The 50,698-nt window shown below is 71.9% G+C and carries 53 protein-coding genes; 22 read left to right on the forward strand and 31 right to left on the reverse strand.

Annotation, left to right across the window (positions count from 1 at the left end):
* The first annotated feature begins 523 nt into the window (after positions 1–523).
* Complete coding sequence (gene serB / locus ACWGKQ_RS41280; RefSeq protein ID WP_453297180.1) at positions 524–1,732, forward strand: phosphoserine phosphatase SerB; 1,209 nt, start codon at positions 524–526, stop codon at positions 1,730–1,732.
* Between the two features lie 146 nt (positions 1,733–1,878).
* On the opposite strand, the gene ACWGKQ_RS41285 is transcribed toward serB, so the two are convergent.
* From ACWGKQ_RS41285 to ACWGKQ_RS41300, 4 genes are all read right to left on the reverse strand, one after another.
* Positions 1,879–2,397, reverse strand: coding sequence for a SixA phosphatase family protein (locus ACWGKQ_RS41285; RefSeq protein WP_453297181.1), 519 nt, complete (start codon positions 2,395–2,397; stop codon positions 1,879–1,881).
* Positions 2,398–2,476: 79 nt separating this feature from the next.
* On the reverse strand, positions 2,477–2,683 hold the full coding sequence (locus ACWGKQ_RS41290) for a hypothetical protein (RefSeq protein WP_453297182.1): 207 nt from the start codon (positions 2,681–2,683) through the stop codon (positions 2,477–2,479).
* Positions 2,684–2,850: 167 nt separating this feature from the next.
* Entirely contained in the window at positions 2,851–2,967 is a 117-nt protein-coding gene (locus ACWGKQ_RS41295; protein ID WP_089107830.1) for an SGM_5486 family transporter-associated protein, read from the reverse strand.
* A gap of 170 nt (positions 2,968–3,137) precedes the next feature.
* Positions 3,138–4,400, reverse strand: coding sequence for a CynX/NimT family MFS transporter (locus tag ACWGKQ_RS41300; protein WP_453297183.1), 1,263 nt, complete (start codon positions 4,398–4,400; stop codon positions 3,138–3,140).
* Positions 4,401–4,566: 166 nt separating this feature from the next.
* Here ACWGKQ_RS41300 and ACWGKQ_RS41305 point away from each other — a divergent pair, with 166 nt between their 5' ends.
* Entirely contained in the window at positions 4,567–5,259 is a 693-nt protein-coding gene (locus ACWGKQ_RS41305) for a FadR/GntR family transcriptional regulator (RefSeq protein ID WP_453297184.1), read from the forward strand.
* Here the strand turns inward: ACWGKQ_RS41305 and ACWGKQ_RS41310 are convergent.
* The 3 genes from ACWGKQ_RS41310 to fabG form a co-directional block, all read right to left on the reverse strand.
* A complete protein-coding gene (locus tag ACWGKQ_RS41310; RefSeq protein WP_453297185.1) occupies positions 5,237–5,587 on the reverse strand; it encodes a hypothetical protein in 351 nt (116 codons plus the stop codon). The two genes, ACWGKQ_RS41305 and ACWGKQ_RS41310, sit on opposite strands and share 23 nt — an antisense overlap.
* Positions 5,588–5,749: 162 nt before the next feature.
* Positions 5,750–6,517, reverse strand: coding sequence for an enoyl-ACP reductase FabI (gene fabI, locus ACWGKQ_RS41315; RefSeq protein WP_046727988.1), 768 nt, complete (start codon positions 6,515–6,517; stop codon positions 5,750–5,752).
* Between the two features lie 5 nt (positions 6,518–6,522).
* Complete coding sequence (fabG, locus tag ACWGKQ_RS41320; protein ID WP_453297186.1) at positions 6,523–7,242, reverse strand: 3-oxoacyl-[acyl-carrier-protein] reductase; 720 nt, start codon at positions 7,240–7,242, stop codon at positions 6,523–6,525.
* A 197-nt stretch (positions 7,243–7,439) separates the two neighbouring features.
* Here fabG and ACWGKQ_RS41325 point away from each other — a divergent pair, with 197 nt between their 5' ends.
* The 3 genes from ACWGKQ_RS41325 (at position 7,440) to tyrS (ending at position 11,827) form a co-directional block, all read left to right on the forward strand.
* Positions 7,440–9,002 carry a TldD/PmbA family protein gene (locus ACWGKQ_RS41325; protein WP_453297187.1) on the forward strand — a complete coding sequence of 521 codons (1,563 nt, stop codon included), beginning with the start codon at positions 7,440–7,442 and terminating at the stop codon, positions 9,000–9,002.
* Positions 9,003–9,084: 82 nt separating this feature from the next.
* Positions 9,085–10,479 (forward strand): metallopeptidase TldD-related protein, encoded by a 1,395-nt coding sequence (locus ACWGKQ_RS41330; RefSeq protein WP_453297188.1) that lies wholly within the window; start codon positions 9,085–9,087, stop codon positions 10,477–10,479.
* A 79-nt stretch (positions 10,480–10,558) separates the two neighbouring features.
* Positions 10,559–11,827: a tyrosine--tRNA ligase gene (gene tyrS, locus ACWGKQ_RS41335; protein ID WP_453297189.1), complete on the forward strand. Its 1,269-nt coding sequence runs from the start codon at positions 10,559–10,561 to the stop codon at positions 11,825–11,827.
* 84 nt (positions 11,828–11,911) lie between these two features.
* Here tyrS and ACWGKQ_RS41340 read toward each other — a convergent pair whose 3' ends face one another.
* Positions 11,912–12,190 carry a GlsB/YeaQ/YmgE family stress response membrane protein gene (locus tag ACWGKQ_RS41340; RefSeq protein WP_453297190.1) on the reverse strand — a complete coding sequence of 93 codons (279 nt, stop codon included), beginning with the start codon at positions 12,188–12,190 and terminating at the stop codon, positions 11,912–11,914.
* A 245-nt stretch (positions 12,191–12,435) separates the two neighbouring features.
* Between ACWGKQ_RS41340 and ACWGKQ_RS41345 the strand changes: the two genes are divergently transcribed.
* Together ACWGKQ_RS41345 and ACWGKQ_RS41350 are read left to right on the forward strand one after the other, a co-directional pair.
* On the forward strand, positions 12,436–12,837 hold the full coding sequence (locus ACWGKQ_RS41345) for a DUF3099 domain-containing protein (protein WP_453297191.1): 402 nt from the start codon (positions 12,436–12,438) through the stop codon (positions 12,835–12,837).
* Between the two features lie 224 nt (positions 12,838–13,061).
* A complete protein-coding gene (locus ACWGKQ_RS41350) occupies positions 13,062–13,271 on the forward strand; it encodes a hypothetical protein (protein ID WP_453297192.1) in 210 nt (69 codons plus the stop codon).
* 18 nt (positions 13,272–13,289) lie between these two features.
* Here the strand turns inward: ACWGKQ_RS41350 and moaA are convergent, their stop codons facing one another.
* The 3 genes from moaA to ACWGKQ_RS41365 form a co-directional block, all read right to left on the reverse strand.
* Complete coding sequence (gene moaA / locus ACWGKQ_RS41355; RefSeq protein ID WP_453297193.1) at positions 13,290–14,279, reverse strand: GTP 3',8-cyclase MoaA; 990 nt, start codon at positions 14,277–14,279, stop codon at positions 13,290–13,292.
* Positions 14,280–14,433: 154 nt separating this feature from the next.
* A complete protein-coding gene (locus ACWGKQ_RS41360; protein WP_453297194.1) occupies positions 14,434–16,053 on the reverse strand; it encodes a solute symporter family protein in 1,620 nt (539 codons plus the stop codon).
* Positions 16,050–16,406, reverse strand: a complete 357-nt coding sequence (locus ACWGKQ_RS41365) for a DUF485 domain-containing protein (RefSeq protein WP_453297195.1) — start codon at positions 16,404–16,406, stop codon at positions 16,050–16,052. The genes ACWGKQ_RS41360 and ACWGKQ_RS41365 overlap by 4 nt, the downstream gene beginning before the upstream one ends.
* A 335-nt stretch (positions 16,407–16,741) precedes the next feature.
* Between ACWGKQ_RS41365 and ACWGKQ_RS41370 the strand changes: the two genes are divergently transcribed.
* From ACWGKQ_RS41370 to ACWGKQ_RS41385, 4 genes are all read left to right on the forward strand, one after another.
* The gene (locus tag ACWGKQ_RS41370; protein ID WP_453297196.1) at positions 16,742–18,268 is read left to right on the forward strand and encodes a S8 family peptidase; all 1,527 of its coding nucleotides are present in this window, start codon (positions 16,742–16,744) and stop codon (positions 18,266–18,268) included.
* Between the two features lie 62 nt (positions 18,269–18,330).
* Positions 18,331–19,875, forward strand: coding sequence for a S8 family peptidase (locus ACWGKQ_RS41375; protein WP_453297197.1), 1,545 nt, complete (start codon positions 18,331–18,333; stop codon positions 19,873–19,875).
* Between the two features lie 39 nt (positions 19,876–19,914).
* Complete coding sequence (locus tag ACWGKQ_RS41380) at positions 19,915–21,291, forward strand: CoA transferase (RefSeq protein ID WP_453297198.1); 1,377 nt, start codon at positions 19,915–19,917, stop codon at positions 21,289–21,291.
* 159 nt (positions 21,292–21,450) lie between these two features.
* A complete protein-coding gene (locus ACWGKQ_RS41385; RefSeq protein WP_453297199.1) occupies positions 21,451–22,452 on the forward strand; it encodes a CopD family protein in 1,002 nt (333 codons plus the stop codon).
* Between the two features lie 80 nt (positions 22,453–22,532).
* On the opposite strand, the gene ACWGKQ_RS41390 is transcribed toward ACWGKQ_RS41385, so the two are convergent.
* The 8 genes from ACWGKQ_RS41390 to ACWGKQ_RS41425 all read right to left on the reverse strand — a co-directional run bounded on the left by ACWGKQ_RS41390 (position 22,533) and on the right by ACWGKQ_RS41425 (position 30,281).
* Positions 22,533–23,579, reverse strand: a complete 1,047-nt coding sequence (locus ACWGKQ_RS41390; protein WP_453297200.1) for a zinc-dependent alcohol dehydrogenase family protein — start codon at positions 23,577–23,579, stop codon at positions 22,533–22,535.
* Positions 23,580–23,615: 36 nt separating this feature from the next.
* Positions 23,616–24,338, reverse strand: coding sequence for a lysoplasmalogenase (locus tag ACWGKQ_RS41395; RefSeq protein WP_453297201.1), 723 nt, complete (start codon positions 24,336–24,338; stop codon positions 23,616–23,618).
* On the reverse strand, positions 24,287–25,153 hold the full coding sequence (locus ACWGKQ_RS41400; RefSeq protein ID WP_453297202.1) for a sterol desaturase family protein: 867 nt from the start codon (positions 25,151–25,153) through the stop codon (positions 24,287–24,289). The genes ACWGKQ_RS41395 and ACWGKQ_RS41400 overlap by 52 nt, the downstream gene beginning before the upstream one ends.
* 110 nt (positions 25,154–25,263) lie before the next feature.
* Positions 25,264–25,977: a VIT1/CCC1 transporter family protein gene (locus ACWGKQ_RS41405; protein WP_453297203.1), complete on the reverse strand. Its 714-nt coding sequence runs from the start codon at positions 25,975–25,977 to the stop codon at positions 25,264–25,266.
* A 66-nt stretch (positions 25,978–26,043) separates the two neighbouring features.
* The gene (locus ACWGKQ_RS41410; protein WP_453297204.1) at positions 26,044–27,276 is read right to left on the reverse strand and encodes an amidohydrolase family protein; all 1,233 of its coding nucleotides are present in this window, start codon (positions 27,274–27,276) and stop codon (positions 26,044–26,046) included.
* A complete protein-coding gene (locus ACWGKQ_RS41415; RefSeq protein WP_453297205.1) occupies positions 27,273–28,559 on the reverse strand; it encodes an amidohydrolase family protein in 1,287 nt (428 codons plus the stop codon). Before ACWGKQ_RS41415 ends, ACWGKQ_RS41410 begins: the two co-directional genes overlap by 4 nt.
* Before the next feature lie 31 nt (positions 28,560–28,590).
* On the reverse strand, positions 28,591–29,475 hold the full coding sequence (locus ACWGKQ_RS41420) for an SDR family NAD(P)-dependent oxidoreductase (protein ID WP_453297206.1): 885 nt from the start codon (positions 29,473–29,475) through the stop codon (positions 28,591–28,593).
* Positions 29,475–30,281 (reverse strand): acetoacetate decarboxylase family protein, encoded by an 807-nt coding sequence (locus ACWGKQ_RS41425; protein WP_453297207.1) that lies wholly within the window; start codon positions 30,279–30,281, stop codon positions 29,475–29,477. Before ACWGKQ_RS41425 ends, ACWGKQ_RS41420 begins: the two co-directional genes overlap by 1 nt.
* A 190-nt stretch (positions 30,282–30,471) precedes the next feature.
* Here ACWGKQ_RS41425 and ACWGKQ_RS41430 point away from each other — a divergent pair, with 190 nt between their 5' ends.
* The 5 genes from ACWGKQ_RS41430 to ACWGKQ_RS41450 all read left to right on the forward strand — a co-directional run bounded on the left by ACWGKQ_RS41430 (position 30,472) and on the right by ACWGKQ_RS41450 (position 35,249).
* The gene (locus tag ACWGKQ_RS41430) at positions 30,472–31,464 is read left to right on the forward strand and encodes a DEDDh family exonuclease (RefSeq protein ID WP_453297208.1); all 993 of its coding nucleotides are present in this window, start codon (positions 30,472–30,474) and stop codon (positions 31,462–31,464) included.
* An 88-nt stretch (positions 31,465–31,552) separates the two neighbouring features.
* Positions 31,553–31,786: a hypothetical protein gene (locus ACWGKQ_RS41435; protein ID WP_093508408.1), complete on the forward strand. Its 234-nt coding sequence runs from the start codon at positions 31,553–31,555 to the stop codon at positions 31,784–31,786.
* A 49-nt stretch (positions 31,787–31,835) separates the two neighbouring features.
* Entirely contained in the window at positions 31,836–32,633 is a 798-nt protein-coding gene (locus ACWGKQ_RS41440; protein WP_453297209.1) for an SURF1 family cytochrome oxidase biogenesis protein, read from the forward strand.
* Between the two features lie 70 nt (positions 32,634–32,703).
* Positions 32,704–34,488, forward strand: coding sequence for a glycoside hydrolase family 15 protein (locus ACWGKQ_RS41445; RefSeq protein WP_453297210.1), 1,785 nt, complete (start codon positions 32,704–32,706; stop codon positions 34,486–34,488).
* Positions 34,489–34,493: 5 nt separating this feature from the next.
* Entirely contained in the window at positions 34,494–35,249 is a 756-nt protein-coding gene (locus ACWGKQ_RS41450; protein WP_453297211.1) for an SDR family oxidoreductase, read from the forward strand.
* Between the two features lie 85 nt (positions 35,250–35,334).
* On the opposite strand, the gene amaP is transcribed toward ACWGKQ_RS41450, so the two are convergent.
* From amaP to ACWGKQ_RS41475, 5 genes are read right to left on the reverse strand one after another with little or no spacing between them, the layout of a single operon-like run.
* Positions 35,335–35,913 carry an alkaline shock response membrane anchor protein AmaP gene (gene amaP, locus ACWGKQ_RS41455; RefSeq protein ID WP_453297212.1) on the reverse strand — a complete coding sequence of 193 codons (579 nt, stop codon included), beginning with the start codon at positions 35,911–35,913 and terminating at the stop codon, positions 35,335–35,337.
* Between the two features lie 4 nt (positions 35,914–35,917).
* Entirely contained in the window at positions 35,918–36,526 is a 609-nt protein-coding gene (locus tag ACWGKQ_RS41460) for a DUF6286 domain-containing protein (RefSeq protein WP_453297213.1), read from the reverse strand.
* Positions 36,526–36,885, reverse strand: a complete 360-nt coding sequence (locus ACWGKQ_RS41465) for an Asp23/Gls24 family envelope stress response protein (RefSeq protein ID WP_453297214.1) — start codon at positions 36,883–36,885, stop codon at positions 36,526–36,528. Before ACWGKQ_RS41465 ends, ACWGKQ_RS41460 begins: the two co-directional genes overlap by 1 nt.
* Entirely contained in the window at positions 36,882–37,076 is a 195-nt protein-coding gene (locus ACWGKQ_RS41470) for a hypothetical protein (RefSeq protein ID WP_453297215.1), read from the reverse strand. Before ACWGKQ_RS41470 ends, ACWGKQ_RS41465 begins: the two co-directional genes overlap by 4 nt.
* A gap of 32 nt (positions 37,077–37,108) precedes the next feature.
* Positions 37,109–37,564 carry an Asp23/Gls24 family envelope stress response protein gene (locus tag ACWGKQ_RS41475; RefSeq protein ID WP_453297226.1) on the reverse strand — a complete coding sequence of 152 codons (456 nt, stop codon included), beginning with the start codon at positions 37,562–37,564 and terminating at the stop codon, positions 37,109–37,111.
* A gap of 92 nt (positions 37,565–37,656) precedes the next feature.
* Between ACWGKQ_RS41475 and ACWGKQ_RS41480 the strand changes: the two genes are divergently transcribed.
* Positions 37,657–38,352, forward strand: coding sequence for a nucleopolyhedrovirus P10 family protein (locus ACWGKQ_RS41480; RefSeq protein WP_453297216.1), 696 nt, complete (start codon positions 37,657–37,659; stop codon positions 38,350–38,352).
* Positions 38,353–38,441: 89 nt separating this feature from the next.
* Here the strand turns inward: ACWGKQ_RS41480 and ACWGKQ_RS41485 are convergent, their stop codons facing one another.
* The 4 genes from ACWGKQ_RS41485 to ACWGKQ_RS41500 all read right to left on the reverse strand — a co-directional run bounded on the left by ACWGKQ_RS41485 (position 38,442) and on the right by ACWGKQ_RS41500 (position 42,620).
* Entirely contained in the window at positions 38,442–39,245 is an 804-nt protein-coding gene (locus tag ACWGKQ_RS41485) for an enoyl-CoA hydratase/isomerase family protein (protein ID WP_453297217.1), read from the reverse strand.
* Between the two features lie 129 nt (positions 39,246–39,374).
* Entirely contained in the window at positions 39,375–39,593 is a 219-nt protein-coding gene (locus ACWGKQ_RS41490) for a helix-turn-helix domain-containing protein (RefSeq protein WP_046727957.1), read from the reverse strand.
* Between the two features lie 361 nt (positions 39,594–39,954).
* A complete protein-coding gene (locus ACWGKQ_RS41495; protein ID WP_089100810.1) occupies positions 39,955–41,553 on the reverse strand; it encodes an ABC-F family ATP-binding cassette domain-containing protein in 1,599 nt (532 codons plus the stop codon).
* A gap of 92 nt (positions 41,554–41,645) precedes the next feature.
* Positions 41,646–42,620: a hypothetical protein gene (locus ACWGKQ_RS41500; RefSeq protein ID WP_453297218.1), complete on the reverse strand. Its 975-nt coding sequence runs from the start codon at positions 42,618–42,620 to the stop codon at positions 41,646–41,648.
* Between the two features lie 211 nt (positions 42,621–42,831).
* Here ACWGKQ_RS41500 and ypfJ point away from each other — a divergent pair, with 211 nt between their 5' ends.
* Together ypfJ and ACWGKQ_RS41510 are read left to right on the forward strand one after the other, a co-directional pair.
* Positions 42,832–43,722 carry a KPN_02809 family neutral zinc metallopeptidase gene (gene ypfJ / locus ACWGKQ_RS41505; RefSeq protein WP_453297219.1) on the forward strand — a complete coding sequence of 297 codons (891 nt, stop codon included), beginning with the start codon at positions 42,832–42,834 and terminating at the stop codon, positions 43,720–43,722.
* A 117-nt stretch (positions 43,723–43,839) separates the two neighbouring features.
* A complete protein-coding gene (locus ACWGKQ_RS41510; protein ID WP_453297220.1) occupies positions 43,840–44,253 on the forward strand; it encodes a VOC family protein in 414 nt (137 codons plus the stop codon).
* Positions 44,254–44,313: 60 nt separating this feature from the next.
* On the opposite strand, the gene ACWGKQ_RS41515 is transcribed toward ACWGKQ_RS41510, so the two are convergent.
* The 3 genes from ACWGKQ_RS41515 to ACWGKQ_RS41525 all read right to left on the reverse strand — a co-directional run bounded on the left by ACWGKQ_RS41515 (position 44,314) and on the right by ACWGKQ_RS41525 (position 47,987).
* Positions 44,314–45,702, reverse strand: coding sequence for a hypothetical protein (locus tag ACWGKQ_RS41515; RefSeq protein ID WP_453297221.1), 1,389 nt, complete (start codon positions 45,700–45,702; stop codon positions 44,314–44,316).
* Between the two features lie 353 nt (positions 45,703–46,055).
* Positions 46,056–47,183 (reverse strand): alpha/beta hydrolase, encoded by a 1,128-nt coding sequence (locus ACWGKQ_RS41520; protein WP_453297222.1) that lies wholly within the window; start codon positions 47,181–47,183, stop codon positions 46,056–46,058.
* Positions 47,184–47,252: 69 nt separating this feature from the next.
* Complete coding sequence (locus ACWGKQ_RS41525) at positions 47,253–47,987, reverse strand: class II aldolase/adducin family protein (protein WP_453297223.1); 735 nt, start codon at positions 47,985–47,987, stop codon at positions 47,253–47,255.
* Between the two features lie 196 nt (positions 47,988–48,183).
* Here ACWGKQ_RS41525 and ACWGKQ_RS41530 point away from each other — a divergent pair, with 196 nt between their 5' ends.
* The 3 genes from ACWGKQ_RS41530 to ACWGKQ_RS41540 all read left to right on the forward strand — a co-directional run bounded on the left by ACWGKQ_RS41530 (position 48,184) and on the right by ACWGKQ_RS41540 (position 50,623).
* Positions 48,184–48,966: a lysozyme gene (locus tag ACWGKQ_RS41530; protein ID WP_453297224.1), complete on the forward strand. Its 783-nt coding sequence runs from the start codon at positions 48,184–48,186 to the stop codon at positions 48,964–48,966.
* A gap of 153 nt (positions 48,967–49,119) precedes the next feature.
* On the forward strand, positions 49,120–50,376 hold the full coding sequence (locus ACWGKQ_RS41535; protein ID WP_453297225.1) for an anion permease: 1,257 nt from the start codon (positions 49,120–49,122) through the stop codon (positions 50,374–50,376).
* Between the two features lie 19 nt (positions 50,377–50,395).
* The gene (locus ACWGKQ_RS41540) at positions 50,396–50,623 is read left to right on the forward strand and encodes a hypothetical protein (protein ID WP_383714897.1); all 228 of its coding nucleotides are present in this window, start codon (positions 50,396–50,398) and stop codon (positions 50,621–50,623) included.
* Positions 50,624–50,698: the final 75 nt, after the last annotated feature.

Consider the following 50,698-nt stretch of genomic DNA (forward strand, 5'->3'; position numbering starts at 1 on the left):
CACCGGAGGAGAGCCGGCCGGGTGGCGGCGGGGACCCCTCCGACGTACCGCCGCCCGGCCCGGGCGATGTGTACGGCGCTCCCACCATGGCCCGGCCGATGGACCCGCCGCCCCGCTCCTCGCGACCCCGGCCGGGCGCACCGCGCCCCGACGGGTCCCAGGGCGGCCCCAGCGCCGGGCCACCGCCACCGCCCCCTCCCCCACCGCCTCCTCCCCCACCGCCTCCGCGCCCGCCCAGGCGGCCCCAGCGATGAGGCCGGGCGCCGGGTCGGGCGCCGAGTGGGGCGGCTGCGGCTGCGGCTGCGTGGATCATGGCGTCGTCCGCCGTGCGCGTGTCCCGGTACTGAACCGTGCGTGAAGACACGGCCGGGTGCGCTCCCTCTCCGGCCGCCGGCATCGCACGCACGTTCGCCCGTAGCCCGGAATCAAAGCGTCCGACACCGGACCGACACCTATTGTTCCGTGTCCGTCAGACGGACCACCTGCGCCGCAGGCACTGGGTGCCGGTTACGGTGGTTACACCATGAGCGATCCGCAGACCTCCGAGGTCCCCACTCTCCTCGTCAAGATTTTCGGCAAGGACAGGCCGGGCATCACGGCCGGCCTCTTCGACACTCTTGCCGCCTACATGGTCGACGTGGTCGACATCGAGCAGGTCGTGACGCGAGGCCGCCTGGTGCTGTGCGCGCTCGTGACCCAGCCCCCGGCGGGGCTGGAGGGCGACCTGCGGGCGACCGTGCACAGCTGGGCCGAGTCGATGAAGATGCAGGCGGAGATCATCTCCGGCCGCGGCGACAACCGCCCGCGCGGCCTCGGCCGTTCCCTGGTCACCGTCCTCGGCCACCCCCTGACCGCCGAGTCGACGGCCGCCATCGCCGCCCGGATCGCCAAGACCGGCGGCAACATCGACCGCATCTTCCGGCTCGCCAAGTACCCGGTGACGGCCGTCGAGTTCGCGGTGTCCGGGGTGGAGACCGAGCCGCTGCGCACCGCCCTGGCCTCGGACGCGGCCGAGCTCGGCGTGGACATCGCAGTGGTGGCGGCGGGTCTGCACCGGCGGGCCCAGCGGCTGGTCGTCATGGACGTGGACTCGACGCTCATCCAGGACGAGGTGATCGAGCTCTTCGCCGCGCACGCCGGCTGCGAGGACCGGGTCGCCGAGGTGACGGCGGCCGCGATGCGCGGCGAGCTGGACTTCGAACAGTCGCTGCACGCGCGCGTGGCGCTGCTGAAGGGGCTGGACGAGTCGGTCGTGCAGAAGGTGCGCGCCGAGGTGCGGCTGACACCGGGCGCACGGACCCTGATCCGTACGCTGAAGCGGCTCGGCTACCAAGTCGGCGTCGTCTCGGGCGGTTTCACCCAGGTGACCGACGATCTGAAGGAGCGGCTGGGGCTGGACTTCGCCCAGGCCAACACGCTGGAGATCGTCGACGGGAAGCTGACCGGCCGGGTGACCGGCGAGATCGTGGACCGGGCGGGCAAGGCCCGGCTGCTGCGCCGGTTCGCCGCCGAGGCGGGTGTGCCGCTGGTGCAGACGGTGGCCATCGGCGACGGCGCCAATGACCTGGACATGCTGAACGCGGCCGGTCTCGGTGTCGCCTTCAACGCCAAGCCGGTGGTCCGCGAGGCCGCGCACACCGCGGTGAACTTCCCGTTCCTGGACACGGTCCTGTATCTGCTGGGCGTCACCCGAGAAGAGGTCGAGGCGGCCGACAGCCTCGACGAGAGCTGATCCGTCCGGCCGATCCGGACATGGCGATCCGGACACGGCGATCCACGCACGCCGACCCGACACTCCGGTCCGGCCGCGAGGGGCCTGGCACCGTCTCCACGGTGCCGGGCCCCTCTGCGTGCCACGTCAGTGGTGGTGCGGTGGTCTCATTCGGAGGGTGCCCAGTAGTCCGTGAGCGTGGCCACGCCGGGCTCCAGGGCCTTCCAGGATCCCTCGTGCGTCAGGACGGCGAAGGCGGCGGCGGGAAAGCCCCGGCGGTTCATCCGCTCGCGGGCCTCGTCCTCGGCACTGCCGGCGAGGATCTCGGCCAGGCCGTGCACGCCGGGGTTGTGACCGATGAGGATCACGTTCTGTACATCGTCGGGCACCTCGTTGAGCACGGCGATCAGCTCGCCCGGCGAGGCCTCGTACATCCGCTCCTCGTAGACGGTTTTCGGCCGGTGCGCGAGCTCGTGAACGGCGAGCTTCCAGGTCTCCAGGGTACGCACGGAGGTGGAGCACAGGGCCAGGTCGAAGGTGATGCCGCTGTCCGCCAGCTTGCGTCCGGCGACGGCGGCGTCCGTTCGGCCCCGGTCAGCAAGGGGTCGCTCGTGATCGGTCACCTGTGGCCAGTCGGCTTTCGCATGGCGGAAGAGGACAATCCTGCGGGGATCTGCGACGCTCATGGCACCCAGCTTCGCATGAAACAGGCCATCAGGCGCAGGTAGTTGACATGCGGCTTCACCCTGCCCGGAGGGGCGGCGGCTAGCGGGTGACGAACTGCTGGACACGCTCGAAGAGGTGGGTGACGGCGGGGTCGCCGGTGGCCGCGTGGGCGTCCGCCGGGTTGAGTATGAGAATCAGCAGGGCGACGAAGGCGAGCGCGGGAAGAGCGAGCGCCCACCAGGGGAGCCGGATGTCGACGCTGCCCGGGGTCGCCGGGTGGGGCCGGGTGTGCGTTAGGGCCGGCATGATCGCCTCCGCGGGTCTCCGGGGTCCGTCGGCCGCCCTCGCGGCCACACCTCGAAATTACGGAATCCGCGGTCGCCAACCCATCCGGTGACCCACCCACTTGACCCTGACCCTCACCCCCTAGGGGATGGTGGGGCTAGCCCCACCATCGGCTGCGGGGGCGGTGGTCAGGGTGACGCGAGGGTCGCGATGACGGCGATGACGATGAAGATGGCGAAGAACGAGCCGAAGACGATCAGCATCTTCTTCTGACCGTTCTGGGGGTTCGGGTCGAGCACTGGCATGGGGTCAGTCTGGCACCCCCGGAAGGGGACGGACCGGGCGGGGTGGCCGCGACACGGGCCCCGGGGGCCAACGGGGCCGAGGGGGCCGAGGGGGGGCAACGAGGCCGACGAGGGCCCAGGCGGGGCCGAGGGGGGCGGTGCGGCTTCCGGTGGCCCTGGCCGCCCGGACCTCACGCGGCCGCGGCCGCCTCGTCCTCCACCGTGCGGTCACGGCCCGCCAGGACCCCGACCGCCATCTGCGGGATCATCAGGCCGACCATGAGGGCGATCGGCAGGCCCCAGCCGCCGCTGTGCTGGTAGAGCACGCCCACCAGCAGCGGTCCGGGGATGGAGATCAGGTATCCGGCGCTCTGGGCGAAGGCGGAGAGCTGGACGACGCCCGCGCCGGTCCTGGCCCGCATCCCGACCATGGTGAGGGCCAGCGGGAAGGCGCAGTTCGAGACGCCGAGCAGGACGGCCCAGGCCCAGGCGCCGCCGGCGGGCGCGAGGTACAGGCCGGCGTATCCGGCGAGGCCGCAGACGCCGAGCGCGATCACGATCGGGCCCTGGTGCGGCAGCCGGGTGGCCAGGCGCGGGATGACGAAGGCCAGCGGTACGCCCATCACCATGGTGACGGCCAGCAGCAGCCCCGCCGTGCTCGCGGAGACGCCCGCGTCCCGGAAGATCTGCGCCATCCAGCCCATCGTGATGTAGGCGGCGGTGGCCTGGAGTCCGAAGAACACCGCGAGCGCCCAGGCGGTGCGGCTGCGGGTGATCCGCAGGGCGGGCGGCTGCCGCTCCGCACGCGCGCGTGTCCCGGCCTCGGCCTCCGGGGCCGGCGCCGTTCCCCGGTCCCGCACCAGCGGGATCCACGGCAGCACCGCGACCGCCGCGAGCCCGGCCCACACGGCCAGTCCGCTCTGCCAGCCGCCGCCCAGCGCGTCTGTGATGGGCACGGTCACCGCGGCGGCCACCGAGGTGCCCGCGGCGAGGGCCATCGAGTACAGGCCGGTCATGGGGCCGACCCGGTCGGGGAACCAGCGCTTGACGATGACCGGCATCAGCACGTTGCTGACCGCGATGCCCATGAGCGCGAGCGCGCTGCCGGCCAGGAACCCGGCCGTGCTCCCGGCGTACGGCCGTATCAGCAGGCCGGCCGTGATGGCCACCATGCCGGCGCAGACCACGGCCGCCGGGCCGAAGCGGCGGGCCAGGCGGGGGGCCGTGAAGCCGAAGACGGCGAAGCAGAGCGGGGGCACGGAGGTGAGCAGTCCGGCCACGCTGCCGCTCATGCCGAGGCCGTCGCGGACCTCCTCCAGGAGGGCACCGAGGCTGGTGATGGCGGGTCGGAGGTTGACGGCGGACAGCACGATGCCGATGACGACCAGCCGCGCCGTCCACGCGCGCGTGGCGGTCGCGGGGCTCCTGTCGGACGCCGTCGTCCGTGCTGTCATCGGGGCCGTCTTCCTGACTGTCGTCCTGGCTGTCGTAGAGCTCGTGGTGTCGGTTTCCTCGCCTGCCATGAGGCCCATCATAGAATCATGGGATGATTTATTGTCCATCTCCGTCCCCGGGCAGGCCCGGCCGCCCCTGTCGGGCCCTCACGTGCGAAGGTGTGTCATGCCTCTGAGCCATCCGCGCCGCTCGGCGCTGTCCGAGCAGGTCATCGCCGAGTTGCGGAACCAGATCACCTCGGGCGAGTGGCCGGTGGGCTCGCGCATCCCGACCGAGCCGGAGCTGGTCGAGCAGCTCGGGGTGGCCCGCAACACCGTCCGGGAGGCCGTCCGGGCGCTGGCGCACAACGGCCTGCTGGACATCCGCCAGGGCTCGGGGACGTACGTGGCGGCGACCAGTGAGCTGGCCGGCGTGATGCACCGCCGGTTCGCCGGTGCCGACCCCCGGCACATCGCCGAGCTGCGCTCCACCCTGGAGTCGTCGGCCGCCCGGCTGGCCGCGGCCCGTCGCACCGAGAAGGACCTCAGGCAGCTCGACGCCCTCCTGGCGCGCCGCGAGCAGGCCTGGCGGTCGGGCGAGGCGGAGGCCTTCGTGACGGCGGACGCGACCCTGCACCTGGCCGTGGTGGCCGCCTCGCACAACGACGTGCTGACGGCGATGTACGCCGACCTGGGCGAGGTGCTGCGGGAATGGCTGCGCGCGGACGTCGGCGCCGAGCTGACGCCGCAGTCGTACATGGACCACACCCGGCTGGTCGAGGCGATCCGCGCGGGCGACGCGGACGCGGCCGCGAAGGAGGCGGCGAGCTACCCGTTCCTGTGCCGTCCGGACCGGTTCAGCTCACCTTCTGGTGGCTGACCCACACCGCGCGGACGTCCTTCCAGCAGCGGCCGGCGAGCCGTACGGTCAGCGCCGGGCCGGTATCGACCGGGGAGCCGTCGGTGTCGATGTCCCACCACTGGGCGCACTCGATGTGCAGCCGGACCCGGTCGGTGTCGACATAGGGGTTGTGGCAGTAGGCCACCACGTGGGATCCGCGGACGGTGGTCCGGCAGGACGCGCCGAACAGCTCCGGGGCCGGCCTGTGCCCGCTCGGCACGCGCGCGTGGCACTCCGCGTCGTACGGCAGCGACAGCACGAGGGCGAGGGCCAGGGTCACCGGGGCCAGGCTGCGGGACAGGCGCACAAGGGGACCTCCTCGGCCGGGCTGGGGAGGGACGTCGCGCGGTGAACGCTCGCTCCACGCGTGTTCCAGGATGCGCCGCCGGGGCGGCGACGGCCCGGCCGGTGGGCCGAACGGGTGAGGCCCGCACCCTTGCGGGATGCGGGCCTCGGGAGTCCGTGCGGGTCAGGCGCCGATGGCGTGCAGACCGCCGTCCACGTGGATGATCTCGCCGGTGGTCTTCGGGAACCAGTCGCTCAGCAGGGCCACGATGCCCTTGCCGGCCGGCTCGGGGTCCTTGAGGTCCCACTCCAGCGGGGAGCGGTGGTCCCAGACGGCGGCCAGGTCGCTGAAGCCCGGGATGGACTTGGCGGCCATGGAGCCGATCGGACCGGCGGAGATGAGGTTGCAGCGGATGTTCTGCTTGCCCAGGTCGCGTGCGATGTAGCGGCTGGTGGCCTCCAGGGCGGCCTTGGCCGGGCCCATCCAGTCGTACTGCGGCCAGGCGTACTGGGCGTCGAAGGTGAGGCCGACGACCGAGCCGCCGTTCTGCATCAGCGGCAGGCAGGCCATGGTCAGCGACTTCAGGGAGTACGCGGAGACGTGCATGGCGGTGGCGACGGACTCGAACGGCGTGTTGAGGAAGTTGCCGCCGAGCGCGTCCTGCGGGGCGAAGCCGATGGAGTGGACGACGCCGTCGAGGCCGCCGAGCTCCTCGCCGACGAGGTCGGCAAGGCGGCCGAGGTGCTCGTCGTTCGTCACGTCGAGCTCGATGACCTTGGTGGGCTTCGGCAGCTTCTTGGCGATGCGCTCGGTCAGCGTGGGCCGCGGGAACGCGGTGAGGATGATCTCGGCACCCTGCTCCTGGGCCAGCTTGGCCGCGTGGAAGGCGATGGAGGACTCCATCAGCACACCCGTGATCAGGATGCGCTTGCCCTCGAGGATTCCACTCATGGTGATCAGTGACCCATTCCCAGTCCGCCGTCAACGGGGATGACGGCTCCAGTGATGTACGAGGCGTCGTCCGAGGCGAGGAACCGCACCGTCGCGGCGATCTCCTCGGGCTCCGCGTACCGGCCGAGCGGCACCTGCGACACGATGGCGGCGCGCTGCTCGTCGGTGAGCACCTTGGTCATGTCGGTGTCGACGAAGCCGGGCGCGACGACGTTGAAGGTGATGTTGCGCGAGCCCAGCTCACGGGCGAGGGAGCGCGCGAAGCCGACCAGGGCGGCCTTGGAGGCGGCGTAGTTGGCCTGACCGGGGCCGCCGTAGAGGCCGACGACCGAGGAGATGAGGACGACGCGGCCCTTCTTGGCGCGCAGCATGCCGCGGTTGGCGCGCTTGACCACCCGGAAGGTGCCGGTGAGGTTGGTGTCCAGGACCGAGGTGAAGTCCTCCTCGGACATGCGCATCAGGAGCGTGTCCTTGGTGATGCCGGCGTTGGCGATCAGGACCTCGACCGGGCCGTGCGCGTCCTCGATCTCCTTGTAGGCCTGCTCCACCTGCTCGGAGTCGGTGATGTCGCACTTGACGGCCAGGACGCCCAGTTCCTTGAGCACGGCCGGCGGCTCACCGGAGCGGTACGTGACGGCAACCTTGTCGCCGTTGTCGGCGAAAGCGCGGGCGATGGCGAGGCCGATGCCCCGGTTGCCTCCAGTGACGAGAACCGAGCGGCTCAACGGATCACCCTTTCGTTCGGTCTGACCACCCGCCCGAGCAGCTGGCACGACAGGCGGCTTCATCGAAAACCTATCGGTCCCGCCACGCCCACGGGCAAGCGGGCACCGACAGTGGCTCGGGAGTGTCGCTGTCGGATCCCTACAGAAAGGCCCGACGCCGGGCCGAAACCTGTGGTCCGCGCGCCCGCGGGCGCGACATGATCGGACGGACAGGCCACGACAGCAGGGAGACCTCCGTGCCTCATTCCATCGACGAAGCCTTCACGGCGCTTCCGCTACGGGCTCTGGCCGACGCCGCGCTGGCACGCGCGCGTGCGCTGGGGGCCGAGCACGCGGACTTCCGCTTCGAGCGGGTGCGCAGCGCGTCCTGGCGGCTCAGGGACGCCAAGCCCGCCGGCTCCTCGGACACCACCGACCTCGGGTACGCGGTCCGGGTCGTGCACGGCGGTACCTGGGGCTTCGCGTCGGGGGTGGACCTGACCCTCGACGCGGCCGCCAAGGTCGCCTCCCAGGCGGTGGCGATGGCGAAGCTCTCGGCGCAGGTCATCAAGGCCGCTGGATCCGACGAGCGGGTACAGCTGGCCGACGAGCCGGTACACGCGGACAAGACCTGGATCTCGTCGTACGAGATCGATCCGTTCAGCGTGCCGGACGAGGAGAAGTCGGCGCTGCTCGCGGAGTGGAGCGCGCGGCTGCTGGCGGCGAACGGCGTCAACCACGTCGACGCGTCGCTGCTCACCGTGCACGAGAACAAGTTCTACGCCGACACCGCCGGGACCGTGACGACCCAGCAGCGGGTGCGGCTGCATCCGCAGCTGACGGCCGTGTCGGTCGACGAGTCCAGTGGCGAGTTCGACTCGATGCGGACCATCGCGCCGCCGGTCGGCCGCGGCTGGGAGTACCTCACCGGCACCGGCTGGAACTGGGACGCCGAGCTGGAGCAGATCCCGGAGCTGCTGGCCGAGAAGATGCGGGCGCCGAGCGTCGAGGCGGGTCTGTACGACCTGGTGGTCGATCCCTCCAACCTGTGGCTGACCATCCACGAGTCGATCGGCCACGCCACCGAGCTGGACCGCGCGCTCGGCTACGAGGCCGCCTACGCCGGCACCTCCTTCGCCACCTTCGACCAGCTCGGCAAGCTCAGGTACGGCTCCGACCTGATGAACGTCACCGGCGACCGCACCGCCGAGCACGGCCTGGCGACCATCGGGTACGACGACGAGGGCGTCGCGGCCCAGTCCTGGGACCTGGTCAAGGACGGCACGCTGGTCGGCTACCAGCTGGACCGCCGGATCGCGCGGCTGACCGGCTTCGACCGCTCCAACGGGTGCGCGTACGCCGACTCCCCCGGGCACGTCCCCGTGCAGCGCATGGCCAACGTGTCGCTGCAGCCGGACCCGGGCGGGCTGGCGACGGAGGACCTGATCGGCGGGGTCGACCGCGGGATCTACGTGGTCGGCGACCGCTCCTGGTCGATCGACATGCAGCGCTACAACTTCCAGTTCACCGGCCAGCGGTTCTTCAGGATCGAGAACGGCAGGATCACCGGACAGCTGCGCGATGTCGCCTACCAGGCGACGACCACCGACTTCTGGGGCTCCATGGCGGCCGTCGGCGGCCCCCAGACGTACGTCCTCGGCGGCGCCTTCAACTGCGGCAAGGCCCAGCCGGGACAGGTCGCCGCGGTGTCGCACGGCTGCCCCTCGGCCCTCTTCAAGGGCGTCAACATCCTCAACACCACTCAGGAGGCCGGTCGATGAGCGTCAGTGCAGGACTCGGCCGGGGGTCCGGGGGTTGCCACCCGGGAAAGCACAGTCTCAACACCACGCAGGAGGCCGGTCGATGAGTGCCCGTAGCAACAAGCCGCACGAGATCGTCGAGCGTGCTCTGGAACTGTCCCGGGCCGACGGCTGCGTGGTCATCGCCGACGAGCAGTCCACCGCCAACCTGCGCTGGGCCGGCAACGCGCTCACCACCAACGGTGTCACGCGCGGGCGTTCGCTCACCGTCGTCGCCACCGTGGACGGCAAGGAGGGCACGGCCTCGGGTGTCGTCTCCCGGTCGGCCGTGACCGCCGACGACCTGGAGCCGCTGGTGCGGGCCGCCGAGGCCGCCGCGCGCGGTGCCGGGCCCGCGGAGGACGCCCAGCCGCTGGTCACCGGTGTACCGGAGGCTCCGGACTTCACGGACGCGCCCGCCGAGACCTCCTCCGCCGTGTTCGCCGACTTCGCCCCGGCGCTCGGCGATGCCTTCGCACGCGCGCGTGCCGGCGGCCGCGAACTGTACGGCTTCGCCAACCACGAACTCGTGTCGACGTACGTGGGCACCTCGACCGGGCTGCGGCTCAGGCACGACCAGCCCACCGGCACGCTGGAGCTGAACGCCAAGTCGCCGGACCGTACCCGCTCCGCCTGGGCCGGGCGGTCCACGCGGGACTTCAAGGACGTCGACCCCGGCGCGCTCGACGCCGAGCTCGCGGTACGGCTCGGCTGGGCCGAGCGGCGCGTGGACCTGCCGGCCGGCCGCTACGAGACGCTGCTGCCGCCGACCGCCGTCGCCGACCTGCTGATCTACCAGCTGTGGTCGGCGTCCGGGCGGGACGCGGCCGAGGGCCGCACGGTGTTCTCCAAGCCGGGCGGCGGCACCCGCGTCGGCGAGAAGCTGACCGACCTGCCGCTGACCCTGCGCAGCGACCCGAACGAGCCGGGCCTGGAGTCGGCGCCCTTCGTCGTCGCGCACTCCTCCGGCGGGGACCAGTCGGTCTTCGACAACGGGCTGCCGGTCGCCCCCACCGAGTGGGTCGCGCGCGGTGAGCTGAAGAACCTGACGACCACCCGGCACAGCGCCGGCCTGACCGGGCTGCCGGTGGCCCCGGCCGGCGGCAACCTGATCCTCGACGGCGGCCAGGACCGCTCCCTGGACGAGATGGTCGCGGACACCGAGCGCGGGCTGCTGCTGACCTGCCTCTGGTACATCCGCGAGGTCGACCCGGCGACGCTGCTGCTCACGGGCCTGACCCGGGACGGCGTGTACCTGGTGGAGAACGGCCAGGTCACCGGACAGGTGAACAACTTCCGGTTCAACGAGTCGCCGGTGGACCTGCTGGGGCGGGCGACCGAGGCCGGGCGCACGGAAAAGACGCTGCCGAGGGAGTGGAGCGACTGGTTCACTAGGGCTGCGATGCCCGCGCTGCGCGTGCCCGACTTCAATATGAGCTCTGTCAGTCAGGGCGTATAACCTCGTAGCCGGTGGTCGCACGACTACCCGAAGATCATCCAGAGATCTGCCGAAGATCGCTCAAGGAGATACGAGAACCGTGACGGACATCGTCGACGAGCTGAAGTGGCGGGGGCTGTTCGCCCTGTCCACCGACGAGGACGCTTTGCGCAAGGCGCTCGCGGACGGTCCCGTCACGTTCTATTGCGGTTTCGACCCGACCGCGCCGTCCCTGCACGTCGGGCACCTGGTGCAGGTGCTCACCGTGCGCCGGCTCCAGCAGGCCGGTCACCGGCCGCTGGCGCTGGTGGGCGGTGCGACGGGCCTGATCGGCGACCCGCGCCCGACGGCTGAGCGCACGCTCAACGACCCCGAGACGGTCGCCGGCTGGGTCGGCAGGCTGCGCGCCCAGATCGAGCCGTTCCTGTCCTTCGAGGGCCAGAACGCGGCCGTCATGGTCAACAACCTCGACTGGACCGAGGGCCTGTCCGCGATCGAGTTCCTGCGGGACATCGGCAAGCACTTCCGCGTCAACAAGATGCTGACCAAGGACTCCGTGGCCCGCCGCCTGGAGTCCGACCAGGGCATCAGCTACACGGAGTTCAGCTACCAGATCCTCCAGGGCATGGACTTCCTCCAGCTGTTCCGGCGGTACGGCTGCACGCTGCAGCAGGGCGGCAGCGACCAGTGGGGCAACCTCACGGCGGGTCTGGACCTGATCCACCGTCTGGAGCCGCACGCCAGTGTGCACGCGCTGGCGACGCCGCTGATGACCAAGGCGGACGGTACGAAGTTCGGCAAGACCGAGGGCGGGGCCATCTGGCTCGACGCCGAGATGACGACGCCGTACGCGTTCTACCAGTTCTGGCTGAACGTGGACGACCGGGACATCTCGACGTACCTGCGGATCCTGTCCTTCAAGTCCCGTGCGGAGCTCGAGGAGCTGGAGAAGCAGACCGAGGAGCGTCCGCAGGCGCGGGCGGCTCAGCGGGCGCTGGCCGAGGAGCTGACGACGCTCGTCCATGGGGCCGACCAGACCGCCGCGGTGATCGCCGCGTCCAAGGCGCTGTTCGGGCAGGGCGAGCTGGCGGAGCTGGACGACCGGACGCTGGCCGCAGCACTGTCCGAGGTGCCGCATGTCCGGGTCGCCGAGCTGGGTCCGGTGGTCGACCTGTTCGCCGAGGTCGGGCTGGTGGCCTCCAAGTCCGCTGCGCGGCGGACCGTGAAGGAGGGCGGGGCCTACGTGAACAACGTGAAGGTGACCGCAGAGGACGCGGTGCCGGCCGTGGACGAGCTGCTGCACGGGCGGTGGCTGGTGCTGCGGCGGGGGAAGAAGAACCTGGCGGCCGTGGAGGTCGTCGGGTCCTGAGCGCCGTAGGGGTGCGGGGTCCGTTGTCGGCTGCGGGTTCGATGTGGCTGATCGCGCAGTTCCCCGCGCCCCTGACCGGGCGCTTCAGATGCGGTGCTTTCGCTTGCCCAGTGTCGCCATGTACGCCATGTCGCCCAGGAAGACGATGATGATCGCCGCCACCAGCTGGAACAGGTGACGGGTCCAGTCGATGCCCGGTGTCGCCGCCACGCCCACCGCGCGGGCGATCGCGTTGCCGGCGATGGCGCCCAGGATGCCGAAGATGGTCGTCAGCCAGAGGGGGCTGTGCTGCTTGCCCGGGATGATCGCCTTCGCGATCAGGCCCAGCACGAAACCCACGATGATCGCCCACAACCAGCCCATGACTGCCTCCTCGTACGGCTCGACGTGAGCATTACGCCCAGTGTCGGCCCGTACCCCGTACGGCGCATGTCGGTACGGCCGTACGCGCTACGGCGCAGGGCGTTCACGCAGGCGGCAGGGCGACCCGGTCTCGAAGGCGGCGCAGGCGCGGCGTAACGTGGAAAGGGTCCTGGCCCGGTTCCCCGAGCGGGTGCGGACCGGGTAGGGGCCGGGGAGAGTCCGATGCGGGCGGATGGTGGAATGTGATGCGGAAGCAGCGCGGCGACGGCAACGTCCAGGTGTTCCGGATCACCGGAGCCCGCACCGGCCTGGCGGAGGACGTGCGCGGCCGGCAGCGGCGGTACGTCATCTCGATGGCCATCCGGACCATGTCGGTGATCCTCGCGGTGACGTTGTGGAACGTCGAACGGTACGTCGCCGTCGTGGCTTTGGTGCTCGGGGCGCTGCTCCCCTATGTCGCCGTCGTCATCGCCAACGCCGGACGGGAGCGGCCGCCGTCGCTTCCGTCGACCTTCGGGGTGGCGCCGACCCGGCTGATGATCGCACCGCCGCGGGCGGAGGCGACGCATGCGGAATCCGTCCCGGAGGACGTGGTGACGGACCCGGCGGCGGGGGCGGTGCGTGGTGAGCGGCCGGAGTCGGTCTGAGTGTCCGGACGCTCCGCGGACGGGCGGCGACTCCGCTCGAAGCTCAAGAAATGCTCAGATCAATCGTGCTGTTCCAGTGCCGGGCCAAGGGTGACCCGTGACATACTGCGTACGCGCTCCGCATCCCCCGTCGGAGCGACGGACCGACGCCGGGCAGCTCCCCCCGTGGCTGCTCGGCGTCGCCTTGTTTGCGGGGCTTTTTTGCGAGACTGCGAGACGAAGCAGTGAGTGACGCTATTTGTTCAGCGAAGGGCTGTCGCGCCGACGCGGTGTGGGTGCTGGCGTGGAACAACCCGAAGATCCACACGCCGGAGCGGCGCAAGACCTGGCTCGCCTGTGAGGAGCACCGGGAGCATCTCTCGCAGTTCCTGGGGGTGCGGGGGTTCTTGAAGGACGTCGTGCTGTTGCGGGAGTGGGAGTCACCCGCCGACTAGGCGGAGCATGGGCCCGGGCTAGCCTCCGATCGCGGACATCGGGCGGTCCGGCTGCACGAACGCCGGATCGTCCAGTCCGGCCCCCGCCTTCTTCCCCCACATGGCCAGCCTCCAGATGCGGGCGATCTCCTCGTCCGGCGCACCCGAGCGGAGCGCACCGCGCAGGTCCGTCTCCTCCCGGGCGAACAGGCAGGTCCGTATCTGGCCGTCGGCCGTGAGGCGGGTGCGGTCGCAGGCCGCGCAGAACGGGCGGGTGACCGAGGCGATGACGCCGACGCGGTGCGGGCCGCCGTCGACCAGCCAGCGCTCCGCCGGGGCCGAGCCGCGGTCGTCCGCGCCCTCGGGGGTGAGGCCGAAGCGGGTACGGAGCGAGGCGAGGATGTCCCCGGCCGTCACCATGCTGTCGCGCTTCCAACCGTGCTGGGCGTCCAGGGGCATCTGCTCGATGAAGCGCAGCTCGTAGCCGTGGGCCACGGCCCAGGCGAGGAGGTCGGGGGCCTCGTCCTCGTTCAGGCCGGGCATCAGGACCGTGTTGATCTTGACCGGGGTGAGGCCGGCTTCGTGGGCGGCCCGGAGGCCGTCCAGGACGTCCTGGTGGCGGTCGCGGCGGGTGAGGGTCTTGAAGACGTCCGGGCGGAGGGTGTCCAGGGAGACGTTGACCCGGTCCAGTCCGGCCGCCTTCAGGGCCGTCGCGGTGCGGCGCAGGCCGATGCCGTTGGTCGTCAGGGACATCTGGGGGCGGGGGGCCAGGGCCGCCACCCGCTCCACGATGCCGACCAGGCCGGGACGCAGCAGCGGCTCACCGCCGGTGAAGCGGACCTCCTCGACGCCCAGCAGGCGGACGGCGATGTCGATCAGCCGGACGATCTCGTCGTCCGTGAGCAGGTCGGGCTTGGCCAGCCACTGCAGGCCCTCCTCGGGCATGCAGTACGTACAGCGCAGGTTGCACCGGTCGGTCAGCGAGACTCTCAGGTCGGTGGCCACCCGGCCATAAGTGTCGATGAGCACGCGGGCCCCCTCCCTCGTTCCTGATCAGATCTCTGCCGTCACTTGCGAGCCTACGTGACGGCACTGACATCGCGAGAGGCCCGATGCCACGAGGTACGACGCGGCCGCGTCGTAGGATCCTATGATCCCGTCGACGCGGCCAGTCGTACGAAACTCAGTGCGCTCCGGTGCCGGTCAGGGACCGCACCTCCAGCTCCGCGTACTTGGCGGCGTCCGGGACCTCCTTGGACAGCAGAGTGCCCACGACGCCGAGGAGGAATCCGACCGGGATCGAGATGATGCCCGGGTTCTCCAGCGGGAACCAGTGGAAGTCGACGCCCGGGAACATCGACGTCTCCTTGCCGGACACCACCGGCGAGAACAGCACCAGGCCGACCGCGGTGACCAGGCCGCCGTAGATCGACCAGAGGGCTCCGGCGGTGGTGAACCGCTTCCAGAACAGGCTGTAGAGGATGGTCGGCAGGTTGGCGGAGGCGGCGACCGCGAAGGCGAGGGCGACCAGTCCGGCGACGTTCAGGTCGCGGGCGAGGGCGCCGAGGAGGATGGAGACGGCTCCGATGCCGACCGTGGCGTACCGGGCCGCGTTGATCTCCTGCTTCTCGGTGGCCTGGCCCTTCTTGATGACGTTGGCGTAGATGTCGTGCGCGAAGGACGACGAGGACGCCAGGGTGAGGCCCGCGACCACCGCGAGGATCGTCGCGAAGGCCACCGCCGAGATCGTGGCCAGCAGGATCGCGCCCCAGTTGGAGTCGACGCCGCCCAGGTGGAGGGCGAGGAGGGGGGCCGCGGTGTTGCCGGACTTGTTGGACGCGATGATCTCGTCGGGTTTGATCAGCGCGGCCGCGCCGAAGCCGAGGGCGAGGGTCATCAGATAGAAGGCGCCGATCAGGCCGATCGCCCACAGGACGGACTTCCGGGCCGCCTTGGCGGTGGGCACGGTGTAGAAGCGGATCAGGATGTGCGGCAGGCCGGCGGTGCCGAGGACCAGGGCGATGCCGAGCGAGAGGAAGTCCAGCTTGCTGGTGCCGGTGGCGCCGTACTTGAGGCCGGGCTCCAGGAAGGCGGAGCCCTTGCCGCTGTTGTCGGCGGCCTTGCCCAGCAGGTCGGAGACGTTGAAGTTGAACTTGGCCAGGACCATGAAGGTCAGCAGCAGGGCGCCCGCGATGAGCAGCACGGCCTTGACCATCTGGACCCAGGTGGTGCCCTTCATGCCGCCGATGGTGACGTAGACGATCATCAGGACGCCGACCAGGGCGACGATGCCGATCTTGCCGCCGTCGCTGGTGATGCCGAGGAGCAGGGAGACGAGGACGCCCGCTCCCGCCATCTGGGCGAGCAGGTAGAAGATCGAGACGACGATGGTGGAGGTGCCGGCGGCGGTCCGGACGGGGCGCTGGCGCATGCGGTAGGCCAGTACGTCGCCCATGGTGTAGCGGCCGGAGTTGCGCAGTGGCTCGGCGACCAGGAGCAGGGCGACGAGCCAGGCGACCAGGAAGCCGATGGAGTACAGGAAGCCGTCGTAGCCGAAGAGGGCGATGGCGCCGGCGATGCCGAGGAAGGACGCGGCGGACATGTAGTCGCCGGAGACGGCGAGGCCGTTCTGGAAGCCGGTGAACTGGCGGCCGCCCGCGTAGAAGTCGGCGGCGTCCTTGGTCTGGCGGCCCGCCCAGATGGTGATGACGAGGGTCGCGGCGACGAACACCGCGAACAGGGTGATGATCAGCGTCCGGTGCTCACTGGCCTCGCCGGCCGCCAGCGTGATCGCGGGGCTCATGCGCCGCCCTCCATCCGGGACTTGATGGCCTCGGCCTTGGGGTCGAGCTTGGCGGCGGCGTGCCGGGCGTACCACCAGGCGATGAGGAACGTGGTGAGGAACTGGGCGAGGCCGAGGACCAGGGCCACGTTGATGTTGCCGACGACCTTGGTGCCCATGAAGTCGTCCGCGTAGCTGGAGAGCAGGACGTACAGCAGGTACCAGGCGATGAAGGCGAAGGTCAGCGGGAAGGCGAAGGAGCGGTAGGAGTGCCGCAGTTCGGCGAACTCCGGACTCTGGTGCACCTCGGCGAACTCCTCGCCGGAGGGGAGACGGGTCTGTGTGTTCGAGGGCGGTGGTGTCTCGGTGGCCACGGAGTCTCCTCGCGATTCGGACATACGGATTCTGACCTCACAGACATGTGGACCGCTCACCTGTAGTGATGGAACGACTCCGGTGAGTGATTCCGACGGGGGGCCTCGATCCTGCTGCGGCTCCCTCCTCAAGGTCACGGCGCCACGCGTGGACGGGTTCAACTCGCCTGGGTTCTTTCGGAAGTCGTCGGCGCAAGTCCCCTCCGGTCATTGCTGGCCGGTGAGTGCGGGGGATAGCTTCGGCCCTGCACCACCCGTCATGTACCTGCCCAAGCGCCACTCGCGTCTTGGGCGGGCCCGTTTTCGGCTGATGTTCCGGATGATGTGGAGACCCCATGGCTCATCTGCGTTCCAGACGCGGGCTCGCGCTCGCCGTCCCGGTCGTCCTGTCGCTGACCGCCTCGCTCGGCCTCGTGCCGGCGGCGGCTTCGGCGGTCCCGCTGACCAGCCCGGCGGCATCGGCGGCGGACGGACCGAACCTGGCCTATGTCGTCAACACCAGAACGGACCATCGCACGATCGAGTCGGTGCAGCGGGCGATCGCCCGCAACGGCGGCACGGTCATCGCGACGTACGACAAGATCGGCGTGATCGTCGTGCACTCGGCGAACCCGGACTTCGGCACGGCACTGCGCGCGGTGCGCGGGGTGCAGTCGGCGGGCGCCACCCGGACGGCTCCGCTGAGCGCGGCGGGAACCACGGACGAGGGTGCCGTGCAGGTCCTGTCCAAGGCGGAGGCCGCGAAGGTCGAGCAGCGGGCGACGGCGGGCCAGGAGCCTCTCGAGGCCGACCAGTGGGACCTGCGGACGATCGGCGCCGACAAGGCCGCCGCGATCAACCCGGGAAGCCGCTCGGTGACCGTCGGCATCATCGACACCGGCGTCGACGACACCCACCCTGACATCGCCCCGAACTTCTCCGCCGCGCAGTCCGCCAACTGCGTCAGCGGCAAGGCGGACACGACGTACGGCGCCTGGCGGCCGGTGGACGCCGACCACTACCACGGCACCCATGTCGCCGGCGAGATAGCCGCCGCCCGCAACGGGATCGGCGTGGCGGGCGTGGCACCGGGCGTGAAGGTCGCGAGCATCACGGTGGCCCAGCCCGACTCGTCGCAGCTGTTCTACCCGGAGAGCGTCGTCTGCGCCTTCGTCTTCGCCGCCGACCACGGCATCGAGATCACGAACAACAGCTACTACGTTGATCCATGGCTGTACAACTGCATGGACGACCCCGATCAACGTGCCATCGTTGACGCGGTCAACAGGGCGCAGCTGTACGCCCAGCGCAAGGGCACGCTCAATGTGGCCTCGGCCGGCAACTCGAACGACGACCTCGACGCGCACGCCCTCACGGACACCTCCAGCCCGGACGACTCGACGGCCACCACCCGGACGGTCGATCCGCACGAGTGTTTCGACGTACCGACCCAGCTGCCCGGTGTGGTCACCGTGAGCGCGGTCGGCGTCAAGGACGCCAAGTCCTTCTACTCCAGCTACGGCCGGGGCGTCATCGACGTGGCGGGCCCGGGCGGCGACAGCTACCAGATCCCGGACACGCCGTCGAAGAACGGCCGCGTCCTGTCCACCCTGCCGGACGACCAGTACGGCTTCCTCCAGGGCACCTCGATGGCGTCCCCGCACGTGGCCGCGGTCGCCGCGCTGCTGAAGTCGACCCACCCGCACGCCACTCCGGCCCGGCTGCTGGCCCTCCTGAAGGCCGAGGCGGACAACCCGGGCTGCCCGGCCGGCCCGTACGACGGGGACGGCGACGGCGTCGTCGACGCCACCTGTGTGGGCGGCAAGCACGTCAACGGCTTCTACGGTTCCGGTGTCGTCGACGCGCTCCGTGCGGTCGAGTAGTCACCGCAGAGCAGGACTTCCCGCACGGCATGCCCGTTCCGCGAACGAACTGGAGACCCCAGATGACCGCGCCCCAGCCGCGCCACCGTCGCGTCCTCGCCCTCCCGCTCGGTATGGCCATGGCCACGGCCCTCGCTTTCCTGCCCAACGTCTCGGCGTCCGCAGCCGACACCGGTGTGTCCGCGTCCGCAGCCGAAGCAGCCGCCACCGGTGACACGACGTCCCTCAGCTATGTCGTCAACGTCCGCCCCGGACACGGCACTTCCGAACGCGTCCAGAAGGCGATCGAGCGGGCCGGCGGTTCGGTGGTGATCGCGTACGACGAGATCGGCGTGATCGTCGTCCACTCGTCGAACCCGGACTTCGCCGTGATCATCCGAAAGGTGCCCGGCGTGGACTCGGCCGGGAACACCCGCAACGCGCCGCTGCCCGCCCAGTCGACCACCGACGTGGGCACACCGGAGGTGCTCAGCTCGGAGCAGGTCGCGCAGGCGGACGCGCGGGCGACCGACGGGCAGGACCCGCTGGAGCCGCTGCAGTGGGACCTGCCGGCCATCAAGGCGGACAAGGCGCACGAGAAGACGCTGGGCAGCTCGAAGGTCACCGTCGCCGTCATCGACACGGGCGTCGACGACACCCACCCGGACATCGCCCCGAACTTCTCCGCCGCGCAGTCCACCAACTGCGTCACGGGCAAGCCGGACACGACGTACGGCGCCTGGCGGCCCACCGCGGCCGAGAGCCCGCACGGAACGCACGTGGCGGGCGAGATCGCGGGCGCCAAGAACGGGATCGGCATCACCGGTGTGGCGCCGGGCGTCAAGGTGGCCGGCATCAAGGTCGCCACCACCGCCGGGTACTTCTACACGGAGGCCGTGGTCTGCGGTTTCGTGTGGGCGGCCGAGCATCACATCGACGTCACCAACAACAGCTATTACACCGACCCCTGGTACTTCAACTGCACCGACGACCCGAACCAGAAGGCGCTGGTCGACGCCATCACCCGGGCCTCGCAGTTCGCGGAGCGCAAGGGCACGGTCAATGTGGCGGCGGCCGGCAACGAGAGCTACGACCTGGCCTCCCACTCGATCACCGACCCGGTCTCGCCCAACGACGGCACGCCCACCGACCGGGTGATCGACCCGCACAAGTGCTTCGACATACCGACCCAGCTGCCGGGTGTCGTCACGGTCGCGGCGACCGGCGCGAAGGGCCTCAAGTCGTCGTTCTCCAACTACGGCCTCGGAGTCATCGACATCGCCGCACCCGGCGGCGACTCGACGGCCTACCAGGCGCCGCAGCCCCCGGCCACCAGCGGCCTGATCCTGGGCCCGCTTCCCGGCGGCAAGTGGGGCTACATGGCGGGCACGTCGATGGCGACCCCGCATGTCGTCGGTGTCGCCGCATTGATCAAGTCAACCCATCCGCATGCCTCGGCAGCCCTGGTGAAGGCTCTGCTGTACGCCGAGGCGAGCGCCACGCCGTGCACCGACCCGTACGACATCAACGGCGACGGCAAGATCGACGCGGTGTGCGAGGGCTCGAAGAACCACAACGGCTTCTACGGCTGGGGCACCGCCGACGCGCTGGCCGCCGTGACCAGGTAAGTACATATATTGATCCAGTCAATAATGCATAGTGCAGTCATGACTGGAATCAAGTACGCGTGGTCCGCGCTGGGCGGCGATCCGTCGCTGCCCGCGCGGGTCACGACCGTGACGCGCGCGGACACGCTTCCGGCGCACCTTCCGGTACGCCGGCTCGCCCGCGCATGCGTCGGCGTGTGCGCGCTGGCCGCCGCCGAGCTGGGGGCCCGGCGGACCGGGGCCGCGGAGGTGCCCGGGGTCCGGGTGGACGACGGTGCCGTGGCGACGGCGTTCACCAGCGAGCGGCACCTGCTGGTCGACGGGCGGGCGCCCGTGCAGTTCGCCCCGCTGTCCCGGTTCTGGCGCGCGGCCGACGGGTGGGTACGCACCCACGCCAACTACCCCCACCACAGAGCCCGGCTGCTGAGCGCACTGGGCCTGCCGGAAGACGCAGCTCCGGAGGAGGTCGCGGCCCGGATCGCCGGGCGGCCCGCGCTGGAGGTGGAGGACGCGGTCTACGCCGCCGGCGGGCTCGCCGTGGCGCTGCGCTCGCCCGCGGAGTGGGCCGCGCACGAACAGGCGGCCGCAGTGGCCGCACGCCCCCTGGTCGAGTGCGGGCGCGTGGACACGGGGCAGGCGCGGGTGCTCCCGCCGCTCGGCACCGGCAGCGCTCCCCTGCTGCCCGCGGCCGGCCTGCGCGTCCTGGACCTGACCCGGGTCCTGGCCGGCCCGGTCGCCACCCGCACCCTCGGGCTGCTGGGCGCCGACGTCCTGCGCCTGGACGCGCCATGGCTGCCCGAACTCCCCGACCAGCACGCCGACACGGGCTTCGGGAAGCGCTCGGCGACGCTCGACCTCACGACGGACCGGGCCGCCTTCGAGGAACTGCTGGCCTCGGCGGACGTCGTGGTCACCGGCTACCGGCCGGGCGCCCTGGACCGGTTCGGGCTCTCCCCCGAGGCGCTGGCCGAGCGGCGGCCCGGGCTGGTGGTGGCCCAGGTGTCGGCGTGGGGCGCGTACGGGCCGTGGGGCGGGCGGCGCGGCTTCGACAGCCTGGTGCAGGTCGCCACCGGCATCGCGGACATCGAGGGCCCGCCGGACCGGCCGGGCGCGCTGCCCGCGCAGGCGCTGGACCACGGCACCGGTTACCTGCTGGCGGCCGGCGTACTGCGGGCGCTGACCGAGCAGTCGTACGACGGGGGCAGCAGGTTCGTCCGGCTGGCGCTGGCGCGGACCGCGCGGTGGCTCATGGATGAACTCGTGCCGGGCTCCGAGGCCGGCGAGCCGTTCGAGGGGCCGGACGCCTGGCTCGCCGAGACGGACAGCGCGCTGGGGCGGCTGCGGTACGCGCGCCCGCCGTTGTCCTTCGCGGGCGGCCCGGCCGACTGGGCCCGGCCGCCGGTGCCGTGGAACTCGGATCCGGCCCGTTGGGCGTAGCCGCCCGAACCGGAGGTGCGGTCGGAGGCGGCGGCTCGTCGGGCGTGAACGTGCGGGCCGGAGTGGCCGGAAACGTATGAATGGGTGGTATGCCGTTCCGTCAGCTGTTTTCCTGTACTTGCCCGCTTCTGTCATGGCCGGTGAAGATCGGGGGGGCCGTTGACACGACCGACCGCCGAGGTGGCCGCGAGCGGCCCCGCGAGACGCCCCGGGACCTGGCGGGCCGTCGCCGTCCTGGTCCTGGTGGCGGTGGCCGCGCTGGTGCCGCTGCTCGGGCCGTCCGTGGCGCTGCGGGGCACCGGGGAGGCCGCGGCACCGGGGGTGGGCGGTATCGCCTTGCTGCGCGGGGTGCTGTTCGCCGCCCTGTGTGTGCCCCTGGGCGAGCTGTTCGTGGACCGGCTGGCCCGCCGGCTGCCGGACGCGCCGCCCGAACGGCCCACCGGCTGGGCGGTGTTCGCGGCCGTCGCCGGTTTCGTGGCCGCGCTGGGGCTGGCCTCGGTCGTGTCGACGGGCAACCTGGTACCGCGCTCTCTCGCCGACATCGACGTGGGCGGCCTGTACCGGTCGCGCGACGGCAAGTTGGCGCTCATCGAGGTCAACGCCTTTCTGCTGGCCGGTCTGTGCGCCCGCTCGCGCCGCCCGGCGGCCCAGGTGTGGCCGCTGGCGACGGTGGTCGTCGCCGAGGCGCTGCGCGCCCATCCGGCCCCCGAGCACAGCCCGTTGCTCGGCTCCGCGCTGACGCTGGTGCATCTGACGTGCGCGACGCTGTGGGCGGGCGGTCTGCTGCACGCGCTGCGCATGCTGCGCCGGTGGCGCGGCCGGGAGGCCGGAGCGGCGCTGCTCGGGCTCTACGCGCGCGTGGCGGCCGTGCTGCTCGCGGCCATCACCGCGACGGGCGTGTGGAGTTCACTGCGGCGGATGCCCGCGAGCACGGTCCTGGACCAGCTGACGACGACGGCGTACGGGCGCACCCTGCTGGCCAAGGTGATCCTCGTCGCCGCCGTCGCCCTACTCGCGCTGTGGGCGCGGCTCCGGCTGCGCCGGGCGGCCGACCCGCTGACCGCGTACGTGCCCGCGCGGGCCGAGGTGGCCGTGCTGGGGGCGGTGGTCGTGGTGTCGGGGGTGCTGACGGCGCTGCCGCTGCCGATCAGGTGGACTTGATCAGCAAAGACCGCCGATCAATAGGACCGCCGGCAAAGGACGCCGATCAATACGGTCGGCGACGGCCGTCCATCATTGAGTCAGCCGTTCGTGACGAGCACCTTCAGGGCGGTGCGCTCGTCCATCGCCTTGTAGCCGTCGGGCACGCCCTCGATGCCGACGGTCAGGTCGAAGACCGGGGACGGGTCGATGGTGCCGTCCAGGACGTCGGGCAGCAGGTCGGGGATGTAGGCGCGGACCGGGGCGACACCGCCGCGCAGGGCGATGTTCCGGTCGAACATGACAGCGAGGTCCAGGCCGGTGCCGCTGCCGTGCGGGACGCCGACGAAGCCGATGGCGCCGCCGTCGCGGGTGATCTCGACGGCCGTCCGCATGGACTGCTCGGTGCCCACGGCCTCCACGACGGCGTGCGCGCCCTGGCCCCGGGTGAGTTCGCGGACGGCGGCCACGGCCGCGTCCCCGCGTTCGGCGACCACGTCGGTGGCGCCGAAGCGGCGCGCGATGTCGGTGCGGACCTCGTGCCGGCCCAGCGCGATGATCCGCTCGGCGCCCAGCCGCTTGGCGGCCAGCACGGCGCACAGGCCGACCGCGCCGTCCCCGACGACGGCGACCGTGGCACCGGGCCGGGCACCCGCGCCGAGGGCCGCGTGGTGGCCGGTGCCGAGCACGTCGGACAGGGTCAGCAAGGCGGACAGCAGGTGGTCGTCGGAGGCGGCGTCCTTGGGCAGCCGGACCAGGGTGCCGTCGGCGAACGGGACGCGCACGGCCTCGCCCTGGCCGCCGTCGTACCCCACGGAGCCCCAGAAGCCGCCGTGCTCGCAGCTCGTGGTCAGGCCCTCGCGGCAGTAGTCGCAGACGCCGTCGGACCACATGAACGGCGCCACCACGAGGTCGCCGCGCCGCACGGTGCCCACCTCGGAGCCGGTCTCCTCGACCACACCGAGGAACTCGTGCCCGATGCGCTGCCCCGGCTGCCGGGCCGCCTCGCCCCGGTACGCCCACAGGTCGCTGCCGCAGATGCAGGCGCGCAGCACCCGTACGACGGCGTCGGTGGGCAGCTGCACCATGGGCTCGGGCACGTCCTCCACGCGCATGTCGAACGGGGCGTGAATGGTGGTGGCGCGCATGGCGAGGGTCCTTCTCGTGCGGTGTCGTGAGTGCGCTCAGGGGGTGGTCGAGCGCACTTCACGGTACGCCGTGGCCGGGGCGGGCCGCGCGTCGAGGGTGCCCCGGACCAGCAGGAACTGTGCCGCGGCGTAGGTGAGCATGATCCAGAAGTCGGGTCGCGGCGGCTGCGGCCAGTCGGCGACGCCGGTCGCGATCAGCGTGTCGGAGAGCATGAAGAGCGCGCCGCCGAGCCCGGCGGCCGGGCCGAGCCGGGTGGCGGCGGTGTACGCCATGGCGGTGAGCAGGGTGCTGTAGCCGGCCACGGGGACGCGCAGGCCGGCGGGCAGGTCCGGCCACAGCAGGACGACCAGGGTGACGAGGGCGGCCGCGTAGGCGAGGGCGAGGAGGCGCGCACGCGCGCGTGGCGGGCCCGCACGGCGGACGCGGCGGAAGAGGAGGAGATAGCAGACGTGCCCGGCGGCGAAGGAGGCCATGCCCGCCATGAAGGCGGGGCCGGCGTCGGAGAGGAGCAGGACGTCGCCGCCCCAGCCGCACAGCAGGGCGGCGACGAGGAGCCGCGGGGCCCCCGCGCGGGCCGCCGACGCGGCGAGCAGGGGCATCAGGAGCACCTTGGCGACGGCGTGTCCGGTGTGGAAGCCGGCGGCCAGGCAGCCGAGGTCGAGGACGACGGCGAGGGCGAAGGCGGCGAGCAGCTCCCGGGACGCTCTCACGCGGCCACGGACTCCTCGGCCTGCTCCACGGCGGGCGCCGGCGCCCATCCCGGTCCCCGGAACACCCGCCCGGCCCGCTCCCGCCAGCTGTGTGCGGCCCTGATGTCCTTGGCGATGGCGACGTACTCGTGGGTGGCCACCTTGACGGGGTTGAACGTGTTGATGTTCTTGGTCAACCCGTACACGGGCCGCTCGGTCTCCGGCACCCAGGACCCGAACAGCCGGTCCCAGATGATCAGGATCCCGCCGAAGTTGCGGTCCAGGTAGCCACCCTGGGAGGCGTGGTGCACGCGGTGGTGGGACGGCGTGTTGAACACGAACTCGAACCACCGGGGCATCTTGTCGATGCGTTCGGTGTGGATCCAGAACTGGTAGACGAGGTTCGCGGAGGAGCAGAAGGCGAGCGCGGCGGGGTGCACTCCCACGGCCACGAGCGGGACGTAGAACGGCCAGACGGTCAGCGAGGTCCAGGGCTGGCGCAGCGCGGTGGACAGGTTGAAGTTCTTGCTGGAGTGGTGGACGACGTGGCAGGCCCACAGGATGCGGATGACGTGGTGGCCGCGGTGGGACCAGTAGTAGAAGAAGTCCTGCGCGAGCAGCATCAGCGGGACCGTCCACCACAGGACGGGAACGCGCAGCGGGGTCAGTTCGTAGACCGCCGTGTAGATCGCGACGATCGGGATCTTCCATATGAAGTCGAAGACGAGCGACCCGAGCCCCATGCCGATGCTCGTGGCCGCGTCCTTGGCCTGGTACCCGGCGGCATCGTCGTCGGGATGGATGCGGTAGCTGATCACCTCGATCACGGTGAGCAGCACGAAGGCGGGTATCGACCACAGCACGACATCGGGCAGGTTCGGCATGGAGGCACCGTAGAACCGCTGGTCGGCTGCGGCTAGACGTTGTTACCCACAAGTATTTCCGGCGGTATGCGCTTGCTTGTTGGCGGTCTCCGCCAACGGGCGGACGGTCGCTAGACCCCCACCGCCCCCAGCAGGCTCCCCGCCGCATAGGTGACCCCCATGGCCAGCGCCCCGCCCAGGACGTTGCGCAGCACCGCGGGAGCCACCGCGGCGGCTCCCAGGCGTGCGCTGGTCCAGCCGGTCAGGACCAGCGCCGCCAGCACCGAGCCCACCGTCACCGGGAGTCGCCAGCCGGAAGGCGGCAGGACGATCGCGAGCAGCGGGAGCAGCGCCCCCACCGTGAAGGCCAGGAAGCTGGCGAGGGCCGCGTTCCAGGGGTTGGTCAGCTCGTCGGGGTCGATGCCCAGTTCCACGCTCGCGTGGGCCTTCAGGGCGTCGCGCTCCGTCAGCTGGACCGCCGCCTCGCGGGCCACCTCCCGGGACAGGCCGCGGCCCTCCAGCAGTTCGGTCAGTTCCTCCAGCTCCGCCTCGGGCTGCTCCTTCAGCTCCCGCTTCTCCTGCGCCAGTGCGGCGAGTTCGGAGTCGCGCTGGGTGGACACCGAGACGTACTCCCCCGCCGCCATCGACATGGATCCGGCGAGCAGGCCGGCCAGGCCCGCCGTCAGCAGGGCGTTGCGGTCGGCCGTGGCGCCCGCGACGCCGACGACGATGCCCGCCGTCGACACGATGCCGTCGTTGGCGCCCAGTACGGCCGCCCGCAGCCAGTTCAGCCGGGAGCCGAGCGCTCCCCCGTGGGCCTCGTTGTCGTGCGTAGGTTCCGTCACAGCAGGGAGGATCGCACCCCGGGGCCGGTACCCGCAGCACCGACGTCGTCCGGCCCCGTGCCCACGTCACCAGACCCGTACGGAAGCCCCTCGCGCGAACACCGGGCTCGTCGCGTCGGCCGGCGGCTCCGGCAGCGGCTCGGCGATCTCCGCGACCGTCGGTCCCACCTTCGCCGCGATCGGGTCCAGGAGGTCCAGGTCGAAGCCGTACACGCGGGCCGCGTTGCCGCCGAGCATCGCCGCCAGTTCGTCGCGCGGGACGCCGGCGAAGGCGAAGCGCAGGCCCTCACGGGTGTAGGGGTACGTCCCCTCGTCGTGCGGGTAGTCGCTGCCCCACATGATCTTGTCGAGGCCGATGCGGTCGCGCAGCGGTACCTCGTGGGGGCGCATGAAGCTGGCGCCGACGAAGCAGTTGTCGTGCCAGACCGAGGACGGCGGTTCGCCCATCGCCTCCGCCAGGCCGGCTCCGAACTTCGACTCCGCCGTCGTCGCCCTCGTCGCTGCCGCGAGCATGCGGCCGTGGTAGTAGTCCAGCATGGCCAGGACCCCGGGGATCCAGCCGGAGCCCTGTTCGGTCAGGACCAGTCTCAGGTCCGGGTGGCGGCGGAAGGCGCCGCCGAAGACCAGGTGCCACAGCGCGCGGTGCGAGAACCAGGTCGTCTCGACCATGAAGACCGCGCGGGCGGCCGGTTCGTCGCCGAGCGGCGGGGAGGCCGAGCCCGCGTGGTGGTTGACGGGGACGCCGAGTTCCGCGCAGACGGCCCAGATCGGGTCGTACACGCGCGCGTGGAGTTCGGGAAGGCCCGAGCCGGGTGGGGTGCCCGGGAGCATCAGGCCGCCTTTCAGGCCTGCCCCGGCCGCCCGGCGGATCTCGGTCACGGCCTCCTCGACGTCGTTGAGGAGGATCTGGAAGACGCCCGCCCGGCGGCCCGGTGCGGCGGCGCAGAAGTCGGCCAGCCAGCGGTTGTGGGCGCGCAGGCCCGCCCAGCGCCGTTCGAACTCCGCCGCCGTCGGCGCGGGTGCCATGAGCGAGCCGGACGGGAAGAACGGCGGGATGGTGTTCGGGAAGATCACCTCCGCGACGATCCCGTCCTCCTCCAGCTCCGCGAGCCGCCGCGCGGAGTTCCAGTTCCGGTCCGCCGAGTCGGCGAGCAGGTCCTCGTACGGGTTGACGTACGTCGCCGCCCACACGTCGAAGTCGTCGTGGAAGCGCTTCTCCAGGTAGGGGCGGTAGTCGAGGAGGTCCGCCCCCGCGTGGCAGTCGGCCGAGATCACCGTGTAGCGGTCCTGTCCGTTCATCGATCCGCTCCCAGCACCGGGAAGTCGTTGTCCGTCAGCCAGTGGCGGCCCACCTCGCGCGAGCGGGCCCAGGAGGCCCGCACGGCCCTCTGGTCGGCCGGCTGGCCGAGGTCGGACGGGGTGGGGCCGATGCGGCGGGCCAGCGGGGTCAGGCGGTCCACGTCGAAGCCGAAGACCTCGGCCGCCGCCAGGCCGAGCATCCGGCGGGTCTCGGTCACCGGGATGTCGTGGAAGGTGCGGCGCAGCCACGCGCGCGTGTCGGGCCAGGTGCCCTCGGGGTGCGGGAAGTCGCTGCCCCAGAGGATGTTGTCGACGCCGATCTCGTAGCGCTGGGCGAGTTCCCGGCGTTTGGTGTTGGTGGCGCACACGAAGATCTGCCGGTCCAGGTACTCGTGCGGCGGGCGTCTCATCTCCTCGAAGGGGGAGAGTTTCTTGCCGCCGTGCGCGCCGAGGTAGAGGCGGTCCATGAACCACAGCAGGTTCGGCAGCCACCAGCAGCCCGACTCGGCGATGCCGAAGCGCAGTCCGGGATGGCGTTCGAAGACGCCGGACCAGAGCAGGAACCACAGCGGGCGGGCCGGCCACCACGTCACCTCGCTGACGTAGATGCCGAGATGGTCGCCGTACTCGTCGCGCGGGGCCGCGCCGGAGTGGGTGAGGACGGGCATGCCGCACTCGGCGGCGGCCGCCCAGACGGGGTCGTAACGGCGGTCGTGATACGGCTCCTTGTCGACCCACATGGCGGGGATCATCAGGGCGCCGAGACCGGACTCCTTCGCGCGGTACACCTCCGCGACGACCCGGTCCGTCGGGGCCGTGACCGGCAACAGGGCGACCCCGCAGTGCCGTTCGGGATGCTCGGACACGAAGTCGGCCAGCCAGCGGTTGTGGGCCCGCGCCCCGGCCATGCCCAGCTCCGGGTCGTGGTCCCCGGACAGGCCGAGGCCGACCCCGAAGGGTGCCGCGGTCCGGCTGTCGACCGCGTCGGCGTCCGGGAAGACCACCTCGGCCGCCACCCCGTCGCCGTCCAGCTCCTTGAGGCGCTGTGCGCTGTCCCAGCCGCCGCGCAGCCCCTCCTCGTTGTCCTGGAACCACTTGGCCGCGAACGCCTCGTTGCGGATGCCGAGCCGGGTCATCTCCTCCCGGCGGCGGTCGCGTCCGGCGAGGAACTCGTCGAAGTCCCGGTGGAACCGGGCGTCCAGATAGGGCCGGTACTCCTCGGTGGGCAGCCCGGCGTGGCAGTCGGAGGAGATGATCAGGTAAGGGTCGTCGGACGCGGTCACCACTGCCCCCTGTGCAGTCCGTTCAATCCGGTCAGTCCAGGATGAAGCTCTCGAGGTACGACGGGTTCGTCCGGTCCAGCATCGAGCGGGCCCGCGCCCGGATCTGCGCGTCGCTGTGCCCGCTCTCCGGCAGCAGCCAGAAGCGGTCCGCGCGAATGCCCGCCACGACGAACTCGGCGACCTCCTCGACGGGCGTGAAGCGGACCTCCTCGCCCGCCTCGCGCATCGCCGCCTCCCACTGGTTGAGACTGCGGTACGGCGTCCTGCGCGGCCGTTCCTTGGCATAGCGGTCGGGGCGGTTGCGGTGCGACTCCCACAGGCCCGTGCGCAGCATGTGCGGCCCGGGGAAGAGCACCGAGGCGCCCACGCGCGCGTGCTCCGCCCTGAGATGGGCGTACAGGGACTCGGTCATCGTGACGACGGCCGCTTTCGTGACCGCGTACACGGAAGCGGTGGGCAGCGGCGCGATACCGCCGTCACCGGAGGATGTATTGACCACATGACCGGGTTGACCCGAGTTGATCATCCTCGGCAGGAAAGCCTGGACGCCGTGGAAGACGCCCCACACATTGACCTCGAACGCCCACTTCCAGTCGTTCGGTTCGTGCTCCCACATCCGGCCCTCGGCGCCCGAGCCGACCCCGGCGTTGTTGCACAGGACGTGCACCGCGCCGTAGGTGTCGTAGGCCGACTCGGCCAGCTCCAGCACCTGTTCGCGGACGCCGACGTCGACCACGCGCGCGTGCACGTCGGCGCCCTCCGCGCGCAGGCCGTCGGCGGCCTTCTCCAGGGCGGCCGGCTCGACGTCGGCGAGGACCACCTTCAGTCCCTCGGCGGCGAACCGCCGGGCCATCGCGAGCCCGATCCCGCTCGCCGCGCCGGTGACGACGGCGACCTGTCCCTCGTGCAGCTCCATCAGGCCGGGCTCCCTTCGCCGTTGTCCTCCGGGGGCGCGTCGTGGATCTGGCGCGGGTCGTCGTAGCGCTGGTGGACGTACGGCAACAGGGCCTGGGCGTCGACCCGTTCGGCGACCCGGCCGCGCTGGTCGCTGGTCTTCTCGCCGAGGGTGAGGTCCAGCAGGCGCAGCACCGGCAGGTCGGCGACCGGGTCGTACGCCGACTCGCGGAGGATCACCTCCCCGGTGACGCGCTCCAGCCGGCGGATCCTCTCCTCGCGTACGCAGTGCACCAGCAGCGGGTCGCCGTCGAAGCCCGAACCGTCCACCGCCGGCAGGAACTTGAAGTAGAAGTCGGTCTTCGGGGCGGGCTCGGGCAGCGGCAGCGGGCCGTCGACCGTGCCGCGCACCTCGACGAAGACGACCCCGTGGCGGGCGAGGGCCGCGCGGACGGCGGGACCCTCGCGCTCGACGGTGACCTCGCCCAGCTTCTTGGGCTCGCCGAAGACCTCGCGGCCGCCGGTGAGGGCGCGCTCGTGGGTCATCGGCATGACCAGCGGGTACCAGCCCTCGACCGTGCCGTGCGCGGCGGCGACCGCGAACGAGCCCGCGCCGAGCGGGTATCCGGGCAGTTCGACCTTGCTGATGCTGACGCGGGCCAGCGGCCGGCCGGTCGGCTTGAGCGGCGGCGGCAGGACGGCCGCGACCGCGTCCGGGTCGGTCTCCCAGACGGCCACCACCCCGGTGGACCAGACGTCCGGGAGTCTCGTGGTGCGCGCGGCCGCGATCTCCGCCTCGGTCCGAGCGCCGTACCGTACGCGTGCCATCCGCCGTACCGCCCTTCCGTCGACCGTCTGCGCGCCGGGCGGGGTGCACGCTTGCACCGGGCGGCGAAAAGGTCCATAGCCACGCGAAGGGCAATCAGGACGGACGAGGCATCAGGACATTCGAACGGGTGGCTGGGGCAGGCGGCCTGACGGACAGGGTTGTCGGTGCGGGCCCGTATCCTCAATGACCATGCTCGAAGACCGTACGACCACAGTGTCCCCCGGCACCCCGTGGCCCGCCGCATACCCCAAGGGGTACGCCGTCGTCGACGTGGAGACCACCGGACTGGCCCGGGACGACCGGATAATCAGCGCGGCCGTCTACCGGCTGGACGAGCGCGGCGAGGTCGAGGACCACTGGTACACGCTGGTCAACCCCGAGCGTGATCCGGGTCCCGTGTGGATCCACGGCCTGACGAGCGAGACGCTGGAAGGCGCGCCGCTCTTCACCGACATCGCCGAGGAGTTCTCGGCCCGGCTGGACGGCCGGGTGCTGGTCGCGCACAACGCGGTCTTCGACTGGCAGATGATCGCCCGCGAGTACGCGCGGGCGAAGCGCGAGGCCCCGGTGCGGCAGCGGCTGTGCACGATCGCGCTCGCCAAGGAGCTGGCCCTGCCGCTGTCCAACCACAAACTGGAGACCCTGGCCGCGCACTTCGGTGTCGTACAGCGGCGGGCGCACCACGCGCTGGACGACGCGCGCGTGCTCGCGGAGGCGTTCCGGCCCAGTCTGCGGGCCGCGGCGGCGGGCAACGTACGGCTGCCGCTCCTCGAGTGCCGGCCGCTCACGGAGTGGTCGGACACGCCCCGGATCGGGCCCCAGGCGAGCGGCGGCCACGGCGGCGGCTACCGGCCGACCAGCTGGCGGCCGTCCCGCAAGCGGCCGGCGTGCCCGCACCCGAACCCGGGACGCTACGAGGACGGCAAGCCGCTGATGCAGGGCATGCGGGTGGCGTTCTCCGGGGACACCTCGGTCGACCGGGAGCTGCTGGAGGACCGGGCCGTCGAGGCCGGTCTGCACGTCTCCACGAGCATCTCGCGGCTCACCAGTCTGCTCGTCACCAACGACCCCGACTCGAACACGTCCAAGGTCCTCAAGGCCCGTCAGTTCGGGACGCCGGTCGTCGACGAGGCGGCCTTCGGGCAGCTGCTGCGGGACGTGGCGCCGGCCGCGGGGACCTGACCGCGCGGGCCGTACGGACGGGTGATTGCCGTACGACTCGCCCGGCGCCCGCTCGCCCCCGCGCGGCCGACCGCTCACCCTGTGGCGCATGGCGAAATGCGAAGTATGCGGCAATGACTACGGAATGACCTTCGAGGTGCACGCGCAGGGCGCGGTCCATGTCTTCGACTGCTTCTCCTGTGCGATCCACCGCATGGCCCCCGTCTGCGAGCACTGCAAGGTGTCGATCATCGGCCAGGGTGTCGAGGCCGACAATCAGTGGTTCTGCGGCGCCCACTGCGCCCGCGAGGCGGGGAAGGCGGGCATCGTCGACCGCGTGTGACCCGGTACCCGCCCGTTCGCGCCCCACGACCGAGTTGTACGGTCGTGGGGTGTACCGCTTCCTGTTCACCCGGCAGTGGGTGATCCTCACCCTCATCTCGCTGCTTCTCATCCCCACGATGATCCGCCTGGGGTTCTGGCAGAAGCACCGGTACGAGGAGCGCAGCGCCCGCAACCAGCTGGTCGCCGAGGCGCTCGGCGCCAAACCGGTGCCCGCCGAGCAGGTGACCGAGCCGGGCCATGCCGTGACCCGCAAGGAGCGGTACCACACCGTCACCGCGACCGGCACCTTCGACACCGCCGACGAGGTCGTCGTCCGCCGCCGTACCAACTCCGACGACGAGGTCGGCTATCACGTCCTCACCCCCTTCGTCCTGGCCGACGGCAAGGTGCTGCTGGTCAACCGGGGCTGGATCCCGTCGGACGGCCCGAGCCAGACCGCGTTCCCGAAGATCCCGGCTCCGCCGGCCGGCAAGGTCACCATCCAGGGCCGGCTGATGCCCGACGAGACCACCGCGGCCAGCGGCATCAAGGACCTCAAGGGGCTGCCCGACCGGCAGATCATGCTGATCAACAGCGAGGAGCAGGCGCGCCGGCTCGGCAAGCAGGTGCTCGGCGGCTACATCGAGCAGACGGCGCCGGAGCCCAAGGGCGACACCCCCGAACAGATCTCCGACCCGGGCAAGGAAGACGCCCCGCTGAACTACGCGTACATGATCCAGTGGTGGCTGTTCGCCGCGGGCGTCCCCTACGGCTTCTTCGTCCTGGTCCGCCGTGAGGCACGCGCGCGTGCGGAGGCGGCGGCGGAGCAGGAGACGGCCGAGGAAGCGGAACCGGCCGCCGTCTGAGAGCCGTTTGCCGTCACTCCCCCGGCCCACCCCCTGATTGGCCCTCCGGCCCGCAGGGAAACCGGCTCCCGTGGAGCGACGCATCGAGGACTACGCACTCATCGGCGACGAGCAGACCGCGGCCCTGGTCGGCCGGGACGGCTCCATCGACTGGCTGTGCCTGCCCCGCTTCGACTCGGCGGCCTGCTTCGCCAGGCTCCTGGGTGACGAGGACCACGGCCACTGGCGGATCGCCCCCTACGGCGCCACGACCTGCACCCGGCGCGGCTACCGGTCCGACACCCTGGTCCTGGACACCGAGTGGGAGACCACCGAGGGCACGGTCCGCGTCACCGACCTGATGCCCCAGCGCGACCAGGCGCCCGATGTCGTACGCATCGTCGAGGGCGTCAGCGGCCGCGTCACCGTGCACAGCACGCTCCGCCTGCGTTTCGACTACGGCTCGGTCATCCCGTGGATGCGCCGCTCCGGCACGCACCGGGTCGCCGTCGCCGGCCCCGACGCGGTGTGGCTGCGCAGCGATCCGTCCGTGCGCACCTGGGGCGAGGACTTCGGCACGCACTCGGAGTTCACCGTCGTCGAGGGCGAGCGGGTCGCTTTCGTCCTCACCTGGCACCCCTCGCACGAACCGCGCCCGCCGCTCGTGGACCCGTACGAGGCGCTGCGCACCAGTGTCACCGACTGGCGGCGCTGGACCGCCCGTTGTACCTACGCCGGCCCCCACCGGGACACGGTGGTGCGCTCCCTGATCACCCTCAAGGCGCTCAGCTACGCACCCACCGGCGGCATCGTCGCCGCGGCCACCAGCTCGCTGCCCGAGGAGCTGGGCGGGGTGCGCAACTGGGACTACCGCTTCTGCTGGCTGCGCGACTCCACCCTCACCCTCGGCGCCCTGCTCGCCGCCGGCTACCACAAGGAGGCCGAGCGCTGGCGCGACTGGCTGGTCCGCGCGGTCGCCGGCGACCCGGCGGACCTGCAGATCATGTACGGCCTCGCGGGCGAGCGCCGGCTGCCCGAGTTCGAACTGCCCTGGCTGCCCGGCTTCGCCGACTCCAGGCCGGTGCGCGTCGGCAACAGCGCCGTCGACCAGCTCCAGCTGGACGTGTACGGCGAGGTGATGGACTCGCTGTCGCTGGCCCGCACCGCCGGTCTGCCCACCAAGCCGCACATGTGGGCCATCCAGTGCGCGCTGATGAAGTTCCTGGAGAAGGCCTGGCGGCAGCCGGACGAGGGCCTGTGGGAGGTCCGCGGCGGCCGCCGCCACTTCGTGCACTCCAAGGTGCTGGTGTGGGTGGCCGCGGACCGTGCGGTGCGGACGATGGAGGACTACGCGGAGCTCAAGGGCGATCTGCAGGCCTGGCGCGCGCTGCGCGACGAGGTGCACCGGGAGGTGTGCGAGAAGGGGTTCGACCCGAAGCGCAACACCTTCACGCAGTACTACGGCTCCCACGAACTCGACGCCTCCCTGCTGCTGATCCCGCGCGTCGGCTTCCTGCCGCCGGACGACCCCCGGGTGATCGGCACGGTGGACGCGATCCGCGACGACCTGGGCCACAGCGGGTTCCTGCGCCGCTATGACACCGACGCGATCGGCGTCGACGGGATGCCGGGCGGCGAAGGTGCCTTCCTGGCCTGCTCGTTCTGGCTCGCCGACGCACTGCACATGACGGGGCGCACCGACGAGGCGAAGGAACTGTTCGAACGGCTGGTGGGCCTCGTCAACGACGTGGGACTGCTGTCCGAGGAGTACGACCCGGAGACCGGGCGTCAGCTGGGCAACTTCCCGCAGGCGTTCAGTCACATCGGGCTGGTGAACACCGCCCTCACCCTCTTCGACGGCGAGCAGGCAGGATAGGGACCATGGATCTTGGACTGAAGGACCGGGTGTACGTCGTCACCGGAGCCACCCGCGGGCTGGGCCACGCGGCCGCGCGCGAGCTGGTCGCCGACGGGGCGAAGGTCGTGGTGACCGGACGGGACGAGAAGCGGGCCGCCGACGTGGCGGCCGAGCTGGGGCCGAACGCCGTGGGCGCGGCCGTCGACAACGCGGATCCGTCGGCGCCGGAGCGGCTGATCGCGATCGCGCGTGAGCGTTTCGGCGGGTTCGACGGCATCCTCGTGAGCGTGGGCGGGCCGCCGGCCGGGTTCGTCGCCGACAACACGGACGAGCACTGGCAGGCCGCGTTCGAGTCGGTGTTCCTGGGGGCGGTACGGCTCGCCCGCGCGGCGGCGGCCGAGTTGGAGGACGGCGGTGTCATCGGGTTCGTGCTGTCCGCGTCGGTGCACGAGCCGATTCCCGGGCTGACGATCTCCAACGGGCTGCGGCCGGGGCTGGCCGGGTTCGCCAAGTCGCTGGCGGACGAGCTGGGGCCGCGCGGGATCCGGGTGGTGGGGTTGCTGCCGTCCCGGATCGACACGGACCGGGTGCGGGAGCTGGACACCATGTCCGCGGACCCGCAGGCGACGCGGGCCGAGCACGAGTCCCGGATCCCGTTGCGGCGGTACGGGGCGCCGGAGGAGTTCGGGCGGGTGGCGGCGTTCCTGATGTCGCCGGCCGCGTCTTATCTGACGGGGATCATGGTGCCGGTGGATGGGGGGATGCGGCACGGGTTCTGACGGTCGGTTCTACGGGTGCGGGTGGGTGGGGGCTTGTCGCGCAGTTCCCCGCGCCCCTGAAGGGGCGCTTCCGTGGACGGCGTTTTCAAGTGACCCTTTCCGCGCGGTGTTTGACTGAGGTGAGGCGGACTTCTGCGGGAAGTTTCTTCAAGGCCGCCGAGTCTCTGGCATGTGTCAGGGCCCGAGCCGTCAGGTCGTCCAAAGCCTCGGCCGGCGAGACGTCCGGCTCCAGTTGGAGCCACACCCGTACCTGTGGTGCCGTACGTGTGCCCCGTAGGACCGCCTGGGCGTGGGAGACGCCCGCCTGGTGGGCCGCGTCGGTGGCCAGGACCGTCTCCAGGGCCCTGCCGCGCAGCAACGCGCTCTCGCCGTCTCCCGTGTCCACCCGGACCTCGGTCAGGCGGCGTCGGCGCAGTTGCGCGGTCAGCCACCACAGGGCGAGCAGGACCAGGACGGCCAGTGCGGCCAAGACCGTCGGCCACCACCAGCCCGCGTCGCGCCAGTGGGTGCGCTCGGCCGTGGAGAGCAGGACGTCGTGGCGGCCGTGGTGGATCCACCAGGACGGGGACGGGGCGCCGAGGCCGACGGCCAGGACCGCGCCGCCGAGGGCGAGGAGCAGGAGGCCCGCGAGGGCGATCAGTACGCGGTTGACGATGGCGAGCACGGCGTCACCCCTTCCGGCCGGGACGGATCACGTGCAGGGTCAGGGTGGGCGGACGGGCCAGGCCCATGGCGCGGATCGCGTCGGTCAGGGACGCCTCCAGGTCGCCCCGCACCTCGTCGAGTTCGCGGAAGTGGGAGACGGCGAGGACGTGGGCCCGCGAACGGTGCAGCCGCACCCGCACCCGGCGCACGCCCGAGATCTCCATGGCCCGGTCGCGCAGCACCAGGGCGGCCGCGTCACGGCGCAGCCCGGCGCGGACGTCGGGGTGGGTGCGGCGCATGGGCAGGAGGTCCCGCAGGCCGGGTGTGACGGCCAGGACCAGCAGCCACAGGCCGAGGGCGGCGGCGACACCAGCGCCGACCAGGACCCAGGTGCCGTCGAGGGGCTGCTCCGCGAGCCGGCGGGCCAGTGCGCGGCGCCAGTGCATGGCGGGGTGGTGGGCCCGTACGGCCGCGATGTCGTACAGGAAGGCGGCCGCGGTCACCAGGACGACCACCGCGACCAGGGCCGCGGGGGCACGGCGCGGGGACCAGAAGCGGGGCTCGTGGCCGGCCGGGGGTGCGGCCGGTGGTGGCGGTGGCTTCTCGATGGCCGGTGCCTGCTCGGTGCTCATCACGCCCTCCCCTGGGTCTGGGCCGGATGCAGCCGTTCGACGTGGACGGCGACCTCCGGTACCTCCATGTCCACCAACGCGCCTACCCGCTCGACCACATGTCGACGCACGGCCGCGCACCGGGCGCCGATGTCTGACGGATAGTCCAGTTCGAGGTGGACCCGGACGCGGGCCGTGTCATGGTGCGCGACCACGGTGGCGTGCGGGGGTACGGCGTCCTTCGGGAGAGGGCCGAGCACCTCGCGGGCCGCCTGTGCGGCGATCTTCGCCACCACCCGGTCGGCGACCCTGAGGGCGCCGCGCTCGCCGGGCGCCACGACGGTCAGCGTGCCGCGCGTCTCACCGCTCGCGGGGCTCATCGCCGACGGTCGCGCCGGTCGTCGCGGGCGCGGAAGAAGTCGCCGAGTTCCAGGTCCCCCTCCGCGAACCGGCCGACGACGAAGCCGACGGCGCCGAGCGCCGCCACCAGCAGAAAGGCGCCGAACCCGCCGAAATACCCGGCGAAGCCCAGTGCCATGCCGGCGATCATGCCGACGACGGCCATGCTCATCGTGCGCTCCCCTCAGCGGTCCCGGTCAGCGGTCACTGGAGCCGGGACTCCGGTTCCTCTTCCTCTTCCTCCGGAAGCTTCACATCACTCACCGCGATGTTGACCTCGACCACTTCGAGTCCGGTCATGCGCTCCACGGCCGCGATCACGTTCTCCCGGACCGCGCGGGCCACGTCGGCGATCGACACGCCGTAGTCCACGACGATCTCCAGGTCGAGCGCGGTCTGCACCTCGCCGACCTCGGCCTTCACGCCCCGGCTCACGGACTTGGAGCCGCCGGGCACCCGGTCCCGGACGACGCCGAAGGTGCGGGCGAGGCCGCTGCCCATCGCGTGCACACCGACCACGTCCCGGGCCGCCAGTCCGGCGATCTTCTCCACGACTCCGTCGGCGATCGTCGTCCGCCCCCGGGTCGCCGGGTCGCCGCCGCCGCGCCTGACGGTCTTCCGGGTCTGTACCGTCGGGTCCTTCTCGGGCTCCGCCGCCATCTCGGTCACGTGCGTCCCTTCCCGTCGTCGTCCTGCGACCACGGTACGTGCGGATGTCCTGTCGTGCCCCGGAGATGCGGCAGGCTGGAGCAATGACGGCGGACCGACGGACAGACATGGTGCGGCACACCCTGGGCTTCGGCAGGCTGCTTCCGCTGGGCGGCCCGCAGGACGGGGCGTGGCTCGCGGAGGCGGCGGCGGACGCGGTGCTGCGGCGGGCGGCGGCCGAGGTGGCGGAGGTGCGGCTGGGCGCGGTGCGGATCGCCCTTGCGGATCCGGCGGACGTGACCGAGGCGGCCGTACCGGCACCGCCCGGTGCGGTACCGCCGGGGCCGCTGCGGCTGTCGGCGGACTTCGCGGCGACGGCCGCCGAGCCGCTGCCGGCGACGGCGTCCAGGCTGCGCCGGGCGCTGGCGGCGGCCACGACACGGCTCGGGCTGGCGGTCACCGAGGTGGACCTGCGGGTGACCGACCTGCTGGAGGAGCAACCGGCAGCGGCGGAGGCCGTACGCGCGCCTCGGCCGCCGTCGGTCCGGGAAGGCACGGATCCCGAGGGAACCCGGGTGACGGCGGCGGCGCTGGCGGTGCCGGGGGTGGTGCGGGTGACGGGGGCGCTGAGCCGGGAGGTGCACTTCAGCGCCGCGCTGCCGCGCCGGCACGTGCGGGTGGAGGTGGCACTGACCGACGGCCCGCGGGCCGTGGAGGTGGCCCGCCGGGTCCGTACGGCGGTCGGCGCGGCGCTGGAGGATCGGCCGACGGTGGCTGTGCTGGTGACGAGCATCGATTGAAGCGCCCCGAAAGGGGCGCGGGGCTGTATTCGATATGCGGCTACCGCCGCGCGGGCGCGGCCAGCCCCCACCGGCCCGCACTCGAACCGTTACTCGCCGAGCCCCGCAAGGTCCCGCAGCCTCCGAGCCTGAGCCTGCCGCTCCGCAGCCCGCTGCTCGTCATACGTACGACCGCTCGCGCCCTGCAGCAGCGCCTTCGTCTCCACCACGGCATCCCGCGGCGCAGCCAGCAACGCCCCGGCCAGGTCCCGTACCGCCGCGTCGAGTTCGCCCACCGGCACGGCGACGCTCGCCAGCCCGGAGGCCACCGCCTCCTCGGCCAGTACGTACCGTCCGGTCGCGCAGATCTCCAGCGCGCGGGCGTAGCCGACCAGCGAGAGGAGCGGGTGGGTGCCGGTCAGGTCGGGCACCAGCCCGAGGCTCGTCTCGCGCATGGCGAACTGCACGTCGTCCGCGACGACGCGCAGGTCACAGGCGAGGGCCAGCTGGAAGCCGGCCCCGATGGCGTGTCCCTGCACGGCGGCGATCGACACGATGTCGCTCTGCCGCCACCAGGTGAACGCCTCCTGGAATTCGGCGATGCTCGCATCGAGCCCGGCGTCGTCACGGCGCGCGAGATCGATGAAGGTCGGCTCGCCCGGGATCCCTTCCGGCGTGAACATCTGCCGGTCGAGGCCCGCGGAGAAGGACTGGCCCTCACCGCGCAGCACGACGACCCGGACCGACCCCGGCAGCGACCGCCCGGCTTCTGCCAACGCCCGCCACAGTGCGGGGCTCTGGGCGTTGCGCTTGGCCGGGTTGGTCAGCGTCACCGTGGCGAGCGCGTCGTCGACGGTGAGCCGTACGCCGTCCTTATCGAGAACAGGAGCGAGGTCCTGGTCGGGCGAAGCCATGGGGCGCCTCCGGTGTGTGCGGTCATCACGCATTGCCTTTACGGCATGCTAAGTGACTGCACAGTAACCACCCGGCCGATCAGCCGACCGACCGGGTGGCCACCATCGAAGCCGATGGGCCGCCCGGGGTCAGGACGCGGCTTTCTTGCCCCGCGTCGCCCCGCCACGCCCACGCAGCGTGACACCCGATTCGCTGAGCATCCGGTGGACGAAGCCATACGAGCGGCCGGTTTCCTCGGCCAGTGCCCGAATGCTCGCACCGGAGTCGTACTTCTTCTTCAGGTCTGCCGCGAGCTTGTCGCGCGCGGCGCCGGTAACCCGGCTGCCCTTCTTCAGAGTCTCGGCCACCCGTGCCTCCTCATGGGAAGTGCGCTCTGGTCCCCTCATGATCACCCCTCCGGGGCGTGATGGCCACCCATTCGGCAAGGTCCGTGAGACATCGTTGTGACGACAGGAGCGCATCCCCACATACGGAATCTGTGATTCCGTCGAGAGCCGTCGGTGCGGCCGAACGGGTTCTTCCGCGAAATGCCAGGTCAGAAGCAGAAAGCGGCCGATCCCTTGTCGACAAAGGGATCGGCCGCAAAATCGATGTAGGACACACCTCGGTACGAGGAGATCTCACACAGATGATGGATCACCGATAAGCCGAATGATCCATAGCCAGTGGATCAGGCATTCGATCAAGCGAGGGCGACGCGATCGGATCTCAGGCGAGGGCGACGAGGTCCGCGTAGTCGGCGCCCCACAGGTCCTCGACACCGTCGGGCAGCAGGATGATCCGCTCGGGCTGGAGCGCCTCCACGGCACCCTCGTCGTGGGTGACGAGGACGACCGCGCCCTTGTAGGTGCGCAGGGCGCCGAGGATCTCCTCGCGGCTTGCGGGGTCGAGGTTGTTGGTCGGCTCGTCCAGGAGCAGGACGTTCGCGGAGGAGACCACCAGGGTGGCGAGGGCGAGACGGGTCTTCTCGCCGCCGGAGAGGACACCGGCCGGCTTGTCGACGTCGTCGCCGGAGAACAGGAACGAGCCGAGCGTCTTGCGGACCTCGACGAGGTCCAGGTCGGGGGCCGCCGAGCGCATGTTCTCCAGGACCGTGCGCTCCGGGTCCAGGGTCTCGTGCTCCTGGGCGTAGTAGCCGAGCTTGAGACCGTGCCCCTCGATGACCTCGCCGGTGTCGGGCTGCTCGACGCCGCCGAGCAGCCGCAGCAGGGTGGTCTTGCCGGCGCCGTTGAGACCCAGGATGACGACCCTGGAACCCTTGTCGATGGCCAGGTCGACGTCGGTGAAGATCTCCAGCGAGCCGTACGACTTCGACAGGCCCTCTGCGGTCAGCGGGGTCTTGCCGCAGGGCGAGGGTTCCGGGAAGCGCAGCTTGGCGACCTTGTCGGAGACGCGGACGGCGTCCAGGCCGGACAGCAGCTTGTCGGCGCGCCGGGCCATGTTCTGCGCGGCGACCGTCTTGGTGGCCTTGGCGCGCATCTTGTCGGCCTGCGAGTGCAGTGCGGCGGCCTTCTTCTCGGCGTTGGCACGCTCGCGCTTGCGGCGCTTCTCGTCGGCCTCGCGCTGCTGCTGGTAGAGCTTCCAGCCCATGTTGTAGACGTCGATCTGGGAGCGGTTGGCGTCCAGGTAGAAGACCTTGTTGACGACCGTCTCGACCAGGTCGACGTCGTGGGAGATCACGATGAAGCCGCCGCGGTAGGTCTTCAGGTAGTCGCGCAGCCAGACGATCGAGTCGGCGTCGAGGTGGTTGGTCGGCTCGTCGAGCAGGAGCGTGTCCGCGTCGGAGAACAGGATGCGGGCCAGCTCGATACGGCGGCGCTGACCGCCGGAGAGCGTGTGCAGGGGCTGGCCGAGCACCCGGTCGGGCAGGTTGAGCGCGGCGGCGATGGTGGCGGCCTCGGCCTCGGCGGCGTAACCGCCCTTGGTGAGGAACTCGGTCTCCTGGCGCTCGTACTGCCTGAGCGCCTTCTCGCGGGTGGCGCCCTGGCCGTTGGCGATGCGCTGTTCGTTCTCGCGCATCTTGCGGATCAGTACGTCCAGGCCGCGGGCGGAGAGGACACGGTCGCGGGCGAGGACGTCGAGGTCGCCGGTGCGGGGGTCCTGCGGGAGGTAGCCGACCTCGCCGGAGCGGGTGACGGTGCCCGCGGCGGGGATGCCGTCACCGGCCAGGACCTTGGTGAGGGTGGTCTTGCCTGCGCCGTTGCGGCCGACCAGGCCGATGCGGTCGCCCTTGGCGACGCGGAAGGTGGCGTTCTCGATGAGGATGCGCGCACCGGCGCGCAGCTCGATACCGGAGGCGGAGATCACGGACAGACTCCAGAGCGTACGGATAGTGACGGGTGGGCGGCTGAGGACGTTCCCGCCGTCTAATGCGCGAGGAGAATGGCCATGGGCCAAGTCTAACGGGGCGGCGCAAGCGCTTTTTCGGTGCGCGGGTGTTCGGGACGGCCCGCGCCGGGCCTCTCGTTGCCCAGCGGTGTGCGGTGCGGAGCGATTCCGCCCAGGTCGTCCACGGCGACGAGCTGCGCGGTCCAGGCGCCGTGCGCGCAGGGCTGGGCGAGGAGCAGGGCGCGGCCGTGACGTACGGCACGTTCGGGGCGGAACGCGCAGCCCGCGCGGGCGGGCAGCACCCAGCGCAGGTCGCCGTCGGCGGTGCGGTACGCGGCGATGCGGGCCGGGGTGACGACCGCGAGGATGCCGCGGCCCAGGGGGCGCAGCACGCCGGCGCCGCCCCGGGCGCGCAGCCAGTCGGCCGCCGCGGGCAGGGCGCGGTGCCAGCGCACGGAGCGGCCGTCGGTGTCGGTGACGAGCCCGTCGTCCCAGACGGTGATCGCTTCCCCGCGCGTGGGCAGCACGCTGAGCGGACGCCGGCCCACGCGCGCGTACCGCCAGCGCAGGGCCCGCCCGTCGTACGCCTCGACGGCGCCGCCACGCGCGCGTGCGGTGTGCGCGGGCGGGCCGGGGGTGAGGTGGTCGCCGTAGGGGGCGGGGCGGATCTGGTGGGCGACGGCGAGGAGGCCGGCCGCGAGGAGGAGGACGAGGGCGAGCGGACCCTTGAGGGATCTGCGGGCGGGGGGTCTTCCCGGGCGGGCGGGGGGTGTTCCCGGGCGGGCGGTCGGAGAATGCCGTGGGCGGGCCGTCGGGGACTGCTCCGGGACGGCCCTGGAGGCGTGCTCCGGACGGGTGCGCGAAGGCCGCTGCGCGCGGGCCGTCGGAGCCTGCTGCGGGACGGCGGGCGGAGAGTGCGCCGGGTCGGCGGGCGGAGCGTGCTCGGGGTGGGCGGGCGGAGACTGATCCGCGCGGGCCGCCGGGGACTGCTCGGGGCGGGCCTCGGCGTCGGGGGGCGCGGTCCTCCCCTGGTGCAGAACGGCCACCCCTTCCCACCCCTTGGGCGCCCGGCCGGGCGCCCCTGTGCCATGCGTCAGGCGCAGAGCGTAGTCACGCCCGCGACGGGCGGGCGGTCGGGACGCGGGGGCGGGGCGGGACGTCGCCCGTTCGGGCGTCCGTCCGGGCATCGGCGCGAAGTGGCGGCGCGCATGCCGCAAGGTGGGTGCAGGGGCCGGTGCGAGCGGAAGGCGGTGCCCCATGCAGTTCGACGACGACGCGAACCTGGACACCTCCGAGGTGCAGGATGTGCGGGGCAGCCGGATCCCGGGCGGGAAGGCGACCGTGGGCGGCGGCCTGGTCGGCCTGATCGCGCTGCTTCTCGGCCTGTTCCTCGGGGTCGGGCCGGACCAGCTGGGGCTGTCCTCCGGGGACAGCTCGCCCGCACCGGCGTCCTCCTCACTGGCGCAGGTACAGCAGCACTGCCGTACCGGACAGGACGCGAACACCAAGGAGGACTGCCGGATCGTGGCAGTGGTCAACAGCGTGCAGGACTTCTGGACGCAGGAGTTCCGGCAGCGCCACGGCACCTACACGGCCGCCCCCACGGTCTTCTTCGGCGGGCGGGTCGGCACCGCGTGCGGGACGGCGACCTCGGCGGTGGGGCCCTTCTACTGCCCGGGCGACCGGAAGGTCTATCTGGACCTCGGCTTCTTCGACGAGCTGCGGTCCAAGTTCGGGGCGAGCGGCGGGCCGTTCGCCCAGGCGTACGTGGTGGCGCACGAGTACGGGCACCATGTGCAGGACCTGATGGGCACGTTGAGCAGGTCGCAGGACAACCTGAGCGGCGTGAACAGCAATTCGGTGCGGGTGGAGCTGCAGGCCGACTGCTACGCCGGGGTGTGGGCGCACCACGCCACGACCACGAAGGACGAGTCGACCGGCCGGCCGCTGATCACCAGCCTGACGGCCGCGGACATCCAGGACGGACTGGACGCGGCGGCGGCCGTGGGCGACGACCGGATCCAGGAGCGGTTCCAGGGGCGGGTGACGCCGGAGACGTGGACGCACGGGTCGGCGCAGCAGCGGCAGCAGTGGTTCTACCAGGGGTACCGGAGCGGGGACATGGCGCGCTGCAACACCTTCCGGTGAGCCGCTGACCTGCAACGACGATGCGGGCCGGGGACGTTGTCAGTGCCGGGTGCCAGACTGGGGACCAGGCCGGAACGACGGCTTTCGGGGGGACCGGTACACGAGGGAGTGATCGGGATGGCGGGCACGAGTGGCGGGCGGCCGAGCATCTATCCGTCGCTGCTGTACGCGGACGCGAAGGCGGCGATCAAGCAGCTGACGGAGGCCTTCGGCTTCACCGAACTGTCGGTGTACGAGGGCGAGGACGGCATGGTGCTCCACGCCGAGCTGGTGCAGGGCAACGGCGCGATCATGCTGGGCTCCAAGGGCCGCGGCGGCCGGTTCGACGCGGCGATGGAGGGCGCGGGCCCGACCGGGGTGTACCTCGTCGTGGACGATGTCGACGCGCACCACCAGCGCGCCGTGGACCACGGCGCCGAGATCCTGATGCCCCCGACGGACCAGGACTACGGTTCGCGGGACTACATGGCCCGGGACGTCGAGGGCAACATCTGGAGCTTCGGCACGTACGCCCCGGAGATAGCCGTCTGACCCTCCTGATCCGTCCCTCCGGTCCGATCCTCCCGGTCGGCCCCCGGTACGGCCCTGCCGCTAGCCTCCGGTGTGCACCTGGAAGGCGGCGCGGCGGACGGCTTTGGCCAGCGCCGGGTCGGGGTGGGCGGCCGCGAGCGCGACCAGGACCTGCACGGTGCGCGGGTGTCCGACCGCGCGCACCTCGTCGAGCAGCGCGGGGACGGTGGGCTGGAGCGCCGACTCCAGGTGGCGGACGAGCAGCGGCGCCTCGCCGTGGTCGGCGACCGCGGCGGCCGTGTCCACCCAGAGCCAGGTCGCCTCTTCCCGGGTGAGCACCTCGTGGGCGTCCTCGGGGTCGACCCCGTCGTGCTCGGCCAGCCACAGCAGGGCGTACGGCCGCAGGGTCGGCTCGTCGGCGACCGCGCGGACGTCCGGTTCGGCGGGGGCGCCGACGACGCGCAGCGCCTCGAAGGCAAGGCCGCGCAGCAGGGCGTCCTCGCCGCGGGCGGCGTCGACGAGTTCGGTGACGGCGCCGCCGACGGGGCGGGCGGCGAGCCAGGCGCGGTACTCGGCGCGGGCCGCGTTGGGGCGGAGCTGGGCGCAGCCGCGCAGCATCTCCTCGGCGGCGACCTCGATGTTGCCGGCAGGGCTCTGCGCGGCGACGCAGATCTGCTCCAGCTTGACCCAGACCGCCCAGCTGCCCAGCGGGGTGAGGGTGGCCTGGCCGTCGCCGCAGGTCAGCGCGCCGACGGAGGCGAGGGCGTGCAGGGACCAGTCGAGGAGGGGGGCGAGCTCGGCCTCGTCGCCGGGGGCCGGGTCATCGGCCGGGGCGTGGTCCGCCGGGTCGGCGTCGGCGGAGCGCACGGCGGCGAGCGGCCTGGCGGTCCCGGTCCCGTTCTCCGTGTCGTAGGGGACCTCGCAGCGCTCGGTGCGCAGTTCGGTGACCCGCTGCGCCAGCAGGTCCAGGAGCTGCTCGACCGGGACGGGGCCGGCGGACAGCTGGAGGAAGGAGAGCACCTGGGGCATGGCCGAGACGACCTCGGCGACGGCGGCGGGCTCGAACTCCGCGGGCTCCGGATGGGCGAGCGACCAGGCGTCGAAGAGGGCGACCCAGCCGCGCAGCACGGCGCTGTCGTCGCGGTCCCAGGCGCGCAGGCGCCAGCCGGGGCGTGCGCTGTCGCCGTGTACCTCGACCAGGCCGGCGAGGCGGGCGGTGTCCCAGTCGGCGCGGACCTGAGCGGCGGTCAGTCCCAGGTCGTCGGACGCGCGTTCGGCGGACGCGTCGGAGAGGGTGGCCTTGCCGTCGGCGGTCGCGCCGTCGCTGCCGGGCCCGAGGGCGGTGTCGGCCCAGTGGGCGACGCGGGCCGCGCCGGCCAGGCCGGAGCGTGCCATTCTGGCCAGCTCGGCGGGGGCCGGGGTGCCCTCGGGCGGGCGGGGTGCGGGGCGGCGCGCGGGCCGCTGGTTCATCGCTCGGGGGGCGGCGGCCAGGGGTCGCGTTCGGACGAGTCGAAGCCTTGAGTCGCGCGGGATACGGGACGTCACGGGTGCAGTCTTCCGGTTGACGGTCCGAAAACCCAAACGGAATGTCACGGCGGGCGACGGGGGTGGCCAACGCACGGGGTGCGGGGGGAGGCGAAGAGACATGTTCAGGCCAGTGGTACGGCCTTAAACGGAACCTCCGGAACCGGCTGGAACCGGGGTCTCCGGTTTGGGGCGGGGAGGTGCCCGGGACGCGCGAGGGAAGGGCCGGCGCGTGCGGGATGAATCACATCCGGGGGGGCGCACGCGCCGGGGACACGCTGGGGACACGCCGGCGCGCATCACATCAGGGGCGTGAGAAACCGGCGCAGTCGTTCCTCGTACTCCTCCGGGTCGGCGTTCCACATCGCGCCGTGCGGGGCGTCCGGGACGGTGTGCAGCGCCACCAGGTCGGGGCGCCGCTCGGCGAGCCGGCGGGAGTACACCCAGGGCGCCACCGTGTCGTCCGGGCCGTGCACGATCAGGGTGGGCACGGTGAGGTGGTCCGGGTCGACGGGGTCGGCGGCATGGTCGGCGTGCAGGCCGACGCGGCCCTGGGCGGCACGCACCGCGAGCGGCAGCAGGTGCTCGGGGATGTGCCGGGCCTGGGCGAGGGCGCGCAGGGTGGCCTCCCAGCTGAGCACCGGGGAGTCCAGGACGAGGCCGGAGATCCGCTCGCGCAGTGCCGAGTGGGAGGCGGCGCGCAGCGCCATGGTGGCGCCGGTGGACCAGCCGTACAGGACGACACGGCGGGCGCCGTAGCGGACGGCGTAGCGGATCGCCGCGTCCAGGTCTCGCCACTCGCTCTCGCCGAGGTGGTTCAGGCCGTCCGGGGGGCGGGGGGCGCCGAGGTCGCCGCGGTAGGCGAGGGCGAGCACCGGCAGGCGCCGGGCGTGCAGGAACGCCATGACGTTCATGGGGTGCTCGCGGGTGGTGCCCAGGCCGTGCACGGCGATCACCCAGGTGTCCCGGTGGCCGGGCACGAACCAGGCGGGCAGCGGGCCGAGTTCGCCGGGCAGGTCGATGTCGGCGTGCTCCAGGCCGAGGGCGGTGCCCGGGTTGCCGATGTGGACGTTGGCGGTGAGCCAGGCCCTGTCGCCGGTCTCGAAGGTGCCGTGGGTCACGCGCTCCAGCCGCCGTACGACGGTGTCGGGGGTGTTCGCGGCGGACTCCAGGACGGCGCCGACGACCGCGTGCGAGCCGTCGCCGGCCAGGCCGTAGGTGCCGGGGCGCAGCGAGGCGAGGTCGCGGGTGAGGGTGATGCGGCCGGCCGCGGTGCCGTGCACGGTGAGCCGGGGCTCGGTGGGCAGGGGCCGCCCGGGCGGTGCCTTCAGCGCGGCGTCACTGGCGAACCGCCCCGCGGCCACGCCGGCCGCACCGGCGGCGAGTACGGCACCGACGGCAGCGGCCGTGACTTTGACTGGGTGCACCTGTCCAGTGTCGGGGCGGACCCCGACGGCGGCCAGTGGAGCGGCGGGGCTTTGGGGATCCGGGCGGGTTCAGCCCCGTCGCTGGCCGTACCCCCGCAGTCGCTCGCCCACCTCCGCCACCTGTTCCGCGGTCAGCAGGCTCGGGGCCAGGCCGGGCACCGAGGACGCCGTCAGCCACAGCCGGCACATCCATTCCAGCTGGGCGGTGCGGTCGTAGGCCTGGGTCAGGGTGGTGCCGTAGGTGATCGTGCCGTGGTTCTGGAGGAGGCAGCCGGAGCGGTCGGTCAGGGCGCGCAGCATGTTCTCGGCCAACTCGTCGGTGCCGTACGTCGCATACGGGGCAACCCGGACCGCGCCGCCGAGAGCGGCGGACATGTAGTGGATCGCCGGCAGCTCGGGGACGAGCGTCGAGACGGCCGTCGCGTGGACGGCGTGGGTGTGGACGACGGCCCCGGCGCCGGTGCCGCGGTAGATAGCGAGATGCATCGGCAGTTCGCTGGTCGGCACCAGGGTGCCGAGGACCTGGCGGCCGGCGAGGTCCACGCCCGTCACGTCGTCCGGGGTGAGCCTGTCGTACGGCACTCCCGACGGCGTGACCAGCACGGTGTCGCCGACGCGGACCGAGACGTTGCCCGAGGTGCCGACGACCAGTCCGTCGGACACCGTGCGGCGGGCGGTGGCGACGAGTTCGAGCCAGGCGCTCGCCTCCTCCGCGCGTACATCCCGCCTTCGCGGGTCCGGCACATCCTGTGCGCCGGTCCGTCCGTCCCGTCCGTCACGCGCGTCCCGCTGCTGCTCGGCCATGGCCCGATCCTGTCAGGCGACGCCCCAACCGGCCGGTGCGGCAGGGCACTTTAGGGCGGGCGTCCCGAATCCAGTAGAGCGCAAACCACCGCAAAGAGTCCCATTTCCCGGCTTGGCCGAAGATCGCCGAGGATACGCCGATCTTCCAATAATCTCTGGACGATTTTTCGTACACGTCGCCATTCCGGGGGGAAACATGGCCCGTGACCGTATTCCGCCGTTCCGCCACCGCGTCCGCCGCCGCACCCGGCACCGCGTCCACGTCCTGGCGGCGTCCGTGGCGGCGCTCGCCCTCGCGGGGGCCGGGGCCGCGTTCGCCGGGGCACCGGCGTCCGCGGCGAGCCTGCCGAAGGGGCACGACGTCTCCTCGCACCAGAAGAACGTCGACTGGCCGAGCGCGAGGGCGAAGGGCGCCAGGTTCGTCTACATCAAGGCGACCGAGTCGACCACCTACCACAACCCGTACTTCGACCAGCAGTACGACGGCTCGCGCCAGGCCGGCATCATGCGGGGCGCGTACCACTTCGCCCTGCCGGACAAGTCGTCGGGCACCCGGCAGGCCGCGTATTTCGTGAGCCACGGCGGCGCCTGGACGGCGGACGGCTGGACGCTGCCGCCCGCGCTCGACATCGAATACAACCCGTACGACAAGAAGCACCGGTGCTACGGGCTGAGCAAGGCTGCGATGACCGGCTGGATCAGGTCCTTCAGCGACGAGATGCAGCGGGAGACCGGCCGGCGGCCGGTGATCTACACGACCACCAACTGGTGGAACCAGTGCACCGGCGGCAGCGGGGCGTTCGCCGCCGACCACGCCCTGTGGATCGCCCGACACGGCTCGGCGGACGCGGGAGCACTGCCCGCCGGATGGTCGTCCTGGACCTTCTGGCAGTACGACAACAGCGGCAGCCTGCCGGGTGACCAGAATCTCTTCAACGGGTCGGCGAGCGGGCTGAAGTCGTTCGCCAAGGGCCGCTAGCCGCGCCGCGACCGGGCCGCCGAACCCGCATCGGAACGGCGGCCTCCGCTACCCGTAACCGCAGACACCCCTAAGCCCACCCCAGTTCACCTTCCGTTCATCCAGGTTGCCTACGGTCCAACAGCCAACGACCTCGAAAGATTGCCTGGGTAAATGGAAAACTTCTCGCTGATCTTGGCGATTGTGGTAGTCACCGCACTCGCGTTTGATTTCACGAACGGTTTCCACGACACCGCCAACGCGATGGCCACGACCATCTCGACCGGCGCGCTCAAGCCCAAGATCGCGGTGGCCATGTCCGCCGCGCTCAACCTGGTGGGCGCCTTCCTCTCGGTGGAGGTCGCCAACACGATCTCCAAGGGTCTCGTCGACGAGAACGGCATTCGTCCCGAGGTCATCTTCGCCGCGCTCGTCGGCGCCATCCTCTGGAACCTCGTGACCTGGCTGGTGGGCCTGCCCTCCAGTTCCTCGCACGCCCTCATGGGTGGTCTGATCGGCGCCACCGTCGCCTCCGCCGGCTTCGGCGCGGTCCACGGCGACGTGCTCGTCACCAAGGTCCTGCTCCCGGCGGTCGCCGCCCCCGTGGTCGCGGGCCTCGCGGCGCTGCTCTCCACCCGCCTGTCCTACGCGATCGGCAAGAACGCCGACGACAACGCCACCCGCAAGGGCTTCCGGGCCGGCCAGATAGCCTCGGCCGGCCTGGTCTCGCTCGCGCACGGCACCAACGACGCCCAGAAGACGATGGGCATCATCACCCTCGCGCTGATCGCGGGCGGTTCCATCGCTCCCGGCTCGAACCCTCCCACCTGGGTCATCCTCTCCGCCGGCCTCGCCATCGCGCTCGGCACCTACATCGGCGGCTGGCGGATCATCCGCACCATGGGCAAGGGCCTGACCGACCTCCAGCCGCAGCAGGGCTTCGCCGCCCAGACCAGCGCGGCCACCGCCATCCTGGCCTCCTCCCACCTCGGCTTCTCCCTCTCCACCACGCACGTCGTCTCCGGTTCGGTGATGGGCGCGGGGCTCGGCCGCAAGGGCGGCACGGTCCGCTGGTCCACCGCGACCCGCATGATGGTCGCCTGGGTGCTCACGCTCCCGGCCGCCGCACTGGTCGGCGCGCTCGCCGAGTCGGTGACGGACCTCGGCGACTGGGGCACGGCGGTCGTCGCCGTCTTCCTGGTGGCCGCCAGCGCCACGATCTGGAAGCTCTCCCGGCGCGAGGTCGTGGACAGCGCCAACGTCAACGACACCGGCGCCTCGGAGCCGGCCGGCGTGGTGACCGCGGCGATCGCCGCCGTGACCCCGCCGCCCGCGGGCACGGTCACGGAGGACCTGACCGCCACGATCCCCTCTCCTTCCCCCGTCCCCGCCCCGGCTGCTCCCGCGACCGACCCGGCCGCCACCGTCTGACCCCCGAGGAAGAACCGACATGAACATCGACTGGGCAGCCATCGGCTCCGTCTTCGGCGTCAGCCTCGTGGCCACGGTGGGCCTGGTGGCCCTCTTCACCCTCGGCATCAAGGGCCTCTCCGCCCGCGAACGCGCCACCGCCCAGGGCAACTCCGCGACCCTGGCCGCGACCGCCGCCTACCTCTGCTTCGCCGGCTGCGCAGCCGCCGTGGCCTGGGGCATCCACCTGATCGTGGCGAAGGCCTGAGGTCCCATCGCCCGAAAGCCGTATCGCCCGCGCCGCGGTCCCGTCGGTCCAAGGCGAAGGGCCCGCGGCGCAGAC

This window comes from Streptomyces sp. NPDC054770 (genome assembly GCF_053611985.1).

Coding starts and splice junctions, on each gene's coding strand:
- serB (WP_453297180.1), top strand. CDS start 524: ATGAGCGATCCGCAGACCTCCGAGGTCCCCACTCTCCTCGTCAAGATT.
- ACWGKQ_RS41285 (WP_453297181.1), bottom strand. CDS start 2,397: ATGAGCGTCGCAGATCCCCGCAGGATTGTCCTCTTCCGCCATGCGAAA.
- ACWGKQ_RS41290 (WP_453297182.1), bottom strand. CDS start 2,683: ATGCCGGCCCTAACGCACACCCGGCCCCACCCGGCGACCCCGGGCAGC.
- ACWGKQ_RS41295 (WP_089107830.1), bottom strand. CDS start 2,967: ATGCCAGTGCTCGACCCGAACCCCCAGAACGGTCAGAAGAAGATGCTG.
- ACWGKQ_RS41300 (WP_453297183.1), bottom strand. CDS start 4,400: ATGACAGCACGGACGACGGCGTCCGACAGGAGCCCCGCGACCGCCACG.
- ACWGKQ_RS41305 (WP_453297184.1), top strand. CDS start 4,567: ATGCCTCTGAGCCATCCGCGCCGCTCGGCGCTGTCCGAGCAGGTCATC.
- fabI (WP_046727988.1), bottom strand. CDS start 6,517: ATGAGTGGAATCCTCGAGGGCAAGCGCATCCTGATCACGGGTGTGCTG.
- ACWGKQ_RS41325 (WP_453297187.1), top strand. CDS start 7,440: ATGATCGGACGGACAGGCCACGACAGCAGGGAGACCTCCGTGCCTCAT.
- ACWGKQ_RS41330 (WP_453297188.1), top strand. CDS start 9,085: ATGAGTGCCCGTAGCAACAAGCCGCACGAGATCGTCGAGCGTGCTCTG.
- ACWGKQ_RS41340 (WP_453297190.1), bottom strand. CDS start 12,190: ATGGGCTGGTTGTGGGCGATCATCGTGGGTTTCGTGCTGGGCCTGATC.
- ACWGKQ_RS41345 (WP_453297191.1), top strand. CDS start 12,436: ATGCGGAAGCAGCGCGGCGACGGCAACGTCCAGGTGTTCCGGATCACC.
- ACWGKQ_RS41360 (WP_453297194.1), bottom strand. CDS start 16,053: ATGAGCCCCGCGATCACGCTGGCGGCCGGCGAGGCCAGTGAGCACCGG.
- ACWGKQ_RS41370 (WP_453297196.1), top strand. CDS start 16,742: ATGGCTCATCTGCGTTCCAGACGCGGGCTCGCGCTCGCCGTCCCGGTC.
- ACWGKQ_RS41375 (WP_453297197.1), top strand. CDS start 18,331: ATGACCGCGCCCCAGCCGCGCCACCGTCGCGTCCTCGCCCTCCCGCTC.
- ACWGKQ_RS41380 (WP_453297198.1), top strand. CDS start 19,915: ATGACTGGAATCAAGTACGCGTGGTCCGCGCTGGGCGGCGATCCGTCG.
- ACWGKQ_RS41390 (WP_453297200.1), bottom strand. CDS start 23,579: ATGCGCGCCACCACCATTCACGCCCCGTTCGACATGCGCGTGGAGGAC.
- ACWGKQ_RS41395 (WP_453297201.1), bottom strand. CDS start 24,338: ATGGGCGCCGGCGCCCGCCGTGGAGCAGGCCGAGGAGTCCGTGGCCGC.
- ACWGKQ_RS41400 (WP_453297202.1), bottom strand. CDS start 25,153: ATGCCGAACCTGCCCGATGTCGTGCTGTGGTCGATACCCGCCTTCGTG.
- ACWGKQ_RS41410 (WP_453297204.1), bottom strand. CDS start 27,276: ATGAACGGACAGGACCGCTACACGGTGATCTCGGCCGACTGCCACGCG.
- ACWGKQ_RS41420 (WP_453297206.1), bottom strand. CDS start 29,475: ATGGAGCTGCACGAGGGACAGGTCGCCGTCGTCACCGGCGCGGCGAGC.
- ACWGKQ_RS41425 (WP_453297207.1), bottom strand. CDS start 30,281: ATGGCACGCGTACGGTACGGCGCTCGGACCGAGGCGGAGATCGCGGCC.
- ACWGKQ_RS41430 (WP_453297208.1), top strand. CDS start 30,472: ATGCTCGAAGACCGTACGACCACAGTGTCCCCCGGCACCCCGTGGCCC.
- ACWGKQ_RS41435 (WP_093508408.1), top strand. CDS start 31,553: ATGGCGAAATGCGAAGTATGCGGCAATGACTACGGAATGACCTTCGAG.
- ACWGKQ_RS41450 (WP_453297211.1), top strand. CDS start 34,494: ATGGATCTTGGACTGAAGGACCGGGTGTACGTCGTCACCGGAGCCACC.
- ACWGKQ_RS41460 (WP_453297213.1), bottom strand. CDS start 36,526: ATGAGCACCGAGCAGGCACCGGCCATCGAGAAGCCACCGCCACCACCG.
- ACWGKQ_RS41465 (WP_453297214.1), bottom strand. CDS start 36,885: ATGAGCCCCGCGAGCGGTGAGACGCGCGGCACGCTGACCGTCGTGGCG.
- ACWGKQ_RS41470 (WP_453297215.1), bottom strand. CDS start 37,076: ATGAGCATGGCCGTCGTCGGCATGATCGCCGGCATGGCACTGGGCTTC.
- ACWGKQ_RS41475 (WP_453297226.1), bottom strand. CDS start 37,564: ATGGCGGCGGAGCCCGAGAAGGACCCGACGGTACAGACCCGGAAGACC.
- ACWGKQ_RS41480 (WP_453297216.1), top strand. CDS start 37,657: ATGACGGCGGACCGACGGACAGACATGGTGCGGCACACCCTGGGCTTC.
- ACWGKQ_RS41485 (WP_453297217.1), bottom strand. CDS start 39,245: ATGGCTTCGCCCGACCAGGACCTCGCTCCTGTTCTCGATAAGGACGGC.
- ypfJ (WP_453297219.1), top strand. CDS start 42,832: ATGCAGTTCGACGACGACGCGAACCTGGACACCTCCGAGGTGCAGGAT.
- ACWGKQ_RS41510 (WP_453297220.1), top strand. CDS start 43,840: ATGGCGGGCACGAGTGGCGGGCGGCCGAGCATCTATCCGTCGCTGCTG.
- ACWGKQ_RS41515 (WP_453297221.1), bottom strand. CDS start 45,702: ATGAACCAGCGGCCCGCGCGCCGCCCCGCACCCCGCCCGCCCGAGGGC.
- ACWGKQ_RS41525 (WP_453297223.1), bottom strand. CDS start 47,987: ATGGCCGAGCAGCAGCGGGACGCGCGTGACGGACGGGACGGACGGACC.
- ACWGKQ_RS41530 (WP_453297224.1), top strand. CDS start 48,184: ATGGCCCGTGACCGTATTCCGCCGTTCCGCCACCGCGTCCGCCGCCGC.
- ACWGKQ_RS41535 (WP_453297225.1), top strand. CDS start 49,120: ATGGAAAACTTCTCGCTGATCTTGGCGATTGTGGTAGTCACCGCACTC.
- ACWGKQ_RS41540 (WP_383714897.1), top strand. CDS start 50,396: ATGAACATCGACTGGGCAGCCATCGGCTCCGTCTTCGGCGTCAGCCTC.